Here is a 57,671-nt window from a genome sequence, read left to right on the forward strand (position 1 = left end):
TACAGTAAGTTTAATTATATTATACGTACCGCTTTTTATACTATTTCGTTTATTACATACGTTTTTACAAAATGTAATAAAGGAGCGTGTTTAGCATGTGGCAAGTTGTAAAAAGAGATGTGAGATTTTGGTTTGGTGTTACTTTTTTAAGCGTACTTATGATTGTTAGTATTGGAAATACTTTATTTTTCGATGGGAATATCCGTGAACTTACGATGATGTATAACGAAAAAGGAGAACTAGAGGCTGCTCCATTTTCACCGTCGAATAAATTTTGGTTCGGTAGTGATGAGAAAGGACGCGATCTTTTCCAGCTAATAATAGAAGGAGCGAAATGGACAGTTGGTGCGAGCGTAATTATAGCGATTCTACGAGTTATAGTTGGAGGAGGTATTGGTTTGCTTCTTGGTATGTATAGCAAACGTTCTTTTCCAGTTATAGCATCTTTTTTTGATCCGTTCAGCATTGTACCTATGGTTATGATTTCTTTTTTTGTGTTAAAGGAAGTTTTAGTGTTTGAAAATGGGACAGTACCAGAGCCGTTTCATTTAAGGGTAATATTTCAAATGGTTATCCTTACGTGTTTAGCGGTACCAACAATTATGTTATATACAGCGCAGGAAGTCCGTCGGATAAAAAGAGAAGAATTTATGATGGCAGCAACTGTGCTTGGGGGCAGTAAATGGCATAGAGTGAAAAATCACGTATGGCCACACGTATTACCATCATTTTTTTTACTTGTTGCTCAACAATTTGTGAGTACTTTATTACTTCTCTTGCATCTTGGCTTGTTAGAGTTATTTTTTGGTGGAACAATTATCTTTGGTACAGAGGCAGATAGTGTAACAAAAGAATGGACCGGCCTAATTGGTCAAAACTTCCGTCATTTAACTACTCATACATGGATTGTACTTATACCGATTGCTTTTTATAGTATGACAATTTTAGCTGGAAATCTAATTAGTAATAGCATGCAAGATGCGATTAAGTTAGGAAATGTGAGAAAGCTAGAGAGGGAAAGTAAAGAATTACAAGTAGAGAAACAAGTACAACCAACTATGAATGACTTTTCTTTTTATAGAGAGATACAAAAATAAAAAAGATAGCTGAAGACAAATTGTTTTCAGCTATCTTTTTTCGTTTAAAGTGGAGGTAAATCAATCTTACCTTCTTCAAATAATTCTTTTATCATATGCTTCGTATAACCAGCGGCTTGACCAAATGTGATTTTTGCTGGCATTGGTGCTTCGTTAGCATCTACAACTACATCAATAATACACGGTTTATTTTGTTTTACTGCATTTTCGAAAGCGGGAAGGAGTTCATCTAAATTCTCAACACGGTATCCAATACCTCCACACGCCTCTGCATATTTTGCAAAATCAGGGTTCGTTAAATCTGTTTCGAATTCGATATTACCCATAACTTCTTGCTCGAATTTAATCATCGCAATTTTATTATTGTTTAATACGACGACAACGATTGGCAATTTATATTTTACAGCTGTTACGAAGTCATTCATCGTCATTCCAAATCCGCCATCACCACAAACTGCAAATACTTGTTTATCCGGGAATGCAATTTTTCCAGCAAGAGCACCAGGTAAACCGCAACCAAGTGTTGCGAGCCAGCTAGAAATGACAAATTGCTGGTTTGTCATACGGAAGTGTCTTGCGGTCCATACTGTTACATTTCCGACATCGACTGATAGAATTGCGTCATCCTGTGCTACTTGCTGCAGAGCATGCATAACGCGTTGTGGTTTAATTGGAATGGAAGAGTCTTCTTCTTGATCGTGTAATTTTTCTTCCCACTTTTTCATCATTTCTTGGTGATGTTCTAAGAAGGAATGGTCTGTGTGTTCTTCAACATTTTCAATTAACCATCGTAATGTTTTATCAGCATCACCAGCTAAACCAATATCTGTCGCATAACGTTTCCCGATTTGGGCAGGATCTGTATCGATATGAATTGTTTTTGCTTTTTCAGGTAAGAAGCCGGTGAACGGATAAGAAGTACCGACCATAATTAAAGTATCTGCATGCTTCATTGCTTCATAAGAAGGTTTCGTTCCAATTAATCCTAATCCACCAATACAAAGAGGGTGTTCATCAGGAATAATTCCTTTAGCTGGTAATGTAAGTACGATTGGAGCACCAATATGTTCTGCCAATGCAAGTAAAGATTCTCTCGCATGTTTTGTTCCTTTTCCAGCTAAAATCACAGGCCTTTTCGCTTCATTTATTGCGAGTTTCGCTGCATCTAAATCGTTTTTTTGTGGAAACAACTCAGGCAAAGTAAAAGAAGTATTTGTAACACGGGCACCATTTTTTACTTCGAATTTAGGGACATCATCTGGAATTGTAAGAACGGATACACCTTTTTTCGTATAAGCCATTCGAATTGCTTGATTCACTACGGCAGGTAGTTGCTCTGCTGACATAATACGCTGGTTATAAACCGCAACATCATCAAACATTCTTTCTAAATTTACTTCTTGGAAAAAGTCCGTTCCAAGTAAATCGGTTTCTACTTGACCTGAAATTGCTAGAACAGGGGCTTTATCGAGTTTCGCATCATATAAACCATTTAATAAATGAATAGCACCAGGTCCTGCAATTGCCATACAAACGCCAAGTTTTCCTGTTAATTTCGCATAGGCAGCCGCTGCTAATGCACCAGCTTCTTCATGGCGAACTTGAATGAATTTAATTTTATCTTGTTTTTTTCTTAAAGCTTCAATGATAGAATTAATGGAATCTCCAGGCATGCCGTATATGTGTTCTACTCCCCAGTCAATTAATAAATCAACTAATGCTTCACCGGCTGTTTTCCCAAACATAATTGTTCCTCCTTATAATAGGTAGATAACATTATGTTTTGGAAAAATAGGAAAAATATACAAATAAGAAAATTTATCTGGTTATTTGTAATCCAAGAATCAGTGTGGGAGGAACAAAAGTTTCACTTTAGCAACTTTAATGATGACCAGCGAATAAAGTGAACACTGTTATTAGTAAAAAACCACTAGTTGCCCACATTAGAAATGTAAGGAAAGAGAGCTGTTTCTTAGCTTTCCAAAGCATTTCATGAATTGTGACATATCCAAGTGAACCAATAGCACTTCCCATAATGAGGCCTTGCAGGTGAAGAGCTTTTCCTTCCATCAAAATGCCAAAAACTGTGCCAGTACCGAGAATAAGAGAAAGTAATAAAGTTGTTAATAAAAAGGAAATATATTTATGTTTTGTAAAAAGAAATGGAATAATTAAAGCTAATCCTTCTGGAATATGGTGAACGACGATTGCTATTAAAAAGGGAATGGCAGAGTCATTATGATTTATAAAAGCTGTACCTAACGCAAATCCACTCGGTATATTATGAATAAATATAGCGAAAGAGAGAAAAAGAAAGGTTTGCCATGCTTGTTGATCTTTTTTATGTATCATTGGATGGTGACAATAGTTATCTAATAAGCCCATAACTAAAATACCGATAGCTATACCAAGTATAGGTCCAATCATTTCATAGCTTGAAAATGTTTCAGGAATAATTTCAAGTGACAATAACCCAAACAAAATACCGCCACATAATGCGTATAAACGATGCATCTTTTCTTCAATGAGTTGGCGTGTTGCTACTCCAACAGCACCGCCTAATAGCAATCCACCGAACGAAAAAAATGTTACAATCATTGGGATCCATAAACGTTCCATAGTATCACACTCCGATTCTATTCCCTTATTTTTAGCTTACGAAAAGAAAAGTTAGATTAGTCCAAGTAATTGTGTTTGAGTATAGAGAAAAAAGTAGTGATTCGTTATAATCTATATATTAAACTTAAGTGAGGAAATGAAAAGGGGAATTGGTTATGCAACAAATTAAAAAAATAGGAAACTCATTTTGGTATATGACACCTGTTTCTGAAACAGATAGACCTATATTAGGAATGGTTGTTGGAAAAGAAAAAACGTTAATGATCGATGCAGGGAATTCAGAAGAACATGCGCAATTATTTTTAGAAATGTTAAAAGAACAAAATGTATCAAATCCTGATTTTGTAGCACTAACGCATTGGCATTGGGATCATATTTTTGGATTATCTGTATTACGGAATGCATTAACTATTTCGCACGCTGAAACGAAAAAAGAAATGCAGACAATAGTATCTTATGAATGGACAGATGAAGCGTTGGATGCACGCGTAAGAGAGGGTACTGAAATTGAATTTTGTGCGGATTGCATCAAGAAAGAGTTTGAAAAAAAAGCGAGAAATATTAACATTATTCCTCCGGCCTTAACGTTCCAGGATCAAATGGAATTAGATCTTGGTGAGGTGACATGCGTGTTAAAACATGTGGGCGGAGATCATGCATATGATTCAGTTGTTATGTACATAAAAGAAGAAAAGATATTGTTTTTAGGGGACTGTATATATGCAGATATTTTTTCCTCGAAGTGGAACTATACGACGAAAAGAACGTTTGCATTAATAGATGAATTAGAAAAATTTGATGCTGAGACATATATTCTTTCTCATGGGGAAGCGATAAATCGAGAGGAGTTTTTACAAGAGATTCGCATGTTAAAAGCAGTAGGAACTTATACAGAAGCTCATAAGGGCGATGAAGAGAAGATAAAGGCAGCGTACAAACAAGAACTAGATAGAGAATTAAATGAAGATGAGTTAGAAACAATAACGTATTTTGTCAATGGTTATGAAATGAATAATCTGTAAGACACTACATTAATCAAATATAATTAAATTGCACAAAAAGAGTATTGAAATTTAATTCAATACTCTTTTAAATATTAAGTCCCAAGCAATTTCTAAATTTTTTGGCTGGCTCATCATCTGGATTTATACCACTTTCAAAACTGGTAGTGAAAGGTAACCACTGCCAATCTTCGCATCCTACAAAAGCTACTCTTGACCAATTCTCAATGAATTCAATGAAATTATTCGCAATCTTATACCCATGTCCTTCTCCATCGTCGTGGCTTAGGTAAATTATTGGAGCATCTATATCATCTTTCATATCAAATGCTAAATAATCTCCATTTCCCACTTCACAAAATGCTAATTTGTTGTGCCAAACTACATCATATTCATCATCTAAATTTGAAAAAAACTCGTCAACCAAGTCTTTACGTTCTTTTTCGAATTTAGAAAGACTTTCTAAACTCCAGTGGGGTGTTCCGCAAAAAATATCAGTAAATTCATTTGGTAGCTCTACATCGTCAGGTAAAAACCAGCGTAAGCTAAAATTTCCTGAGAACTCTAAAAGTACTTTTTTGAAGCTATTTGGTAGTTTAATATCCAGTTTTTCTTCTACTTGGATTATTTGTTCAAGGGAAGATGGTTCATCTATACAAACTTCTTGAACTTCACCACCTATGTATTTAATTCTAGAAGTTATAATTTCTATTCGTTCTTTTAGTAACTCATAATCCATCTTATCACCTCATGTTATATTAATTAAAGTATATCATTCTTAATAAATTTTTTTCGTGTTATTGAGGTTTCAAGTAGTAGCTTTTTTAGCTAATTTAGTAATATATTCAAAGAAAACATCGTGTTTTACATCGTAAACGACATTTACAGGTCGTCCATTAGTAGTTTCCTCTGTACGTCCTTGGCTTGGTCCGTATGTATGAACGATACTATTAATCGTTTCAGTTTTTGCAAGGTTAGTGTTTCCGACAAGCGCGGTAGTTAGTACATCCCATAAATAGTAGGTAGAGTTCGTTGAGAAGTGAACGAGAGGGGGAACCATTGCATAGCATTGACCAAGGAAATCCATACCAATATACTTTCGTTCTTTTGCCCACTGTTCACGTATGTTTATAGTTAACGGAACTTGGTTTGTACTTTCTAGTGTCACTAAGTCGATTTTAATTTGTGCATCCCATACACGAGCCACTGCTTCAGGGTCCCAAAACGAATTCCACTCAGCTGTTCCATCATGCTCTGGTTCATGTACATTGCCTGCTGTAAGAAATGTACCACCCATCCAAACGAGACGTTCAATTTTATCTTCGATGATGGGAGTTTCATATAATGCACGAGCAAGGTCAGTTAGGGGCCCGGTAAATAATAAAGTTGTTTTTCCTTCCGTTTGTAGGAGTGTTTCTATTAAATGGTGATGTGCAGGCTTTGCCACCACGGGTGTTACAACTTTTCCAGACTCATTTAAAATTGGTAAAGCATCTACATAAAATGCATGCATCCGCCAGTCTTTCGGAAACGGGTTTTGCCCGCGAGAGTTTGAAGCGGCTACGGCAATATTACCTTTGCCGAAACGATCGATAATTTTACGACTGGCAGACATTGCGGGTTCTAAATAGCAGTCTGCTGGGATAACAGATACACCGGTAAGTTCAACGTTTTCCATTTGAAGTAATAAAAATAATGAAATTAAATCATCTACGCCGCCATCATGATTGAAGTACACTTTTTTCTTCATTGTAATCTCCATCCTATATGATTTAGTTAGAAATTAAATATGAATTGAGGAGAAGTCATCAATAATTTCCACAACTTCAATTTCGCCATTAATCAGTAGCTCAGGAAGCTCATTTCTAATATTTCCTTTCCAATACTCTCTAGCTTGTTCGATTTTTTGAGAAAAAGGAATGCCATCTTCTTTCGGTAAAAGATTACCGTCACCTTCAAAAGAACTTCCGATTACTCGTAGTTTAACAATCTGTAAAACTTCTCGATTGTAAGAATCAAATAGCGCTCTCCATTTCAAAGCATCCTCATAGCTTTTAGCAGCGTATAAACAAGATAACCTGGAAGGGTATTCAGGGAATTCTTGTAGTCTAACCATTTCTACTATTGTTTCTCTAACTGCTCTAATTGTTTGATCCATATAACTCATAACTACTTTAGCATTTTCATTATTTATATGTAATTCGTCATTTTTATAGTGATTATTTAAAATTTGTATGCCATCTTCACCATTAGCATTTAATTGTTCTCTTTCAAAAAAGAAGTGATATAGAGTATTGTGTTGATTTTTGTTAAAAGGAATCATTTGTCCGATATGCATTTTTTTCCTTGTTACGATGTGATATGCGTAAAATTCTGCTTCATTCATGGTTATCCTCCTAGTAATAATGTAATGCAATGTTAAATTTAGTAATTCAACATTGAAATATATAAAACCTTTATAAGTAAAAGTGAGAATTTGAGTTGAAAGTAAAGAAAATACATGAAAACGTTTTAAATTTGTTCACAAAATGTTCACTTACGAAGGGGGTTCCAATGTCGATATAATGACAAAGACTCAAAGAGAGAGGATGATGAAATTTGCCAACAACAAGAAAGGAAAACCTCCAATTTGGCATGATGATGTGCCTTGGAATGGTTATCGTAATGACGTTTTACAATTTAGTAATGAATGAAACAGGAGGATCAATTTATATTAAAGAGATTGCATTAGAACTATTAATTGGCTTTATTATTGCGCTATTAATTGAAATGTGTATAGTTGGACCTTGTGCGAAAAAAATTGTATTCATGTTGCCATTTGATAAATCTAAGAAAATAAATATTATCGTTGCAATGGCGACAACTATGGTAATTGGAATGGTGTTCTTTATGTCATTTTTTGGTATGGCTATGATGCATTTACATGGTGGACTACAAGGAGATTCATTTGTTTCAATTTATTTTTCGATTTTTATTAAAAATTTCATAATGGCATATCCATTACAATTAATTATTATGGGACCGCTTGTACGTTTCTTATTTGCAAAGTTTGTTATGAAAAAGAAATCTTTTAATGTAGCGTAATTTTTATTCGAAAAACATTATATATAAATAATCAAAAACACATCTCGCATTTTTGAGGTGTGTTTTTTTTCATTCCAAGTTATTTTCATAGTGATGTGACATTTGTCCTTTTGCCATTATAGGATTATAGCTTTTAATTAAGTCAGAAATAAAAGATGAGGAGATGATTTTTTGAAAGGTATTATATTTGCTGTTTTTGCGGGGATATTTATAACATTTCAAGGAACCTTTAATGCGAAACTTAGTTCACATATCGGTATATGGTCGACGAGTATTATAACCCATTTAATTGGATTCATTATTGCAACAACTGTATTTTTGTTAAAGAAAGAAGAGAAAGTAACAGATTTAAAGAGTGTGAAAAAAGTATATTTAGCAGCGGGTGCATTTGGCGGATTCATTATTTGTGCAGAAACGATGGCGATATATTCACTAGGAGTTACATTGACAGCTGGCACACTAATGGTTGCTCAATTGTTAACGGCAACAGTTATTGAAATGAAAGGACTGTTTCATATAAAAAAGATACAGATGGAGAGATATCATATTGTGGGAACAATAGTAATGATTATAGGTATTGTTGTATTTAATATGTAAATGAAAGGAGAAATGAATATGGAGGATAAATCAGCTTTAATTACGCATTATTTGAGAACCAATAAAACGCTCGAGATTTTTTCAGAAATAGATACAGCTTATTTTCAATTAAATCACTTTGAAAAAGGCGAGCTTATTTGCAATATAGATGACGAAATGGATCGTTTATATTTTGTTGTTAAAGGTAAAGTAAAAGTTTACACGATTACACCTGAAGGGAAGAAACTAATCCTTCGCTTTATCAATCCATTTGCCATTGTTGGTGATATTGAATTAATTCAAAATAGCAAAGCACATAATGTCGTTGAGGCTTGTTCAGATGTTGTAGCAATCTCTATTTCTAATACGGTTATTAGAAACAAGTTATTACATGATCCTATATTTATGAAGTTCTTGCTTGAAAACATTGCCAACACGTTAAAAATATCGACTCGTTTTACTGCTCTTAATTTACTTTATCCTGTAGAAGTACGTGTAGCTAGTTATTTGCTTTCAATTTCAACAGATAGTAACGGGAATATGTATAAAGGGGATTTGGATGCAACTTCAGTAACGAGTATTGCAGATTTTATAGGGGTAAGTTATAGGCACGTAATTCGGGTATTACAAAGATTTTATAATGAAAAACTAATTGAAAAGAGTAATGGAGTTATTGTAATTAAAGATTTTTCTAGAATGAAGGAAGTTGCTAAAGATAATATATATGAGTAATGAAAGGGAGAGGAAGATTTTGATTGGATTTAGTTTAGCTATATTAGCAGGAATATTAATTAGCGTACAATCTGTTTTTAATGCAAAAGTAAATGAAAATGTAGGACAGTGGTTAACAACTACATGTGTCCTTGGAATAGGTCTCATTAGTTCTATTCTATTTTATATCATTACAGAAAACAGTATTAACATTAAAGTGTATACTACAAATTATTTGTTTTATGTAAGTGGACTGTTTGGTATCGGGTTAATTATTTGTATAATGGGTGCAATAAAGAGCTTAGGCCCAGCATATACGGTGCTAATTAGTCTTATTACTCAATTGGTCGTTGCGTTATGCATTGATACATTCGGATTATTTGGAATGGAGAGTGTTCCATTACAAGTAAATAAATTAGTTGGTATAGGTTTATTAATTGTGGGAGTAGGAATTTTTAAAAATCTATTTTTGAATAAGAAAGCTATTCATATAAATGAGGATAGTGTCTAAAGAATATAAAGGGGAAAAGTGTAAATGGTCAGAACTTATACATTTAGATAGTAATAAGTGAGCGATGAGGAGAGAGGATAAATGAATCAGTTAATGTTGCAAGATGGTATACACTATTTGAAAATCAATGGGATTATGCATTGGTGTAAAGTTGCAGGGACAGCTCATAATACAGTCCTTCTTATTATAGTACATGGTGGTCCAGGTGGTAATCATTATGTATTCGAAAGAACGCTTGGTTTGAAGTTAGAAGGAAATATGACTGTAGTTTATTACGAACAAAGAGGTTGCGGACGAAGTGAGGCACCACAAGATGACAGTGAGTACTCAATCAATACTCTAGTCGAAGATTTAGAGGAATTAAGAAAGCAATTACATGTAGAGAAGATAAATTTGTTAGGATATTCTTTTGGTGGACAACTTTGTTTAGAGTATGCTTTGAAATATCCAAGAAATGTTGAACAAATGGTATTACAAGCACCATCGTTAGATGATTTAAATGATATGTATACTGTGCAGATAGAAGGTTTTCTACAAGTAACGAAAGGGGAAATGAAAGAACAAATATTGAAAATAAGTAAGTCGAAAATTGCGCTAAAAGAAAAATATAATCAAGTTTGGAGTATAGTTGATACAGAAAATGTAGATCAACTATTGTTTAAAAATGAAGAATTTGCAAAGCTAAATCGGAGTCTTTGGGAGGAAGGTCAGTTAAGTAATACAGGGAAGATGAGCAAAGTTATTTTTGGAACAAAAGCATCTTTACCGCTTATTGAGCGTATTAAAGGTTTAGAAATTGATACGTGTGTCATAGTTGGAGCGCATGACTATAACACGGGTGTAGGAATGAGTTATAGAATAACGAGACAATTGAAAAATGGTAAACTTGTTATATTTGAAAATAGTGGACATTTCCCAGATATCGAGGAGATGGATAAAGTCTGTGAAACGATTATTGAGTTTTTGGAATAAAAGGGGGATATTAAGATCGAACCGAATTAATAGAGTTGAATTGGCTATTGGGATATTAAATCATGTAATATGCTAATTGTTTACTTGTAATTGAGGAAGAATCAATTAGTGTATTTGGAAAATAAGTAAAAAAGATCTCGTAAGGTGGAGGTCTTTTTTACTTATTATTTAATATTTTGAACTTATATGAACTGAAGTAGAAGAGTATGATAAGCACTTTCAGGGAACGAGAATATAACCGAAAATAAAATATTACTAAACGTATATAACTAATGAATACAATGTCTTTTTCGGTTATTATGTTGTAAATAATTTTATGATAAAATCTTTTACATAATGAAATAAAGGGGTAGTATTCTATGGGTTATTTCTCAAATGGTTTATTAGTTTTGTTTGTGCTAATCGTATGCAGTTGTATATTTTTTGGTTAATAATATAATGAGAGTCTTATATAAAAAGAAGTTATCTTAAGTGAGATAACTTCTTTTTATTTTATATTGAGAAGGAATTCTATCTTTCTTATTGAAGTTTGTTCTAGTTATTTTTACATCGATCAGATTTGTGTAAAGGGAATTTTATGAAATATAAACAAGCCAGAGAATAGGGAGTATTTACATGGGAAATAGTATACGCTACACAAGTGAACATCCTACAAATTTTAATGGATTATTATCCTTATACGAATCTTTAGGATGGAATTCTCTTAAATTAACGGTTAACGAGTTAGAACGAATGTGTAAGCAAAGTTGGTATGCAATTTATGTTTTTGATGATAAGAGGTTAGTAGGGATGGGGCGTGTCATATCAGATAGAGTCATAACAGGCATTATTTGTGGAGTTGGTGTATTGCCAAAATATCAGTCCATTGGTATTGGGAGAGAAATAGTGGAACGATTAATCCAACACTGTGAACAAAACAAGGTTATTCCACAACTTATGTGTGTAGAAAAATTGCAATCTTACTATGAATCTATAGGGTTTGAAGCATTCTCTATTGGGATGACAAAACATATTATAAGATAGAGGTGCTTTATCCCGCTATTTGCCGAGTAGTAAAAGCTCCACGGATTAAAGTTTCACTTTATATTTTCAGTTTACTCGTACATATTTTCAAACTTCAACATAAAGGAGAATGGCTGTATGGAGATTGCTAAAGGGATAGAAATGTTACAACTTGAATTTCAAGAATTTGTTATTCATCCAATTCTTTTATGGGATGATGAAATGGCAGTATTAATAGATACGGGTTTCCCAGGACAAATTGAAGATATACAAGTAGAGATGGAAAAGGTTGGGGTATCATTTGATAAGTTAAAATTCGTGATTTTGACGCATCAGGATATTGATCATATAGGTAGTCTTCCGGAATTGTTGCAGTGCTGTCGAAGTAATATTAAAGTTTATGCGCACGGACTAGATAAGCCATATATCGAGGGGGATTTACCTTTATTGAAGGATGGAAATATAGAGAACCGACCAAAAGGAAAAGTGAGTGACACTGTGATTGACGGGCAAGAACTTCCGTATTGCGGTGGAATACTAATTCTCCATACTCCAGGGCATACTCCGGGGCATATTAGTTTATATTTGAAACAAAGTAAAATTCTTGTCGCTGGAGACTCGATGTATAGTGTGAATGGAGTGTTAGGAGGAGTTCATGCCCCAACAACTTTAAATATTATGGAAGCACGGCAGTCTTTGAAGAAGTATTTAAATCTAGATATTGAATCTGTAGTTTGTTACCATGGGGGATTAAGTAAGGAGAATATAAATGTTCAACTTCAAAATTTGTAAAAGGTAAAGATAATAATTTTTTAATAATGGATGCTAAAGTGTAGTCTAATTGTTGGTATATAAATAAAACACTTAAATGATAAAAAAGCATGTTTGAAAAAATTCAAACATGCTCTTTTATTAAAGCAAATTAGTTTAATATGAATGACCTAATCCGTTCCAATAAAAAGAAACGATTTCTTGTGCTAATTCATCTATATTTGCAAGAATAGGATTGTGATTTTCATCTTTAAAATTCCCAATAGATAATAAAGATACGAAAGCATGAGCCGCAAATTTAGCGTTTCCTTTCGGAATTTCTCCGATGTGCATCGCATTATCGAGTGCTTTTTCTAGTACTTCATACATATTATCTTCAGCATTTTTTAATTGTTTCAATTGTTCTTCAGATAACGACAGTTTTGCATCTTTCATAAAATTTTTCATATCAATATCCATCGTTGCGTGTAAGTAAACTTTAGCGAAGTCTAATAATCTTTCTTCTAAAGTTTTGTTTGTAGAGAGTATTTGAGACATATTCTCACGTATACGTACCATCATTTCGATCATAGTAGCGGTAAATAAATCGGCTTTTGTTGAATAGTAATAGTAGACAGTTGCTTTCGTAACACCACAAACTTTTGCGACCTCATCCATAGAAACGACTTGATAATTTTGTGTAAGAAATAAGCGGGTTGCTACTTCTAAAATGGTTTCTTTTGTAGATTTTGTATTTTTATTTTGACGCGGCCTTCCGAGAGGACGTTGTTTTTGTTCCAAATACATTCGCTCCTGACATTTATGATTGAGATAATTATAACATAATTTTCAATCATTCTTGATTAATTAACCGACCAGTATATATAATTAATAATGGAGGAAAAAAGGAAGGTGGGTTTTTATGAAAAAGCACCCGTTACATATGTTAGGGAGGCTTGTAGCAGGGAGAAATACGCAGTGGATCACTTTATCGGTGTGGGTTCTTATTACATTATTACTTTCATTTACGTTACCACAAGTAAACAGTACGAAAGAACCGAATCCGAAAAATTTACCTGAAACAGCTATGTCACAGCAAGCGGAAGCGCTTATGAAAAAAGAGTTTCCGAATAATGCAGGGAATCCATTGTTAGTAGTATGGTATAGAGATGGTGGATTACAGTCACAGGATTATAAACTCATACAAGATGTTTATAAAGAGTTAAAATCTAGTCCTTTAAAAGAACAATCAACGTTACCACCATTTGATACAATCCCAGAGCAAGTATTATTAAAAAGTGCGTCAAAAGATGGTACATCATTTGTTACACCGGTATTTTTTAATAAATCTGCTGGTACGGATATATTAAAAGGAAATCTTGAAGAGTTTAGAAAAATAGTGAATAGTAAGGTGGATGAAGATCCGTTTAAACAAAAAATAAGTGAATCTGGTTTACATGTTCGATTATCAGGACCTGTAGGTATTCAAACGGATGCAGTTAGTTTATTTAGTCAAGCAGATGTGAAATTGTTAGTGGCTACTGTACTACTAGTGTTAGTTTTGTTAATTTTACTGTATCGTTCACCAATTTTAGCGATTTTACCTATACTTGTTGTTGGCTTTGCATACGGTATTATTAGTCCTACACTCGGTTTTTTAGCTGATCACGGATGGATTAAAGTAGATGCCCAAGCGATATCAATTATGACAGTATTATTGTTTGGCGCTGGAACGGACTATTGTCTATTTTTAATTTCGAGATATAGAGAGTACTTGTTAGAAGAAGAAAGTAAATATAAAGCATTGCAACTTGCGATTAAAGCATCTGGCGGTGCAATAATAATGAGTGCGTTAACTGTTGTACTTGGATTAGGAACATTACTACTTGCTCATTATGGTGCCTTTCATCGATTTGCAGTACCATTTAGTGTTGCTGTATTTATAATGGGAATCGCGGCTTTAACGATTTTACCAGCACTATTATTAATTTTCGGTAGAATTGCATTTTTCCCGTTTATACCGAGAACAACTTCAATGAATGAGGAGTTTGCAAGAAAGAAAAAGAGGGCTGTAAAAGTTGAAAAATCAAAAGGCTCCTTTAGTAAAAAACTTGGAGATATTGTAGTACGAAGACCGTGGACAATAATTATGCTAACTGTATTTGTATTAGGCGGATTGGCTTCATTCGTACCACGTATTCAATACACATATGACTTATTAGAGTCGTTTCCAAAGGATATGCCTTCTCGTGAAGGGTTTACGTTAATTAGTGATCATTTCTCAGCTGGTGAACTAGCACCAGTAAAAGTTGTTGTTGATACGAAAGGCAAAGAGCTTCCTATTAAACAAGAACTAGAGAAATTTTCTTTCGTAAATACAGTGAAAGAGCCAAAAGAGGGAAAAGAAAATAAGCAAATACAAATGTATGAAGTTTCTTTAGCGGAAAATCCATACTCAATTGAAGCGTTAGATCAAATTCCTAAATTGAAAAGTAATGTAGAAAAAGTATTAAAAGATGCTGGGATTAGTAATGCTGAAGAGCAATTGTGGATTGGTGGAGAAACAGCTTCATTATATGATACAAAGCAAATTACGGAACGTGATGAATCAGTAATTATTCCAGTAATGATTAGCATTATCGCTTTACTATTACTTGTCTATTTACGATCGGTTGTTGCGACGATTTATTTAATTGTAACTGTTGTCCTATCATTCTTCTCAGCGTTAGGAGCAGGATGGATATTACTTCATTACGGTATGGGAGCGCCGGCCATTCAAGGTGCGATACCGTTGTACGCATTCGTATTTTTAGTTGCTTTAGGTGAAGATTATAATATCTTTATGGTTTCAGAAATATGGAAAAACAGAAAGACACAAAATCACTTGGATGCAGTAAAAAATGGTGTAATACAAACAGGTAGTGTTATTACATCGGCAGGTTTAATTTTAGCAGGAACTTTTGCTGTGTTAGGTACACTTCCAATTCAAGTATTAGTTCAATTTGGTATTGTAACTGCAATTGGCGTATTACTAGATACGTTTATCGTAAGACCGTTACTTGTACCCGCGATTACAGTAGTTTTAGGTCGATTTGCTTTTTGGCCAGGTAAACTTTCAAGAAAGAGTGAAGAAATACAAAAGGTGGATGCATAGTTAAAAAAGCCAAGGATATTTCCCTTGGCTTTTTTCAATGTAGTTAATTAATTTTTTGAAGTCAAATCATCAGCTGCAGCGTGATCAGCATCTTCAATTGTTGTTTCGGGCATTCCGTATAAGCCGTTCATTGCTTGTTCTTCAATAGTAAGGTTTGCAGTATTATTATTTTGAATAGATGTAGTATTTTCAGTAACATTTTCTTTTTTATTCATATTTTTGTCATTCATGTATGTATCCTCCAAATTTCATTTGATTTATCTATAGTATGTGGATGGATTTCCAGAAATATGTGAATTGATTCTTACATATGTTATATAATTAAATAAATAATTAGGGTCAAATGTATAAACTGTTAGGAGTGAACAATTATGGTGAAAGCAAGGGAATTAGCCTTCTAAAATAAAAAGAAAATTTTAGGAGGCTATTAGAATGAAGTTTCATGTAATTGATAGAGAAGATTGGAATAGAGAGCAGCATTTTGAGCATTATTTAAAGTTGAAATGTACATTTAGTATGACTGTGAATGTTGATATCACGATGTTATTAGGGGAAGTATATCAAAAGGGAATAAAATTTTATCCCGTTTTTATATATTTAATTTCTAGAGTAGTAAATAATCATAAAAAATTTCGAACATGTTTTAACGATGAAGGAGTTGTAGGCTATTGGGAGGAAATGATACCGAGTTATACAATCTTTCATAAAGATGATAAGTCTTTTTCAAGTATATGGACGGATTATTCAAGTGATTTCCGCACTTTTTATAATAATTATGAAGACGATATGAGATGCTATGCTAGTGTTCATGGTCTTTTCACGAAAGAAAATATTCCGCCTAATGTATTTCCGATTTCTAGCATACCTTGGACTAGTTTTACTGGATTTAATCTTAATATTAATAATGATGAAAATTTTCTATTGCCAATTATAACTTGTGGGAAATATTTTAACGATGGAAACAAGGTTATGCTACCAGTTTCATTACAAGTACATCATTCGGTTTGTGATGGATATGATGCGAGTCAATTTATAGAAGATTTACAGCAGTTAAGTAATACTTGCAACGAGTGGCTTAAGTAATATCTAATTTTTAATTATATAAAGTGAAACTTTAATCAGTGGGGTGTCAGCCCCCGCTGATTATTAGCCCGACCCCCACCTAACTTCTTTGCTTTCGCTGAATTTTGAGGTGGGGGTCCTACTGCCCGGCAAATAGCGGGATAAAATTGAAAATGAATAAAAGAAGAGAACATGTTTATATTACATGGTCTCTTTTTATTATTCATTAATATTAAGTAATCGTGGAAAATATAGGGTGATTTGTAGTTTAATAGTAAAGAGGGTGATTAGTGTTAATTTTCTTTGTTTTTAAAAAAATAAGGATATAAATGTTTTAATAGGGGGTAATAAAGTGAATTGATAATTATGCCATTCACAAAAATGGTTGGTTTGTAATAATGAAGGGGAAAACGAAAATGACGAAAATATCTATAGAAAAAGCTACAATTTTAGATGCTGAGAAATTAACAGAAATAATGAAAAGAACATTTGATGCAGAAGCAAAACAATGGCTATACGGCCAAGATGATGTCATTGATTATAACATTCAACCGCCAGGATATTCTTCAGTTGAAATGATGGAATATTCCATTGAAGAATTGGATTCTTTCAAAGTTGTAATGGATAAAGAAATAATCGGAGGGATAATAGTTACGATTTCTGGTAAGTCGTACGGTCGAATTGATCGTATTTTTGTAGATCCTGTTTATCAAGGAAAAGGAATTGGATCACATGTTATGAAATTAATAGAAAAGGAATATCCGAACATAAAGATTTGGGATCTCGAAACATCTAGTAGACAAATTAACAATCATCACTTTTATAAAAAGATGGGTTACCAAATGATTTTTGAATCGGAAGATGAGTATTGTTACGTGAAAAGAATAAAAACAAGCTCAAACAAAGCGAGTGTAGTTACAAATAAAGATATGAAAAATAGTCAATACGAAAATTGTAATTTAGCAAATACAGAGTATTATCAAGTGAATTTAAAAAACAGTTCATTTGTTGGTAGCAATATAATGAATATGAATATGAGTAATTGTAATGTAAGTCAATCCAAGTTTAGAAATATAAATTTTAGAAGGTCATCATATGCAGATTTAAATCTTTCTGGCAGTAAATTTAATTTGGTGACTTTAGGTGGAGTGCAATTTAAAAATACAAGTCTCGGAGATGAGAAGGAACCTATTGTATTCGATAAATGTGATTTGGAAGGTAGCACTATAAGTAATAGTAATCTGAAAAATATTGAAATAGAAAATTGTGATATAGTCGGCATGAAACTAAATGGTATTCTGATTGAAAATTTGCTTGATTTATATAACAAGGTGAAAAGTTAACCAAATCCATATAGTCGTTAATATTTTTGGAAATTAAGTATTATATCGAAATAATTATGTAAAAATGACATAAAGAAATACGGGCGAGAAGGTCATTCGTGAACGTTTCTAGAATACACACAAATATATTGTTATTTATATGGAGGAGAGAAAGATGGGAATCAACGTTAGAGCAGTAGAAATACAAGATGCTAGAGCAATTCATCGTATATGTATACAGGATGACGTTTTACCGTATATGGTTTTCTTACCTAGCATGCGTGTAGAAGCTATGGAAAATAGAATTCGAAATTTAGCACCAAATCAATTTGAATTTGTTGCAGAATATGATGGAGAAGTTGTTGGGTTTGTAGGTTTAACACAAAGTCCGGGCCGAAGATCTCATTCAGGCGATTTATTCATTGGAGTAGACAGTGAATATCATAATAAAGGAATTGGGAGAGCACTTCTTACGAAGATGCTTGATCTGGCTGATAATTGGTTAATGTTAGAGAGAGTAGAACTAGGTGTGTTAGAAACGAATCCAAAAGCAAAAGCTTTATATGAAAAATTTGGATTTGTAGAAGAGGGAGTAAAGATAGGGAATTTGAAAGCTCATGGAAAGTTTATTAATGAAATTATGATGAGTCGTTTTAGACCGAATGGTTTAATTGTACATAATGAATAGTTAAAAGCATGACAGTATACTGTCATGCTTTTTTATTAGAACTTGGCTGCAATAAAAATAATACTAAACCAATAAAAATAACGGTAATTCCTAGTCCTTGTTGTAAAGAAATGGTCTCATGCAATATAAAGTACGCTAGTATACAAGTGCCAATTGTTTCACCTAAAATACTCATTGAAATTACAGTAGCACCCATCCATTTTAATAACCAATTAAAAATGGTTTGTCCTAAAATTGTAGCAATGAAAGCTAATCCAATAAAGCACAACCAAGTTTGTGTAGAGTAATGGATGAAAGATTCTTGTTGCATGAAAGCAAATATGCCAAGAAAGCCAGCACTACTTCCATAACTAATTACTGAATAGGGTATAAGTGACAAATCTTTACGAACGTGTTGGCTAATGAAAAAATAAGCAGTAATGATACCGGCAGCAATAAATGCTAAAATATCTCCATATAAAGCTTCTCCACTAATTTGGAAGTCTTGCCAGCCAATGATGATACTACCTGAAATAGCGATGAGGCAACCAATAACCGCTCCTTTCGTAAATCTTTCCTTAAATAAAAAATAACCACCAATCATTGAGAACAAAGGTTGTAACGTTACGATAACTGTAGAGCTTGCTACAGAAGTATATTGTAATGATTCAAACCATAGTACATAATGTGCAGTTAAAAATAGCCCAGATATGAATCCGAATGTCCATTGTTTTTTCGTTAAAGTTTTTAGCTCATTTCGACTATTTTTATTAAATAGTAATAACGGTAACAGAATTAGTGTGGCAAAGAATAATCGGTAAAAAGCAATGATTGTCGCAGGAGCATCTGCCAATTTTACAAAGATTGCTGAAGTTGATAAGGCGAATACACCAAAAAATAGGATGAAATATGAAAGAATAGGTGATTTCAAAGTTTGTCCCTCCGATAGAGTGTTTATTATAATAAACTTAATACGATATAATGTACAAAGGTAAGTATATAAGTCCCGGAGATAATAGGAAAGGATTATTTGCCTTTGTTTAGTATGTCAGCACAAAGACAATGAAATATGCATTATGATGGATGAAAGGAAGTTTTACTATGATACATGATAGGCTTGGACAAACGGTATTAAGTTATCGTAAGAAAAATAATATGACAATTCGTGAATTCGCTGATTATGCAGGGATTAGTACATCACTAATTAGCCAAATTGAAAGAGGACATGCTAATCCTTCTTTAAATGTTTTGGAGTTAATTGCAAAAGCATTAAATGTACCGCTGTTTACACTTTTTATTAATGATATCGATACAGATTCGCTCATTTCTAAGAAAAAAGATCGAAAAAAAGTATATCGGGAAAACAATGATCACATTGTATATGATGTATTAACACCTGATTTTATGAAAGCACGTATTGAAATGTTAATGATGGATTTAAATAAACGAGCAAACACAACAGAAAGCCATTATTCCCATGAAGATAAGGAAGAGATTGCTGTTATTATGAAAGGGGAAGTGTACGTAGAATTGGAGGGAAAAGAATATTTTTTAGAAGAAGGCGATGTTGTACGTATTCCACCAAATGTGAAGCATCGATTTTTGAATAAAAGTGATGAATCGAATCACATTTTATTTGTACTGACACCATCTTTAGGATGAAAATATAGTGATTTTTATTAGGGGAGAAAGAAAATGGAAAACAAAAGTATTTTAAAAGGCGGTTTAATCTAGTTTCTTTTTTTGTTAGTAGTATATTATTTTTTCAAATATGTAAGATTTTACATGCGTATTTTACTTTTACTAATTATGTAAGTAGGCTATACTGAAATACATACATTTTATTTTTGGAGAGATGTAAAACGACATGGAACTAGCGAAATTGGAAAAAGTAATTGAAATAAAAAAAGAAGAACTTTTATATTTAGTATCGGATTATGGAATTCAACATGAAAAAGTATTGGCATTGAGTCAAGAACTAGACAAATTAATCAATTACTTTATGTTTTTAAAATAAAGAGAACTATGACGGGGGTTGTAAATGTTATAGTTCTTTTTTATTGGGTAATTTGAAAATATATTAAAATATATTGTCTAATTTCTTACAGAATGCGCAACTTGCTAGTCGAATATAAGGACTTTTGGTTATAATAAAAAGGAATTATTAATTGTATCGGTTAGGAGCGCAGCACATATGAAAACAGTTGTTGTTATCGGTGGAGGTATAACGGGACTTTCTACTATGTTTTATTTAGAAAAATTAAAAAAGGATTATAATATCGATTTAAATTTAATTCTTATTGAGAAAGAAGAGTATTTAGGTGGTAAAATCCATAGTGTGGAAGAAAAGGATTTCATTATGGAGTCAGGGGCGGATTCAATCGTTGCTCGCAATGAACATGTTATGCCACTTGTAAAAGATTTAAATTTAGAAGATGAAATGGTATATAATGAAACGGGTATTTCTTACATATATTCTGAAAACATGTTACATCCGATTCCTTCTGATACTATATTTGGGATACCGATGAGCGCCCGTTCGTTGTTTAGCAGTACGCTAGTCTCAACGAAAGGGAAAATCGTAGCTTTAAAAGATTTTATAACGAAAAATAAGGAGTTTACGAAAGATACATCACTTGCTCTATTTTTAGAAAGTTTCTTAGGGAAAGAGTTAGTGGAAAGACAAATTGCTCCTGTGCTTTCAGGCGTATATTCTGGTAAATTGAATGAGCTTACAATGGCATCTACATTACCGTATTTACTGGATTATAAAAATAAGTATGGAAGTATTATTAAAGGTTTTGAAGAGAATAAAAAACAATTTCAATCAGCAGGAAATAAAAAATTCGTATCATTTAAGGGTGGACTATCTACGATAATTAATCGCTTAGAAGAAGTGCTGACTGAAACTGTCGTAAAAAAAGGTGCTATAACGACGGCTGTAAGTAAACAAGAAGATCGATATGAGATTTCTTTTGCAAATCATGAAACAATACAAGCAGATTATGTTGTTTTAGCAGCTCCACATGATATAGCGCAAACTTTATTACAGTCTAATGAGTTAAATGAGCAGTTTAATACATTTAAAAACTCATCTCTTATTAGTATTTATTTAGGATTTGACATACTAGATGAACAACTACCAGCTGACGGTACGGGGTTTATTGTAACGGAAAACAGTGATTTACATTGTGATGCTTGTACATGGACAAGTCGAAAGTGGAAACATACATCGGGTAAACAAAAATTATTAGTTAGAATGTTTTATAAGAGTACCAATCCGGTATATGAAACAATCAAGGATTACAATGAAGAAGAATTAGTACGAGTAGCTTTATATGATATTGAAAAGAGTCTCGGAATTAAAGGTGAACCAGAAGTAGTTGAAGTTACAAATTGGAAAGATTTAATGCCGAAATATCATTTAGAACATAATCAAGCGGTTCAAGCATTGCAAGAAAAAATGACAAATCTTTATCCAAATGTATATTTAGCTGGTGCCTCATATTACGGTGTTGGAATTGGTGCGTGTATTGGAAATGGAAAGAATATTGCCAATGAAATAATGGCTACATTAAATAAATAATACTGTAGAATAAATAAAAACTGTTCCTTCAGCAAAATGAAGGAACAGTTTTTATTTATTTTATTTGAATGGAAATTTTATTGTTTTTTACATTGTTTTCTTTTATTGTTAATGTTATTTCTCCAGATTCTTTAAATGAATACGGTGATAGTTGATAAATATCTTTTATATCATGTTTTTCTTGTAATTTACTTATCGGTATTAATACGATATTTGGCTTCCATGTTTCTTGTTTTCCTGAAGGATATTCTATAAGTATTACCGGATTTTTTAACTGCATTTTTTTCCAAGAGACGAAATATAGTTGAACTTCAGTATCTTTTTTTAATAATTCTTCGGAGAAATAACCGAATTCGCCTACATTACCGAAAACAGTGTAGTTTTGATTTTTTAATTTAATATCTAAATAACTAGGTTGATATGTTACTGCATGATAAGTTCCATATGAAAGTGAGAGTATGGCAGCGATTAAAATACCGATTGAAAATGTCTTAAAGCTATTGCCTTTAAAGTTAGTCATCATGAAAGAGTTTGGTGTGAATTTTTTTGCGAATAAAAAAATAAGTAATATGAGTAAGAGGGATAAGCCGATGAATATATACATAGGAAATTTACACCTCCACAATAAAATAATATATTAACTATATTTTACCATAAATGTATGGGGTAGGGTGGTTGTTTGGAAGGAGAAAATGAAGAAACAATTTTTTTACAGTTCTTGATAATTTGAAATTCGATTTATGGAAATTATAGCGTCATGTTTGAGTAGTAATCAGAAGGTATCCAATTCGTGTATATAGAATAAAGAGGGAATGCGTCATTAGAAATGTTTGATTTATGGAACAATAAGGACTTTAGTAATTATAAATATTTTTTCTGATATAATGAATGAGTAGAGAGAAAGGAGTGATCCTATGGCATTTCCTATATTAGAAACAGAACGCTTACGTTTAGTTGAAATAGAACAATCTTATTGTCAAAAAATATATGAAATCTTTTCATTGGATGAAGTAACGTGTTATTACGGTATGAATTCTTTTACGGAGTTTGGACAAGCTTCACGTATGATCGAATCTTTTTCGAAAAATTACTTTGAGAAAAAGGCAATACGATGGGGAATTGTGTTAAAAGAAACGAACGTTTTAATAGGAACAATTGGACTAAACAATTTACAATTATGGAGTAAACGATCTGAGATTGGATATGACCTGCATCCTCGTTATTGGGGAAATGGTTATGCGTCAGAAGCGGCTCGAGAAATTATTGATTATGGGTTTAAAGATTTGGGTTTGTTTAGAATTGGAGCTATTACATATCCTGAAAATGTTACTTCTTGTAGAATGTTATCTAAAATCGGCTTTCAAAAGGAAGGTCTATTGCGCGGATATATTCATCAAGGAAATAAGCAACACGATGCATTATTGTATTCTATAGTGCGAACTGATATTGAAGACATAAATTTATAATAAAAAAAAACCTCTTAATTAAAAGAGGTTTTTTTTATTATAAATTAACCTAATTTAGGCAATAAACGTTCTCCGCTTTTCATGCTACTTTTACATAAAGGGCATTTAGGCTCTTCTTCAAATGAAAAGTTCTTTCTCATCCATCCTAAACAATCCTCTGATTCACATTCCCAAACAGGGGTTTGTTCTGGTGGTACTTCTGCTACATCGTTCTTTCGATTGCGATACATGTAACCACTCCTTTTATGTAAAAAATTTTAGTTATATATTAAAAAGGTTGTTAACCTTGCTGGTAACAACCTTTTTATTGTTTGAATTATAGCTTTACAACGTTTTTAGCTTGAGGTCCGCGGTTACCTTCTTCAACTTCGAAGCTAACTTCTTGACCTTCGTCAAGAGACTTGAAGCCGTCGCCAGTGATAGCTGAGAAGTGAACGAATACGTCGTTACCGTCTGCAACTTCGATGAAACCGAAACCTTTTTCGCTGTTAAACCATTTTACTTTACCTGTTAATGTCATGGTAATGCCTCCTAAAAGTAGAAAAATTACAATATGATCGGCCTTATTTGAATGAAAATAAAAGTTCACATATTATCAAAAACCCATAAGGAGTACAAAATGTCCCTGATTGATACTTGATAATATGCAAAGAAAATATAGTGTTAAATTGACCTTAATTACTATCTTACAACAAATGGTGGGAAATAGCAAGTGCTGGTAATACCACTGAGTAATCTGGGTGATAATAGTAAAGGCACAAAGGCACCTTTTTTATTTATATATTATTCCTAATTTGGATTTATTCCAAACAAAAATCATTTATATGAAAAAATAAGTTTAAATAAAAGGCTAAATATTATTTTAATATTGCTGATGAGTACCATAATTAGGAGGATAGAATATTGCAAAATAAACAATTTAAAATAATTGAAGCAGCAAAAGAAGGTAGAAGAAAAGTTCATCCTGTTTTTGCTGTCATACTCGCGATTATATTTTTAACTTTAGGTGAATTATTTATGTTGTTTATGCTGATTTTACCGAAAGCAGAAACAACTTTTATGAAGGCGATTTATAGCGACATTGAGATGATATTAACGTTTGGCGGCGCAATATTTTTTGTGTTTTTATGGATTAGATTTGTAGAGAAAAGATCATTTTCATCCGTTGGTTTTTGGGGGAATCAATGGATAAGAAAATATTTGAGAGGTGCATTAATAGGATTTGTTTTCATTTCAATACCAGTAATTTTACTCCTATTAGCAGGAGTTGTAACATTACAAATACAAAAAATTACAGTAACCGCTATATTGGGTATTGTAGGTTCTTTAGTCGCATTTTTAATACAAGGGGCAACAGAAGAAATTATTGTACGAGGTTGGTTATTCCCGGTTCTTTCTGTTAGAAGTCGTATATGGGTTGGGATTGTTGTGACGTCTTTCTTATTTGGTTTTCTTCATTTACTTAATCCAGGTATTACAATTCTTTCAATATCGAATATAATATTAGTTGGTGTATTTGCAGCTTTTTACGTTTTAAAAGACAGTAGTCTGTGGGGGATTTGCGCATGGCATTCCATTTGGAATTGGGCACAATATAACGTCTACGGTTTTGCAGTTAGCGGGATGACCATATATTCAACGCCGTTATTTAAACCTGCAACAAATGGCCCCGTATTCCTTCATGGAGGCACGTTCGGAATTGAAGGTAGTATCATTACAACAATCATGCTCACTATCGCTTCAATTGTTTTATGGAGAAAGTTATGGGGAAGAAAAGCGAAACAACGAAATTTTAGTTAATGAAAGAGGGGGAAACTATGGGGATAATAGCATTTGAGGGAGCAAGCGCTGTTGGTAAAAGTACCACGTGCCGTGAATTAGAAAAGAATTATGGTGCTTATATAATACCTGAAGTGAATTCTTTATTTGAAAGGCCAAAAAATGAACATAGAACATGGTATTTTGAAAAACAAGTTGAGCGCTGGAATATAGCTGTTCAGAAGTCAGAGCAATATGAATTAGTAATACTCGATGGGGATATATATCAACCACTTAGTTATAATTGGTGCTTTCATTTTGATATATTTAATCAGCCATTATCTTTAATAGAAAATTTTTATAAAGAAAAGATGATAAATAGGGAAATTGGTTTTCCGGATCAATATTTTTATTTATATACGAACGATGAAGAACTTAGAAAGCGGAAAGTATCTGATGAGACGAAAAGAAGAAGAAACTTTGAAAAACATTTACATATATCAAAATCGTTTCAGCGTTATTATGAAAATTTAAATACTGTTACAGATGGGTATTGTAAATTAATTGAGGCGAAAAGTGTAAGAAATAATGAATTAGAAATAGTGAGAAACTCAAAAAATTTGAACGTGTGTGAAGAAAGACGTTTTGATGTTTCGAGGTTAGATGCTATTACGAAGTGGTTAAAAGAAAATCGTGCATAAAAAAACAACGAGTGCCTTAAAAGGTACTCGTTGTTTTTTTATACATATGTAAAATTTGAACTCGAATTATATATTGTTCTTAAAATTTGTAAGTTTTCCTTTTCATGTTTCTTAATAGCTTTTGTATATGTAGGTAAGAAGAATTGAGAAAGATTATATTATTATGAAATAAACTCATATTTATGCATCTTCTTTAAATATTAGGCTAGCATATATTTTATAAATTTAAAATGAAATATTTAGATTGTGATTAGTATTTGAAAAAAGATATCTATTTTTGACAGAATAATCTTTCAATTAACCCTAAAAAGAAATACAATATAAGGAAATATACATATGGCTTGGGAAATAGAAATCATATAATAGATTTATCTCGTATTAACGATACTGGCAGTAAGCTTCAAAATTAAGTTGGGAGATTAATTGCATGTAAAAGTTAGGCTATTTTAACTAGTATGTAGTGTATCGAGTGTAAATTTTGAAAGGGGAATTAATGCAAAAATGAAAAAGATTATAATTTCAGATCTTGATGGGACTTTATTAAGAAGTGATAAAACAATTTCGCAGAAATCTATTAATATTTTGAGGGAATGCAAGAATAATGGAGACGAACTAATTTTTGCTACAGCAAGGCCTCCCAGAGCAATAAATCAATATATTCCCGACGTATTAACAAATGAAATTATCATTTGTTATAATGGAGCGCTTGTTCTTAAAGGTAATGATATTTTATATGAGATGATGATTCCTAAAAATATCATTTTAGAAATTATAGAAATAGGAAAAAAGTATAATCTCCATCAGATTTGTCTTGAAATAAATGATAAGTTGTATTCAAATTTTGATGTTACTGATTATTTTGGTAATGTACCGTGTAAAGTTATGGATGTAAGAGAGTTGGACTTTGAAAAAGCTTCGAAGGTAATAGTTTGTACTAAGGGCCCAATAAATAAGAGGTTTACTAAAGAATTGCCTATTGAGTGTAGTGCAGTCATTACAGATAACGGGACATTGTGTCAAATCATGCATGCAGAAGTTTCGAAATGGAATAGTATTCAACATGTTCTACAGCATCTAAAACGAGACGCATCCGAAGTGATTGCATTTGGAGATGACTATAATGATATGGAAATGATAGAGAAGTGTGGGGTGGGTGTAGCAATGAGTAATGCTGTTGAGGAATTAAAATCAGTTGCTAAATTTATTGCGAAAAGTAACGATGAGGACGGTGTTGCTACATTTTTGGAAAGTAATAGTTACGTTTATATTAATTAGAATGAAAAAACTATGCTATATCTGCTTTTGATAGATAAAAATTATGAAAAGGGTTATTGGGGAGGAAACAAGTGAGATGAAAATATTTTTGAAAATAATAGGTGTTATAGCTGGTATGGCGGTAATCGGAGTAGGTTTAACATATGGTATGCTGCATTATTTAAATAATAGTAAACCAGCTGCGAAAAAGGCATCACCAGCTGCTCCAGCAGTAGAAGTATTAGCTGATAGTAACGTAAAAGCAGAAGATGCAAAGATTTTAGAAAATGGCAATTATTCATTGCCAAATAGTGGTTTTAATAAAAATTTTAAGTGGACAGATGAGAACATACAGACAGCATTACATGAAATGGCACATCAAAAAGCGAAAGCTGATCAAAAGTGGGGTTATATTTTTATTACACAAGAGCGGATTGAAAGCTTAATTGATATTGTAAAGAGTAATGATCTTGTGCAGGGAAGTACATATGTAGAAATTTTAGAACGATGGAAACAAGGAAAATATGAAAAGGTTGATGGGGATCATAATAAGATTTGGAAATTACAAAGTGGGAATTTAGGAGAAGGAAAAGGAGTAATGTCGGAAGCTGAGCAAAAAGAATTAATTAATCAAGTGTTTATGAACAAAGGTACATATTCAGGTAGTAAATTAATTGCAGGTGGGGGACAGACTAATAAATAATATACTAATTAATGAAAGAGAGTAATTGCTTATTAGGCAATTACTCTTTTTATATGTATTTCTTAATTTCTTAATCTCTTAATCTCGTTCAAGTAAGGAAAGAAACGACTGTAATACCGGGGAAATCCATCTAGATTTATGATAGATTACATGACTTTGAATAACGGATGGAGTTTCGATAGGCTGAAAACATAGTTGTTCTTTTTGGCAACTTTCTTGTACAACGATATAAGGAAGAATTGAAATGCCTAACTCACACATGACGGATTGTTTAATGACTTCAATATTGGAAGTTTCAAATGTTTTATCTGGAATATTCCTGCTTTGACGTAAAAAACGATCTACCATTGGCCTATAGCCGCAGCTTTGTTCTGTAAAAATGAACTGGGTGTCCTGTAATAACTGGAATGGATTTGTATGTGCAGCGGAATAAGCTGGTAAAATCCATCCAAATGTTTCATTACTAAAAGTTCGCGTAATAAAATCATTATGTTCTATACTTTCTCCAATTATGAAGACAACGTCTGTTTCTCCTTCACGTAATTTTTGCAATGCTTGTTCATTTGTGTTTGTTTCAAGTACGATATTTACTTTCGGATTTTTCTGTTTGTAAGTACGTAATAACTTTGGTAATCGGTATACCGCTAATGATTCATTAGATGTAATACTTAATGTACCTTCTAAATAATCTGTATTTTGGGGGATTTCTTGCGCTTTTTCATATATTGAAAGTAATTCTAATGCATAAGGATGAAATTGATGACCTGCTTTTGTGAGTAGCACTTTTTTCCCTAACCGATCGAAAAGAGGAATATGTAAATCGTTCTCTAAAGCTTTCATATGTGCTGTAACAGTAGATTGCGCATAACCTAGCGCATGCGCAGCTTTAGAAAAATTACCATACTTCACAATGGCGCAAAATGTTTTAACATGTCTCATTTCCATAAGCGATCCCTCTTTTATTATCATGATTTGTGAATGATTATATCATGTATTTTAATTTTCCAAATGATTAAATTCTGTATAAAATGAAATTGTAGAAATATTCATTCAAGTGATATTGGAGGAGAAAAGATGATCAAAAAGGGCTATCATGTAGCTGTTGTTGGGGCTACAGGTGCGGTAGGGCAAAAAATTATTGAACTGTTAGAGAATGAAATGAAGTTTAATATAGTTGAAGTTACATTGCTTTCGTCAAAACGATCCGCTGGTAAGAAAGTAAGATTCAAAGGACGAGAGATAATTATACAAGAGGCAAAAACAACTAGCTTTGAAGGTGTAGATATTGCCTTTTTTAGCGCTGGGGGAGAAGTATCTAGACAATTTGTAACTCATGCAGTTTCTAGTGGTGCGATTGTAATTGATAACACAAGTGAGTACCGAATGGCGCAAGATGTACCGCTCGTTGTTCCGGAAGTGAATGCGCACACTTTAAAACAGCATAAAGGTATCATTGCAGTTCCAAATTGTTCAGCATTACAGATGGTAACAGCACTTCAGCCGATTCGAAAATCATTCGGTTTAGAAAGAATTATAGTTTCAACATATCAAGCTGTATCGGGTTCTGGCATTCATGCGATTCATGAATTACAAGAGCAGGCTAAGTCTATGCTTGCTGGTGAAGAAGTGAAAAGTAATATATTACCGGCGAAAAAAGATAAAAAACATTACCCAATAGCGTTTAATGTACTGCCTCAAGTAGATATATTTACAGACAATGATTTTACTTTTGAAGAAGTCAAAATGATTCAAGAAACGAAAAAAATATTAGAAGATGAAAACCTGAAAATGGCAGCTACTTGTGTACGTGTTCCAGTTGTATCAGGGCATTCAGAATCGGTTTATATAGAACTGGAAAAAGAAGCAACCGTTGCGGAAATCAAGGAAGTATTAATGGGTGCACCAGGTGTTATTTTGCAGGATAACCCTAGTGAACAGCTGTATCCAATGCCATTATATGCAGAAGGGAAAATAGATACATTTGTCGGAAGAATACGTAAAGATCCTGATACGCCAAACGGATTCCACCTCTGGATTGTTTCCGATAATTTATTAAAAGGTGCGGCTTGGAATTCAGTTCAAATCGCAGAGACTTTAGTGGAAAAGGGGGTACTTTAATATAGTTTAAAAAACTGGGGAATCGTTAATGATTCCCCAGTTTGTATTTCATAATTGTTTTCTTTATTTCGGCCAACTTTAATTAAAATTAGTCGTTATTGAATTTTTATAAATATCTACTTTATGTACAGTGAAGCGTAAGGTTTTGGATTCTGCATGAATTGTAAGATTAATAATAATCGATAACGGCATTTCGACCGTTTTCACAATATCTTCTATAGCAATATACTTATTTTTTGCTTCCTTATAATAAACAACAGAACGAATTACGGCCTCGTCACCTTCAATATCAATTTCACACATCATAGGGAATTTTTCACCATTATGTAAGAATAATTCGCCTAGTACGATTGAACCGTTTAATTCTTCTGTAAAATTAGTAGTTGCCGCTGGTTTTACCCATGTTTCGTCATGTTCTTCGTTTTCCTCTTCATCTATTGCCCATTCCCAAATGGGGTTTTGTTTTAGGTCCTCAATAGTTAATTTATCAATTGGTTTGCAACTACTCATACATAAATTCTCCTTTTATTTTGATAAATAAGTTTTTTGATTTCATGAATTAGATGATTGCTTATAAGTGGGTTTAACAAAGTATTTTGCTCATTTGATATCCAAACTACTTTATTTTGAAATAAAGCTATTACAGCAATATTAACAAAACTTTAATTGTCTAGTAAATAATTATTAGTGGAGATATTAATATGGGATGGTGTTAAAGAAAGATAGTAAAAAACATCAAGGATGAATGAAATCCATTTGGTATGATATGGATATATCCAATGTGAGGGGGATTTGATGTATCAAGTAAAGGGGTATTTTTCATCATTAAAAGGAAGTTATTATGAGATTGGAAAGCAACAAGGGGAATTCGTGAAACAAAATCCATATCTCATCCCGCAATTTATACACGAAGAAAATGTAATATCTAATAACCATTGGACAGAATCGAGAAATATACTAAACAAACATTGTCCAGGCATAAATGAAGAAATTGAAGGGTTTTGTGAAGTGTTAAAAATTCCTTCAAAAAATATGATGTATTACTATCAAACACTATTGAAAGCAGGTTGTAGTCATTGTGCAGTATTACCTAAAAAGACCGATTTAGAGCACACATATGTATTAAGGAATTATGATTTGTCACCAGTAATAGATGATATGCGTTTTTGCTCGACGCATGTTGAAGGTGCGTATGCACATAGTGGTTTTTCTACTCAATATTTTGGTCGAACAGAAGGGGTTAACGAACATGGATTATCTGTTACATTTTCAGCATGTGGTCAACCAGTAGGAAACATTGCAGGTTTAAGAAAGCCAATGGTAAATGGTTTACAGTGTTTTGCAGTAATTCGACTGTTGTTGGAGAAATGTAAAAATGTGCAGAAAGCTAAGTTACTAATAGAAGAAATACCAATTGCTAGTAATATTAATTTAATAGTAGCTGATCCTTTAAACGCAGTACATATTGAAATATTTGACGGTCATAAATCCACAACAACGATTGATGGTGACAACCAAGCTTTTATTGTATCAACAAACCATGCAGTTAGTTCATCAATTCAGAAATTAAATAATAGGAAATTAGAACAATCTACAAAGAGATATCATGTTTTACATGAGCATTTAAATAGATATGAACAAGTGAGCATAGAGTCTTTAAAAAAGTTAGTAGAAGAAGAATATCCTGATGGACTTACTGTACATAACTATGAAGAATGGTTTGGAACTTTACATTCTGTATTATTCGATTTACATGATCGTACAATGAAGATTTGTTTCGGATCACCACTTTTAAATGACTGGTATTCATTGAAAGTTGGAGGAAGTATGCCGTTTTCTGAGGTGAACGTGAACTTTAAAAATAAAACTTATACTGACTTTTGGAAGGAAGTTAAGAATGAATTAATGCCTAAAAAATAAATGGGATAAGATGGTAATATGAAGAGTGCATTTATACTGGAGGGATTATCAATGCTAAAAGTTATGTTACCATTTGTTCTTATCTTTTTTCTTGTCCTTACGATGTATATTGCTTATCAAAAGAGAAAAAAATCCGGGATAAAAGGATTGCAAAGTGCGTTAACTTCTATTTGCTTTTTTTCACTCGCAATCTTAAATATGTTTGCATATTGGTTTCATTTTGGCGGTGCTTTTACTTGGTTATTTTCAATTGTATTATGGCTAGTTGGTGCATATTTTACTAAATATATTCCAATATCTAAAAAGGTACATTAAAGTTTATAAGAGTTAAATATAATGTTTACTTTATTTTGAAAAGAGATTATTCTACTAGATCGTTGTGAAACGGTTTCATAGGATAATCTCTTTTGTTTAGTTTTGGAAAGAACGTACTGTGATTTTTAGTTGCTCAATAAATTCTCGAGTTGCAGCACACATATATTTATCTTTTCTATAAATTAGCCCTATTTCAATTATTGGAGTAGGGTTTTCTATTTTAATAGCTTGAATGTTTTTATTTTGTAAAAAGTCTATATATGGTTTGGGTAACACTGTAATTCCCATTCCTTTGGAAACCATTTGGATTAAAGATTCCATCGTACTAATTTCTAAAATTGGCCTTGGTTTAAAGTTTAACTTTTGACAATGAGATGTAATTAGTTCGGTTAAAAAGAAATTTTTAGGCAAAAGAATTAAAGGGTAGTTCTGTAATTCAGCAATAGATACATGGTTACGTTCAGCTAATCGATGACCAGTGGGCACGACTAATGTAAGATCGCTTTTGTATAGAGGGATGGAGATAATCTCTTTATCTTGCACCGGGAGAAATGTAATTCCAATATCTAGTTCGTTTTGTAATAATTTTTCACGAATATCTCCTGTACGAAGCCCTAATACAGAAAGCTCTATATTGGGATATAAATTATTAAAATTTAAAATAGCTGGTGGTAGTAAATAATTTACGACGGTTAACAAAGCCCCTATTGTTAAGGAACCTTGCTGTAATCCGTTTAGGTCCTGAATAGCTGAACGAGCTTGTTCGACTTCATGAAAAATGATTTTACTATGTGATAATAAAACCTTCCCTGCTTCAGTTAAAGATATTTTTTTACCAATTCGATCGAAAAGTGGCATTCCTACTTCATGCTCTAATGCACGTATTTGTTGACTTAGTGAAGGCTGTGAAATATTTAATTTCTCAGCTGCTTTTGTGAAATGTAATTCTTTTGAAACAGCTAAAAAGTATTCAAGTTGTCGTAATTCGATTGGAATCACCTCAAGTATAATAATAGGTTATACCTATCATTATTATATAAATAATTGAATTGAACAATGATTTTAGAGGTTTTATAATCATCTTTATATAGCAGAGAGGGTTGTAAAAATTAATCGAGAGAAAATACATGTAACACCTGTAAAGGAGGAAATAGAATGGCTAATGAATATCGATTATTATCTTTAAATATAGGATTACCAAAAGAGGTTACATACGGCGGAAAAGTAATTCATACAGGCATAAATAAGAAACAAGTAAAGGAACCAGTATATTTATCCTTTGTAAAATTTAATGGGGATGGACAAGCTGACTTAGTTCATCATGGAGGAGTAGATAAAGCAGTTTGTGTTTATACTGGTGATCACTATCCATACTGGGAAAAAGAATTGAATCAAGATCTTGTATATGGGGCTTTCGGAGAAAATATAACAGTTAGTGGTATGCACGAAGAGGATGTTTGTATTGGTGATACGTTTGAGCTAGGACAGGCAATCGTACAGGTAACACAGCCAAGGCAACCTTGTTTTAAATTAGCAAAAAAATATAATATTCCAAAGTTACCACTATATTTTCAAGAAACAGGATATACAGGATTTTATTTTCGTGTATTAAAAGAAGGATGGGTATCATCAGTCGATACCTTAAAAAAACTACAGTCTGATCCAAAAGGTGTTTCAGTAGCGTTTGCTAATCGTATCATGCATAAGGAAAAACAAAATATTGAAGGGGTAAAAAGGATATTAGAAGTAAATGCACTTTCAAATAGTTGGAGAAAGTCTTTTGAAAAGCGTATAAGTGGAGAAGAAATTAATACGAAGGAAAGACTTGAAGGGATAAAAGAATAAAAATATTTTATTATAAATAGTGTATTTCTATTAGTAAAAGCTAATTAGAAAGCGCTATTTTTATATAATAAACTAATTAATATCCAGAAATCTTAATATTGTTTTATTCGACTTATTTTCAAATAGTCAAAACATAAAATTAATTAGACTTTTTTTTTATGTTTTATGATAGTATATTGATTGGTAAGACCTCTATTTTTAAGAGTAGGTCATATAAGTATATCTAATTTAATGGAATTTAATATTTGGAGGTACAACATGGGGAATGTTGAAAAATTGGCAAGTCTTCTAATAGAAGAACCGAAAAGAGAGCAGTTATTTCCTTTATTTGAAGAAGTGTTTGGAATTAAAACTCAAACATTGAATGATTTTTCGGATAAAGGATATTGGGATGATACATATAAAGCTTTATCGTTTTTACAAGAAGATAAAGTGATTGCAAATGTTGCGGCATTTTCACTCCCATTATTAATTAATGGTGAAAAAATAAATGCAGCGGGTATTCAATCAGTAATGACACACCCTAATTTCCGTAGACAAGGGCTAATGACACAATTAATGGGTAAAATGATAGAAGAAATCGATAAGAAATGTGAATGTGCATTATTGTTTACGGAAAAACCTGAACTATATACAGCATTTGGGTTTAAAGTTGTGCAGGAATATTTGATGACTATACCATATGATAAAAATATTAATAATAACGATTCACTACTTAAAAAGTTAGATTTCTATAATATAGAGAATAGACAGTTAATACATGAAACTATTGATAGTAGCCAAAGACTTTCAAATAGTTTTTCAACTTTAAACTTCCATCCTTCATTTTATTTGAATATGTATGATTCGGAATGGAATGAGAAATTGTATTATTCAGAGAAACTAGATGCTCTAATCGTTTATGAAGTAGACAATGAAAAGTTGAAATTATTTGGAGTATTTGCGCCAGTACTTCCGGTTTTAGATGAATTATGTGGAGAAATCAATGAAAGGTTTACGGAAATCGAATTTTATTTTTCTCCGGATCAATTAGGGGTTGAGGATGTACAGTTTACAGAATTACAGTCTAGCAAGTATTTAATGGTTCGAGGTGATAAAGAGTTAGATTTTAAAGGTTATAAATTCCCAGTATTAGCGGAGTTTTAAATGACTATATAAATGCTTTATTATGGAGGAGCTATGAATATATCGTATATACCAGAACGTATTGAGCAACTCACTATAATGAATGTACCTGAGTACTATAAGATTAATGATAATCATGCGTTTATTGTCCGTTCGAAAGCAGAAACCGATTTTTGGCTTAAAACACATTATGGTTTTGAAGTAATGAATGGTCATGTATTTTATAATGAGATGATGACAGACTTTCAAGCTGAAGTTCAGTTACGTATGAATCCAAATTCAAAATTCGATCAAGCAGGTCTTTTTGTTATGATTTCGGAGAACTGTTGGCTAAAAACATCTTTAGAATATATCCCTGAAGGGCCATCTCACTTAGGTGCTGTCGTAACGAATAATGGATATTCTGACTGGTCAACGCAAGATTATCCAACTGAAGCAGCTAAGCAACAACTTTGTTTTCGAATTATTCGAAAACGCGGTGATTATACAATATATGTGAAAAAGAGCCATCAATGGGAACAAATAAGAATCGCTCATTTAATGGAGGATATAGGGAATGAGCCTATTAAAATAGGTTTTTACACGTGTAGTCCTTCTAAAAATAAGGGATTTGAGACTGAGTTTTTAAATTTTACAATTGAAGAAATATAGATGAAAAACCGTATTCTTTTCATTAAGAATGCGGTTTTTGTATTTACATAATATAAAGCACATTTATTGACCAGAAAGTCATTAATACTTATCATTTAATAATGTTAAATATTAATTTACATAATATAATAGAAGTAATGAAGAAATTACAAAATATATCGCTTAAATAAGGAGGGATATGAATTATTCAGTGGTAATTTCATGGGAAAAGGAGATTATGTATGAAATCATTTCGTAAGTTATTACAGTATTTAAAACCATACATGTTCTTCGCTATTATTGGGCCGCTATTTATGGTACTTGAGGTTGCGATGGACTTAATTCAACCGACTATTATGCAACATATCATTGATGTTGGGATTGCAAATCGGGATTTAAATTATGTAATAAAAATGGGGCTTCTTATGATAGGAGCAGCAGCACTCGGTTTAGTTGGAGGGCTTGGGTGTATGATGTATTCTACAAAAGCAGCTGTTAATTTCGCTACAGACATACGAAAAGATGTGTTTGCGAAAATAGAAACATTTTCTAGTAATAATCGGGACTCATTTGGAACAGGTAAATTATTAACGATCGTAACAAATGATATCACTTCTATTCAATCGGCAATGACGATGACATTACGTGTTCTGGTTCGTGGTCCACTGTTATTTATCGGAAGTATAATTATTGTTTTTGTAACAGCGCGAGAGTTATTTCCAATATTACTTGTAGTTGTTCCGATTTTATTACTTGCGATTATTTTAATTGCAAGTAAAGCAAGTGGTACATTTAAAAAGGTGCAAGAGGCATTGGACAAAGTGAATACAAAGCTACAAGAAAATTTATCTGGTGTGCGTGTTATAAAAGCGTATGTAAGACAAAAATACGAAATCGCTCAATTTGGAAATGTAAATACAAATTTAACGAAGATAAATATTCGAGCTGTGCAACTTATTTCTTTAATGATGCCAATCATTATGCTAGTTGTAAGTGGCGGGATTGTCGCAACATTATGGATTGGTGGAGAAAAAGTATTCAATGGAACGCTTCAAGTAGGAGCGATTTTGGCATTTATTAATTACTTGAATATCATTTTAATGTCACTTATGTCGATTAGCATGGTATTTATTCAAATTGCGCGAGCTTTTCCATCTGCGGATCGTGTACAGCAAGTGTTAAATACCGAGGTTGATATTATAAGCGAAGCGAATGCGATCGAAGCTGAGAAAATCGAGGGGAATATCGAATTTAAAAATGTTAGTTATAGCTATACGAAAAATAATGAATACGTTTTAAAAGATATTTCGTTTAGCATACAAAAAGGTGAAAAAGTAGGGATTATTGGATCAACTGGAAGTGGTAAATCTACCTTAGCGAAACTGTTACCACGTCTATATGATGTGGATCAAGGTGAAATATGTATAGATGGAATAAATGTTAAAACATATGATTTGCAAAAACTCCGTGCTTCAATAGGGTTTGTACCTCAGAAGGCATTGTTGTTCTCAGGTAGTATAGAAGAGAATTTACGTTATGGTAAAGAAGATGCAACACATGATGAGCTGGAAGTAGCAGCTGCATCAGCTTGTGCGACTGAGTTTATCAATAAGCTGGAAGAATCTTATCAATATAATTTAACACAAGGTGCGACAAATCTATCAGGTGGACAAAAACAACGTGTATCAATTGCAAGGGCACTTGTGAGAAAACCGCCGATTCTCATATTAGATGATTCTACATCAGCAGTTGATGCGAAATCAGAGGCTACTATTCAAACAGCTTTAAAAACAAAATATAAAGGCACAACGACTTTATTAATTGCGTCCAAAATTTCTTCCATAATGGATGCGGATAAAATACTTGTATTAGATAATGGTGAATTAGTTGGCAATGGTACACATGAACAATTGTTAGAACAAAGTGAGGTTTATCAGGAAATTTATCTTTCCCAAGGTGGTAATTTGCATAAAGAAGGTGGGGAAGAACATGCGTAATTTTCAAGGGCAATTTGCTAATAAAGGTGGACGAAACACGCCAAAGATGGGGAAAGCTAAAAATGCTCAAGGAACTGTAATGCGGATATGGAACTATATGGGCTACCAAAAAGCTGCTCTTATGTTTGTTATATTTCTAGTCGTTGTTACTACTTTACTTGGATTATTAGGTCCCTATTTTATGGGGGTCATTATAGATCAATATATTGTACCGAAAGATTTAAGTGGTACAGCAAGAATGTGTATGTTACTTATCGCGATTTACGGTGTAACTGTACTTTTAACATGGTTACAAACATTTGTCATGATTAACGTTGCATTAAAAACAATTCAAAAAATACGACAAGATATTTTTGAGAAAATCCAAACGCTTTCTTTACGGTTCTTTGATGTGCGTTCCCAAGGTGATTTAATGAGCCGTGTGACAAATGATATAGATAATTTGAATCAAGCTTTGACACAAAGTGTTGTACAAATTATTTCATCAGCGTTAACTTTTATAGGTGTAACGATTGCGATGTTCGCTTTAAATTGGATTTTAGCAATTGTAACTTTAATTACAGTACCTATTATGTTTTACGTTACAAAAAAACTAGTTGCATATAGTGGTAAAAACTTTGCGAAGCGTCAAAAAGATTTAGGTGAATTAAATGGATTTATTGAGGAAGCAATTACAGGTGCGGATGTTACAACGTTGTATGGAAAAGAAAAAGAAACTGTACAAAATTTCAATAAAATTAATGAACAGCTAAGAGTTTCAGCTACGAAGGCTGATACATTTTCAGCTTTTATTTTTCCAAGTATGAACTTTATTAATAACTTAGGTATGGGGCTTGTCATTGGGGCTGGATCAGTTATGGTCTTAAACGGAATGACAACAGTAGGAGTTATTGCGGCTTTTATTAATTATTCTCGTCAATTCTCAAGACCGCTAAGTCAATTTGCGACTTTAATGAATACAATTCAAGCGGCAGTTGCTGGTGGAGAACGTGTTTTTGAGATTATGGATGAGGTACCAGAAATTCAAAATAAAAAAGACGCATTTGTTGTACAAAATTTACAAGGGCATGTTACACTTGAGAATGTTTCATTTGGCTACGCAGAAAATAAAACAATTTTAAAAGAAGTGAGTCTTAAAGCGCAGCCAGGAGAGACAATTGCTTTAGTTGGTCCGACTGGATCAGGGAAAACAACAATCATTAATTTGTTAACTCGCTTTTACGATATACAGCAAGGACAAATTCATATTGATGGAAAAGATATAAAAGATTATGATATTAATTCTTTACGAAGTAAAATTGGAGTAGTTTTACAGGATACGTATTTATTTGCTGGTTCAATTATGGATAATATCCGTTATGGACGCTTAGATGCTACTGATGAAGAAGTTATCACTGCAGCTAAGGCAGCATCTGCACATTCTTTTATTAAGCATTTGCCAAATCAATATGAAACAGAAATTGCTTCAGAAGGATCGAATTTAAGTCAAGGACAAAAACAACTTCTTGCGATTGCACGAGCAATTTTAGCAGATGCAGATATATTAATTCTCGATGAAGCGACATCTAATATTGACACAAGAACAGAATTACAAATACAAGCAGGACTAAATAATTTAATGAGAGGTCGCACAAGTTTTGTGATCGCTCACCGACTTAAAACAATTGAAAAAGCAGATCAAATCCTTGTTATAAAGGATGGGGGAATTTTAGAAAGAGGGGATCATGAATCTCTCATGGAAGATAAAGGGTTTTATTTTGATTTGTATACGAGCCAATTTAAAATTTAATATAAAAAATGAGGTTTCTCTAGAAAAGAGAAGCCTCATTTTTTATATTTGTAAATTTTATGAATCACTTTTCTAACCAAATTAATTATCCGACCTGAAAAATACTTATACTTGCAGATACATTTGTTAAAGAGCCACCATCACTATTTGAGAGAGTGATAGTACCTGCTGAAGAGGTGTTATTTATTAAAGTCAATGTTGAAGGAACAACTGTTACGGTAAAAGCAGCAGTACCTTGATTTATTGTATGTGGTGACCCCGTACCAAAACGTCCACCTGAAATTGGTGTACCATTTAGTTCGAGGGAGAATTGGTTTTCGCGAGAAGCTTGTAATTGAAACTCTGCTACATATGTTCCTAGTGTATTAATTATAATATTTCCAGTACCTGTGATGTGGCTAAGGGCAGTTCCTGTTATAGGTCCATTTGTGTTAAAAGTAACACTACTTCCTACTGCAATTGATTGGTTAGTAGTATCAAAAACATATAGATAGTTTGTTAATCCTACACTAGCCGCCCCAGTAGGCCCGGTGGAACCGGTAGAGCCAGTATGTCCAGTAGCCCCAGTAGAACCGGTGAAGCCAGTAGGCCCGGTGGAACCAGTGAAGCCAGTAGGCCCGGTGGAACCAGTGAAGCCAGTAGGCCCGGTGGAACCAGTGAAGCCAGTAGGCCCGGTGGAACCAGTGAAGCCAGTAGGCCCGGTGGAACCAGTGGAGCCAGTAGAACCGGTAGGTCCAGTGGAGCCAGTAAGTCCAGTAGAACCGGTAGGCCCAGTAGGCCCGGTGGAACCAGTAGAACCGGTAGGCCCAGTAGGTCCAGTGGAACCAGTGAAACCAGTGAAACCAATGGAGCCAGTAGCCCCAGTAGGCCCGGTAGGCCCAGTAGGTCCAGTGGAACCGGTAGAGCCAGTTGGTCCAGTAGGAGAATGTGGGAGAATAATACGGTTAATATCTAAAAGTGAAAAGTTAATGAACATATCTTTGTTTTGATAATCTATCGAAATCACCTCACTAGCATGTTTAAAGAAATAGTAAAGTAATAATTTTTATAGGTATTTCATTTCTATATTATTAATGCAACTTATTTTGGAAACAGTAAATAGCTATCATGACTATAGGGTATTAATTTTTAACCTAAATTTTAATAAAACCTTTATTAAAGATAAAGAGCGCTTTTAAAGGCGCTCTGAGACAAGTTTCATGTTGAAAAAGGGAATTGAGGATATTATGTGCATGCTGTTTTAGAATGTTGTAAATTTTTAATTAAAAATAAAAAGATCTTATAAAAATTTAAAATTTGTATTATTAGATAGTCACCATACAATAAAATATGCTTGTTTGATATAAATGTGTGTCAAATTTACCAAAATATATTTTGGCATGCATAAGAAAAATAAAATACTTTGTTAGCAAATACTAGCGGCTTCAGTGACAGATGGTAGAAAGAGTTTACGTGGTATTGTAATAATCTCAAGCGCAATTTGCGTTGAATATAGGAGTATTGGAGTTAAATCTAAAGCGAGTGTTAAAAGTATTATGAAGCTTGTAAGAATTACAAAACTACCCCAAAAGAAACTTTTTGAAGTGTTGCGGAAATCTTTTATTAAGGAAAAGAAAGAAAAAGATGCGGTAACAATAAGAATGAAAATTTTATACTTATCAGACATTATAACCCTCCCAAAGAACAGTGACTTATATTATACCGTATTTTTCAATATTATTATAAAAAGATTTTAAAGTGAATAATAAGAAAAAAATAAAGCCATAACTTAAAACATTAGTTTAGGTTCTATTGTTTGAATTCTTTGTTTTAGAAGGTATATAATTTGAAATTTAAAATTTTCCAAATGAATTACCATTTTTTATTTCTGATCCAACATCAGGTGCTCAATGAAATGGTATGAAAGATTATAGGCTAGTGATACGAGATTGAATAAGAGGAATCTGCGTGCAGCAAGAGTCCTAGCTCAGATTTCTACTAGAGAAAAGTATTTAGTTGGAGTTGGTATGTTAATAAAAAAAGGATGGATGTGGAAACTAAATATTCAAGACATTAAGGATAAAGGTCAGGAAATATAATTTGGTATTCTGGGAATAACCGGAGGTCCGTAGTTAAAGTTGCATAGAATTTGTATTTTGTTTCTAATTTTTCAATTGTTGTTAAGTGATGAGAACCTAGTCCACGCTGTACACTATGTTGAGAAAGAGTCGGCCCAATTTGTAATTTTCGTTTTTTCATTGCATCGTTCCATGGACTATAAAAAAATTTAAAAATAAAAGCAGGTTCTATGTAAATGTTATAAGGATAATGCGAACCATGTCTCCCGACTCTATAGTTCCCGTGCGAATTATTGTGAATTAATCTACCGTTAAGATATAGTTGATTTGGATTAGGTTGAATTATTATGCCATGGTAACGTTGTTTAACAAGCGGAGAACTATATCTTGGATTAGTGTAGCCATAAGTCGGATCATCAATCATCATAATCATTCTTATTGAAAACATATTGCCGCCCATAGTGTTAAGTGATTTGAAAAATTGTTCTTTATTATAACAGCACAGGAATTCTGTCGTATTTAATACCATTTTCCATCCTGTAAGTTCTCTTTCAATTTCCATAACTTCTTGATCAACTAAATAAGCATCAAATTCGAATGATTTTGAGTTTCGTATTTCCCAATTAGGAGCGAATGTTTTACAGATTTCAACTGAACGATCAGTGGATCCACGGTTAATAAGAATGCCATGATCAAATAGCTTTGTATGGTGCATTAACCACCACGGAAGTAAATATTCTTCATTGTAAAAATGAGAAATTAAAGTAGTCTTAATCAAAATCACCTCCGTATTTAACCTGCTTCTTATTTAATATGATATGGAAGGAAACCTATTGTTAGAAGGTCTCCTCTTAAAAGTTTTAAACCACATAGGGTATGTGGATGGATTAGTATGTAAAGTAGTCTGAATGATAAAGAGTGGTATTAAAAAGTACAAAATCTAAAATGAGCATCGAATTAGTGTATAACGATTGAAACGGCACTGAAAACTAATAAAACAGCCATAATGATGTTAAATAATTGATTATGTTTTAATAAAAATTTTTGGAACATGGAACCAAAAAGGCTCCAACTAAATGTACTCAGTAAACCGACTATACCTAGAAATAATGAGAAAAGTAGAAAACTTGAATATGAATTGTAGTAAGGGAGTATAAAAGTAGAGACTACTGTGAGTCCGAATAATATTCCTTTAGGGTTAATAAATTGAAGGAAAATACCCACTGTAAATAAGTTTTTATTATTTTTTTCATTGTGACCGGCACCGCCTTTACTAGTAATTATTTTAAAGGCTAAATATAGCATATACGCGACACCTAAAATTTTTAAAGGAAATTCAATTATAGGGATAATATTAATTAATACAATATTAAAGAAACTACATAAAGAAGTGAGGATGAAAAAACCAAAAGCTACTCCGAAGCAAAACTTCATGCTTCTTTTTAATCCGTGTTGATTTGCGTATGTCATCGCTAAAAAATTGTTAGGACCAGGTGTGAAGCTACTTATAAATACAAATAACAAAAAAGAAAATATAGGCATTTGGACCCCCTAATTATTTGTGTGTGTTATAATGACCGAAAAGAACAATATAACGTGCGCTTTTTATTATACATAACGGTCGTTATATTGTATAGAGTGTAGGGGTGTGTTTTATGGAAGAAATTCAACTTATACTGGCTAAAAATTTAAAAACAATACGAGAAAAAGAAAAATTAAGTTTAGAAAAAGTTTCCCAATTAACGGGTGTGAGTAAAACGATGATTGGACAAATTGAAAGAGGGGAATCAAGCCCGACACTAACAACAATATGGAAAATTGCAAATGGCTTGAAAGTTTCTTTTACTTCTTTAATCAACACTCCTCAGCCTGATACGAAAGTGATTTTAAGAAAGGATATTCAAGTATTGTCTGAAGACAATGGAAAATATAAAGTGTATCCTTCTTTCCCTTTTCAAGATGGTAGACATTTTGAAATGTATACAGTGGAAATAGAAACAGAAGGGAAATTAAGTTCAGAAGGGCATAAAGAAGGCGCAGAAGAATTTATAACGGTATTTGAAGGTGAATTGACAGTAAAAGTGAATAACTGTCAATATAAATTAAATAGTGGAGATTCAATTCGTTTTAAGGCCGATAGATCACACTCTTATTATAATTTAGGGAAATCTTTGACTCGATTAAGCATGACAATTTATTATCCAACTGCATAAGTTTACATTTATAGTAACAAAAGATAAAACCATCTATAAGAGATGGTTTTTATTTTTTATCATTCACAAAAAAAGACACTCATCTGAGTGTCAACATAGTATTGCTCTCGCGTATAGGATTGGAGTACGTTTCTCAAATACGTATTGAGATGGTTCGTAAAAGAGAAACTGTCTTCATATTTAATGTAACATCGGTGGAAGTCAGTGTAAATTGATAATATATATACGGAAAATTTAGTATAGATAGTTTCTACTATGAATATAGTGCAATTTGTTCTTTAATGCGCCATCACTTTTATGAAATAATTGGGAGGTTTTTATCATGATAGACTTAGTATTTAATAATGTTTATTAGAAAAAGAATGAATCATTTTTTAATCGATTCGTATAATTGTTAGAGAGGCACCTGTTGAACCACCTCCAACCAAATTAACGATGTATAATACGCCGAATAATTGAAGGGAAATTGTATTATCGGCAATTAAATTATTGTTATAATTTGAAGTTGATATAGCGGGAGAAAAAATAGAACCAGGAAGTGGAGTAGAAGCGTTTAATAGTAGTTTTGTTCCAGTGAGTAGAGCAGTTGTCGTATTAACTTGATAGGTTAAATGATATCTTCTGGCTACAGGAATTGTAAATATATCGTTTGAGGCGTTAACTGTAAAATTACCGAGGCTTTGGTTATTAGAAAGAGGAATATTAGTTCCACCTAATACCTAATGTATTATTAGCGAACATAGAGTTTGTTGTAACTATTGACCCAGTACTTCCGGTAGGTCCAGTACTTCCAGTAAGTCTGTATGGAAGAATAATTTCAAGAGCTATTGATACTAGTTCTTCTATTCTTTTTTCATTTTTATCTTGAATTTAAATCACCTCATTTTTAAATTAGAATGCAATAAGTTTCGTGTTTTTGGAATGGAACTATCATTTTATTATATTAATAGTAGTAGTTAAAGCAACGGTAAAATGTTTAATAACTGTATGAATCATTTGGAAAGAAAAAAGAATAGTTATGAAAGTATTCCTTAATAATAGACTCATACTTATGTAAGTTAATTAAAAATATGTGGAATGAGGAATTAAATTGAAGCGGAATGATAAATTATCAATAAATAAAGGTAAGATAGAACCTGAGAATATTGGACCTACATTTCCAGCTCTTCCACCAATATATATTCCAACAGGAGCAACGGGAGCAACAGGAGCAACAGGAGCAACGGGGGCAACAGGAATAACAGGAGCAACAGGAGCAACGGGAGCAACAGGAGCAACAGGAGCAACAGGAGCAACAGGAGCAACAGGAGCAACGGGAGCAACAGGAGCAACAGGAGCAACGGGAGCAACAGGAGCAACGGGTGTAACAGGAGCAACAGGTCCTACTGGGGGGATTGGCCCTATAACAACAACTAATTTGTTATTTTACACTTTTTCAGATGGAGAGAAACTTATATATACAGATGCAGATGGCATAGCTCAATATGGTACAACGAATATACTTTCACCTAGTGAGGTTTCGTATATAAATTTGTTTATCAATGGAATTTTGCAACCACAACCATTCTATGAAGTTAGTACTGGTAAACTAACTTTATTGGATAACCAACCACCATCGCAAGGTTCTTCAATTATTTTACAATTTATTATTATTAATTAAAAAAGACAGATTCTTAATGAAAAGGAATCTGTCTTTTTTGTTCTGAATTACATTCGTTAACATTAAGTGACGATAAATTCAATTGTAATTGGAATTCCGCCGTCTAATGCATCCCCACCAGGAATTGTAATAGCACCAGTAGGACCAGTAGTAACACTGGAGTTCACGCTTGGTTGAAGAATACCGTTCACATATAAGTTGTAATACGTGAAAGTCGGAAAAGCGGTTGCAGTAGTACCCGCATCGTTTAAACAAGCTGTGGCAGCAATTGCAAAAGCCGCACCTGTACCTGTGCCGGCTCCTAGTGTAGATGTAAATCTTCTAGATGCCATAAATGGTTGAATGATAGGCAATTAATTTTCACTCCTTACAATATTTTATTAGAACGAAGTATAAAATAACTTGTCCACTATATTGTATGAGAGTTTTTTATAATAGAAACGGCTCCCCTTTAAAAGGGGAGCCCAATTTTAGTAAAGAAGTGTTCTTTATGTATATGAAAAAATGATGTTGTTACTTGCGGAATATATGTAAATCGTAAATTCGGTTTTTGTATTCAAATTAAAATGTGTCTTTGAACCTAAGAGATAAATGCGGAAAAATAAAATAAACTCTTAAGTTTAGGTATTTAATCTAAGCAGTCAATTATTAAAAACATATAATTAATATGTGAGTCATGAACATAATTAAATAGCGTTTGCAAGTTTAATTATATTTCATGTTTCCTATTTTAAGTCAATATATAACAGATACTCTTTTACAACTTTATGATCCTTATAATAGGAAAAACTCAAATATAAAACAAGTAAGGAGGACATAAATGACAAGTAATAATTGTTTTGGTCATAACCACTGCAATAATCCGATTGTTTTCACTCCAGAATGTTGTAACAATCCACAAACAGTTCCAATTACTAGTGAGCAATTAGGTAGATTAATTACTTTACTAAACTCTTTAATTTCGGCTATTGCAGCGTTTTTTGCAAATCCAAGTGATGCAAACAGATTAGCTTTACTCAATTTGTTTACTCAACTATTGAACTTACTAAATGAATTAGCACCTTCTCCAGAAGGAAACTTCTTAAAACAATTAATTCAAAGTATTATTAATTTACTACAATCTCCTAACCCAAATCTAAGTCAATTACTTTCTTTATTACAACAATTCTACAGTGCTCTTGCACCATTCTTCTTCTCTTTAATTATTGACCCTGCAAGTTTACAACTTTTATTAAACTTATTAACTCAATTAATTGGTGCTACTCCAGGAGGCGGCCCAACAGGCCCAACAGGTCCAACAGGTCCAGGAGGAGGAGCAACAGGTCCAACAGGTCCAACAGGTCCAGGAGGAGGAGCAACAGGTCCAACGGGAGCGACAGGTCCAACAGGCCCAACAGGAGCGACAGGTCCAGCAGGTACTGGTGGCGCAACAGGTTTAACAGGAGCAACAGGCCCAACGGGAGCAACAGGCCCAACGGGAGCAACAGGTTTAACTGGTGCAACAGGCTTAACAGGAGCAACGGGAGCAACAGGTCCAACAGGAGCAACAGGTCCAACAGGAGCAACAGGTTTAACTGGTGCAACAGGCTTAACAGGTGCAACAGGTGCAACTGGTGGCGGAGCTATTATTCCGTTTGCTTCAGGTACAACACCAGCAGCGTTAGTTAATGCGTTAGTAGCTAATACAGGAACTCTTCTTGGATTTGGATTTAGTCAGCCTGGTATAGCATTAACGGGTGGAACAAGTATCACATTAGCATTAGGTGTAGGTGATTATGCATTTGTAGCACCACGCGCAGGGGTTATTACGTCATTAGCAGGTTTCTTTAGTGCAACAGCTGCATTAGCTCCATTATCACCTGTTCAAGTGCAAATACAAATATTAACTGCACCTGCAGCAAGCAATACGTTTACAGTACAAGGCGCACCTCTATTATTAACACCAGCATTTGCCGCAATAGCGATTGGTTCTACAGCATCAGGAATCATACCTGAAGCTATTCCAGTAGCAGCCGGGGATAAAATACTGTTATATGTTTCATTAACAGCAGCAAGTCCAATAGCTGCAGTTGCTGGATTTGTAAGTGCAGGTATTAATATCGTTTAATTTGTTACATTTAGTAGGAAATTAAACAGGGGTTTGTATATAGTCCTTCCTAATAAATTTAGGAAGGACTATATTTTTTGGGGAAATAAGTAATAAATCAATTGAACAATTACTCTTTGTTAAGTTCGTATAAAAAAGTATAAGTTACCCTTTCTCATTTAAGGAATAAGTTATGTAACTTTAAAAATTTCCGGTCAGTAAAAAAAGATGAATTCTTTTAAAAGAATTCATCCATAAAATAAACTATTTATTTTTATTACAGTTACATCCTTTTTTCTTTACATAGCCTTGCTCGGCTAAGTCTCTTTGCGATTGGGAATTGGAAGATTGAGAATTGGAAGATTGAGAGGATGCTGAAGAGCTACTATTTTTATTATAAGAGTAGTTTTTTCGATAGTTATAATTACTCATAGTACTATCACCTCCAATTTAATATATAAATATTATATGTATGTACACTATCAATTGTTACTATTTTTAATAGGAAGAGAAGATACAATAAAAAAATCTCCTTGGTATTTTCCTAGGAGATAAATGATGATTCTTTTGAAAATTTACAAATTAATAGCCCCAGTAAAGAGGAAAGCAATAAGAATCTTGGTGATACGGATTCTGTTGTTGAGCGAGGGGCTGGGTTGGATAATTTTTCATTTCACGGTTTTGATTGCAGTTTGCCGGAGGACCAATTACAGTAGTTGATTGAATAGGGGAAACCGCTTGTTTCCATTGTTGTTCATTGAGACAGTAAGTATGGGCCATCATATGAGCCGGAGTTAACCTTAAAATGTCAGAACCGAAAATAACTTCTGGAGTTGGAGCATTGAAAATAGCTAATAAATGAGTATTATCTGCTGTAGCAATTTCATAATGCCACCACGCTTGTGGAATGTTGGCAACTTGCCCGGGTTTTATCGGTAAGTTTAATATTTGATTCGTAAATGGATTAAGTAAAGAAACAACAGCAGACCCTGAAATACAATAAACAAGTTCAGCTGCATTTTGATGAATATGTGGTTCTACAAAATTTCCTGTACTTAAATAAATATCTAATAATGAAGTATTTTCTAAAGTATTTAATTGTTTAATACCAAGTACATTTATATAATTTTGGGCATCTTTCCGAAAAAAATTACTTTTATTTACATCATAAGTAAAATTGGTTGAGGGGGAGGTATAGTCGATGTTTGCAGTCAATTATATTACCCGCCTTTCTATAGGGAAGTTAGGTTACAAAATTAGGATATGTGTCTAGTCTTTGTTTTGTGCTGTTGTCGGTAGCTTAATAAATTCACTTATTCCATAAAGAATAAGGTGTTAAGACTAAACTATATTCGTATTCCCATTCATACTTTGGATTGATGGAAAAAAGTAATGAAAATGTTAATTTAAAATTACATCAATCATTTATAAGGAGTGAATGTTTATGTCATTTAGTGAAATGATTAGAAATGAAGTACTTAGCTGGGCGGGTGTTTCTGAAAAACCGCATCGATTTGGTGGTATTGAAATAAATTATGGCAAGAAAGAACTTGGCCATCTTCATGGTGATAAATTAGCTGATTTACCATTTCCGAAGTTAAAGCGAGATGAATTAGTGAAGCAAGGCTTGGTAAAACCACATCACGTATTACCTGAATCAGGATGGATCAGTTATTATTTAAAGAGTGAAGAGGATATTCCATTTGCAATTGAGTTATTTCGTATGCAATATGACCGAATTAAAAAGTAATGAAATATAGTAGGGTAATAAAAATTTATTTTTATGTCACATCCCTCCTTAATCGTTCGTCTTGTATGTAGAACGATTAAGGAGGGATTTTATTATGAAGAAATTTGATGTAGCAATTGTTGGCGGTGGGCTTGCTGGATTAACAGCATCTATATATTTAGCGAAAGTTGGAAGGAAAGTGATTGTATTAGAAAAGTCCAGTCAATTCGGTGGCCGAGGGATGACTACAAATAAAAATGGAATCTGCATGAATCTTGGTGCACATGCTTTATATAGAGGCGGGGCAGCGTTTATAACTTTTAATGAGCTCGGTATGACTCTTCCAGGTGGAATACCATCTACAAAAGCACATGGAATATGGAAAGGGGATATATTCACCATCCCAACAGATTTTCGCTCAATTTTATCAACACCACTACTTTCTTGGTCTGCAAAAGTACAATTCTCACGTCTTATGATTCGTTTAGGAAATTTAGATGTAGGAGAAGTTCCGAAAATGAGTCTAACTACATGGGCAGAAAATGAAATAAAAGATCCAATGGTTCGCAATATATTTTATGCGCTATGCCGGACAACAACATATACGTTTGCTCCTACAATACAATTAGCATCATCTGTACTAAAGCAAATACAGCTTTCTATAAAAGAAGGAGTGCTTTATGTAGATGGTGGTTGGGAGACGATAATAACAAAATTAAGAGCTATAGCGAATGATATCGGGGTGCAGTTTTTGGCTAAAAAGCATGTTGTGGAAATTGAGCATTCCGAAGGTAAACAAAGAATACATTGTGTTGATGATGAGGTTTTTGAAGTAGGTACAGTCATCGTGACGACTCCGCCGAAAGAGGCTTGTAAAATAATAAAAGGTGCAGAAGGAACAAGTTTGCATAAATGGAGTGAACAATCGGTACCGGTTACTGTTGGTGCATTAGATATTGGCTTGAGACAATTACCCAATCCTACACATCAATTTGTATTAGGATTAGATCAACCTATATTTTTCACAAATCAATCGAGAGCAGCTAAATTAAGTGAAGACGGATCAATTGCAGTGAGTCTAATTAAGTACCATAATCCTGTGCTAGAGATGAATCATATTCATGAAGATAAAGAACAGTTGGAAAGTACGATGGAGTTGTTACATCCAAATTGGAAAAGAGAAGTTGTTGCACAGCAATATTTACCGAAAATAACAGTAGTACATGGTTTTCCTCATATTGACCGTGTTGAAAAGCCGGGTCCTAATATACCTGAAATGCCAGGTGTTTATGTTGCAGGAGATTGGGCAGGGCATGATGAAATATTAGCTGATGCTGCGGTAGCAAGCGGGAAACGTGCAGCGTTACACATTTTAAAGCAATATGAAAGTGAGGCAGTTCATCATGGAAACGGAGCAGTTATATGAAGCGTATCAATCATTATTATTTTCGTTATCATACAGAATCCTTGGGAGTGTTATGGATGCTGAGGATATCGTTCAGGATGTATTTATCTCGCTAAATAATATAGAAGATCCACAATCTATAGAAAATATGAAAGCATATTTATGTAAGATGGCGACAAATCGTTCAATTGATAAATTACGATCGGCAGCGCATAAACGTAACGTGTATGTAGGGATGTGGTTACCAGAGCCACTTGTAGAAGAGAGTGATGAGCCATCAAAGTCATTTATAATGAAAGAATCCCTTTCCACCGCATATTTATTACTTTTACAACAACTATCTGAGGTAGAAAGGATTGTTTTCATATTAAGAGAGGTTTTCAGTTATGAATACGAAGAAATAGCTTCAATTGTTGATAAGAGTAGTGTGAACTGCAGGAAGATCTTTCAACGTGCACGAAAAAGTATGTTGGAGAAACCGAAGCAATCAAAATTAAGCACGGAGAAAATGGCTTCTTATGTTGAAAAGTTTGTAGCATCATTACAGTGTGGGGATACGGAAGGTATGTTGGAAGTATTAAAAACAGATGCTATACTCAAAGCTGATGGTGGCGGTAAAGTTACGACTGCGATCAATCCAATTTATTCTGCAAATCGAATTATACGTTTGTTCTTTGGGATTGCACAACGATTGACAGAAGAGTACACTGTTGATTTCAAAATGGTAAATGGTATACCAGGAGTTATAGTTACAATAAATAATAAAGTAACATATGTTCTTTCGTTTGCATTTGAGGATGAGAAGATTTCAAATATTTATATGATGGTTAATCCTGAAAAACTTATGCATTTAAATGTAAAAATATAAAAAAGCGCATTTCTTCAGAAATGCGTTTTTTATTATTTTTCTAACATTTCAAGAGGTACATCTTTTTCGCCAGCTACCTCAAATTTAATTTCCCCGTCTTCTTCATAAATACGTGTAATAATCGGTATAGTAATCATTAATTTTTTATGCTGCTTTCGTTTTCGAGCAGCATCTAAGCTAATCACGTTCATTTGTAAGCATCCTTTCTTCTGGAAATATATAAACAAAGAAAATGCGTCCGAAAAGGGCGCTTAATTGAATTTGAAATACCGATTCATTTAAATGGGGTTTATATAATTTAATAACTGCAATTTTTATATGAAATAATATGAATGGAATAATTGCACGTAGAAATTAACTTTACCAAAAAACGAAACAATATGCTATAAAAAATTATAAATCTTTGTCATATAACAGGAAAAAGGTTTTTGTTTCGCATATAATAAAAAGTAGACGGGCAGCAAGAGCTTTTTCATCATATTGCTTGGAAAGGCGATGAAAAGAATGGATACAGTAGATTCATTATTATTGCAACTTGAACAATATGGAGAAGAGCATGATCGAAATAAAAAAACAAGGGAAGAAAAATTACGGAATGTTTCTCGTGAGATGGGGCAATTTTTATCAATTTTAGTAAAAGGGTGTAATGCAAAAAATATCTTAGAAATTGGAACTTCTAATGGTTATTCTACATTGTGGTTGGCTAATGCGGTAGAAGAAACAAATGGAAATGTAACAACTGTAGAGCTTTCTTCAGAACGAGTTGGAGAGGCACTTATCAATTTTGAAAAGGCAAACCTTTTACAAAGGATTGATGTTCACAATCAAGAAGCAGGGGCATTTTTAGATTCACAACTAGATGATTCATTTGATTTTATTTTCCTAGATTCAGAGCGTACGCAATACATGTGGTGGCTTGAACATATAAAACGTATGTTACAACCAAAAGGTTTTCTTGTTGTTGATAATGCAACTTCTCATGCAAGTGAATTAGATGAGTTTATAAAAATGATTGAAGAAGATGATACGTTTGAAACAGTGTTATTAGCGTTTCAAAAGGGAGCATTTGTAGCGCGTAAGAAGAAATAGGATTGAGTGTAATATAATTATCACATTGAAAAAGGGTGTATGTCAAAAGATTGCGTGCAGTAGTATGGGAAGGACGTAATTTATATACGTAACATACGAAGAATCCGCCTTCAGCATGTCGGTCTCTAGGTCTTAAGTCTGAGGAAAATTATGTTGTTTACAGGTATACTTATAGTAAGAAACAGGGAATGACTGCATAAGCAGGTATTTCTTGAAAATTGATTTCATATAGGCTGTTTGCAAATGAAATACAATATATTAGATGAAATATAGTGCACATAAATTCGCACATATAAATAAAGGAGCGATTTTGTTGACTGAACTCGAGAAAAAAGAACCCGTATCAATTGTGAAAGATAATAATGTAGAAGTAGTAGTTGATACAGTTATAAAAGATGAAGAACTTGATGAATTAAATAAAGAAGCCGATCTTTATGTACAAAAGTTAAATAGCGAGCAAAATACAGATTTATCGAAAGTATTGTCGCAGCTAGGAGATTTGGGGGATAAAGAACAACAAGCAGCAGGACAAACGTTATCAGCATTAAAACGTCCTGTCACAGCGATGATGAATGGAAAGAATGAAGAAATTCCAAATACATTGTTAGAATTACGCAAAGTAGTATCAGAGCTTGATCCGAATTCATTAAAAGCAAGTGGTATGAAGAAAATTATGTTTAAAGTATTTAAGAAAAATCCACTTGAAACATACGTGCATAAATATCAATCTATAGATAAGCAAATTGAGGAAATTATTAGATCCCTTCTAATTGGTCGTGATAACTTACAAGAGGATACAGTTGGTCTTGAAATGTTAAAAGAACAATCGCACGATAAAATTCATGCGCTTGATAAACAAGTATACTTAGGGAAAAAGCTTGCTGGCATGCTTGAAGCTGAGAAACAAAACCCAGAGCGTCAAAGGGATATTCCGTTAATTAACGATGCATTAGAAAAGATACTTGTACGTACACGTAATATGCAGCAAGCGAAAAGTGTATTATTACAATCTATAGCTTCTGTAGACATCATTAAGAAAAATAATGAAAAATTAACAGAGGCGATACGTAATGCGATTACGATGACACAAAACGTTGTAACAGTTTCAGCTGCTATTCAGCTTGCATTAACGAATCAACGGAAAACAATTGATGCCGTAAATGCGACGAATGAAGCAATTGAATCGATGGTATTAAGTAATTCTCAAGCGTTAAAACAAAATACAGAAGAAACGACGAAATTGCTTGAAAACCCTGCTATTAGCATGGATAAATTACGTGAATCATTCCAAAATGTGTTCGCTGCAATTGAAGCATCTGAAAAATCGTCAGAACGTATTATTGAGTCAAGCAAGAAGTTCGTTATTGAACTAGACACATTTAATGATGAGATGAAGCAGAAACTCATTCAGCGTCCAAGGAAATAACGGATTATTAGAGGAGGTGAACAAATGAGTTTCATTCAAACAGTACTATTACTACTCGGTACATTGCTTTTAATAGCATTTACTGTCGTTGTTTTAGTCGTATACTTCGGGCGGAAACTGTATTTTTCATGGACGAAGCCATATAAAAGAGCGCAAGATTCTCTAGATAAGATATCAAACAAATCAATACCGTTTCTACAAGAATTTACACAACATCCACTGTTTTATCGCTGGATTCGCACCGAAGGAAAGAAAGAACAAAATACATTAAATACTCTATTTTGTGCATCAGGTCAACGTACGAGAGAGCAAGTCTTCTCGATGTTACCGAAAGAAAAGCAGAAAAAAGTGCATGTAATGGCAAAAACTACGAAAAAGCTTACGAATGAAGATATTGATGTGGCTGCGATGAAAGTGAAAGATTTCTTAAGACAAGAAACGCAGCAAACTGTAAAACCGACAGACTTATCATTTTACAAATTGTATTTTTATGACCGTTATCCAGACGCATTAAATACAATTCAAGCGTATAAACGCTCAATAAATCCTTCATTACAAAGAACGGTTGATGATATTACAATTTCGGTATTAAATGCACTTCCGTACTATCAAGAGCAACGCATGTTTGAACAACAACATAAACTTGAAACATTCTTAATGAAAGATTTAACGGCCATGTTATCGTTGGTAGTACAATTACCACCTTCACAAAGACCAGAGAAGGAAGAAGAACTGAAGATCTACTTGGAAAATTTCAAAAAAGAAATGGAAGTAGTAGAGCGAGATATTCGCGACTCGATTGATCACGATTTAAATGTGAAGATGAGGGCAGCGACTGAGAAGTTTAAGAATAAATAACAAAAAGCGCCTTAAAAGCTAAGTATCACAGCTTTAAGGCGCTTTTTTTATGAGGTTTTATTTTGCACTAGCGGTAGTATGACTAGAAGCCACACTTTCATTATGCAATCGATCAACTGCAGTTACGACATAGGTATACGTTTCTCCGGAAATAGCGGTTTTATCTACATAAATTTCTCCAAGTTTTGTTTTTCTTACAGTAGTAAGTAAATTTTTGGGATTTTGTATATCCACTTCATTTTTCCCATTCACGCGGTAAATAGCGTAATAAGCAGAATCATTATCTCTATTGTCAATGATACCGATTGCAATACCTTCATCTCTTGGAATGGCGCCTTTTAAAGTCGGTTGTTTTGGTGGATCATGATCAAGCCAAGGCATAGGCGGGATTAATGCAGGATGTTTATATATGTTTTTTGAAAGTCTATCTTTAACTCCGAGTGGATTGTTATTAATATCTTTTAAGCTAAAATGCATACTACCTTTTATATCAGGATATAGCCGGTTTAATGCAATTTGTTTTGGATATTCTTCTGGATCAGACCAAGCAGGGACGGAGTTATTATTAATTTTATAGGCCGCTTGACCAATGTATAGGTGAATCGGTTTGTTATTTGTTTCTTTAACCCACCAATCTACTAATATGTCATATGCAGCTGGGGTGAAACCTATATTCCAATATATTTGCGGTGTAATGTAGTCAATATATCCTTTTTGTATCCACTCACGTGTGTCAGCATAAAGGTCATCATAGTTTCTTTGGCCTGCGGTTGTGTTAGAGCCAGTGGGATCGTCAGCTATATTTCGCCATACGCCGAACGGACTAATACCAAACTTTACATATGATTTTTCTTGTTTTATAGCAGTATTTAAATCTTTTACAAGTTCATTTACATTGTTACGTCGCCAATCTTCTATATTTGTAAATCTACCATTATTATATGTTTCGTACGTTTTCTGATCTGGAAATTCTTCACCGGCTACTTTATATGGGTAAAAATAATCATCCATATGCAGCGCATCAATATCGTAATTTTGTACGATTTCTAAAGCGCCTTCTGTTATAAATTTTTTCACTTCCGGAATACCGGGATTGTAATATAACTTTCCGCCATAAGGGACAACCCAATCGGGATGTTGCCTTGCAGGGTGATTATTTGATAATCGATTTATATCGGTGTGATTCATCGTTATTCGGTATGGGTTAATCCAAGCGTGGAATTCTATATTTCTTTTATGAGTTTCTTCAATCATAAATGCGAGCGGGTCATAACCAGGATCTTTTCCTTGTGTTCCTGTAATGTATTCAGACCAAGGACCGTAATTTGAAGGATAGAAAGCATCAGCGGTTGGTTTAATTTGTACAACAACTGCATTCATACCAGTGCTTTTTACATCGTCTAATAATCTTATAAATTCTTGTTTCTGTTTTTCAATGGGTAAGCCAGTTTTTGAGGGCCAATCAATATTCAGAACAGATGCAATCCATACAGCACGTAATTCATGTTTTTTGTACGTAGTATTTACTTCAGCATAAGTAGAGTGAGGGGGAATGAAAGAGAAAGGGATGAACAAGATGACGATACAACATATCATTAATAAACGTTTAACGATCATTTATACGCCTCCCTATCATATGATTATTTAAAATAATATATGAGGCGAGGTTGACTTTGCAATAGAGAAAATTGCATATTGAAACATTAATTTAATAGGAAAAATATTTTTAATGAAATTTACTTTCATTATAACTAAATTCATTTACTACTTCATATGCTTGTTAGTAAAGTGAAACTTCCTTTCATTTGAAGGGTAATAAATTATAAGTATAGGAGGATTAATAAATGAAAGTTTTGTTCGTCTGTTCTGGAGGAATGTCCAGTGCAATTGTTGTAAACGCTTTAAAAAAAGAAGCGGAGAAAAATGGTGTGAACATGGAAGTGCATGCAATTGGAACGAATGAGGTAGAGGAAGAAGTAAAGAATGGCTGGGATGTCGTAATGGTGGCACCTCAAATAAGACACCGATTTGACTCTGTAAAAAAATTTGCAGAGGAGGAATCTATTCCGTGTGGCATCATACCGCCGCAAGCATACACACCGCTTGGCGGCCCGACTTTATTAAAAACTGTAAATGAATTAATCAGTTAGGGGGAAACGTTATGAATAAGTTTGTCACGTTTCTTGATAAAAACTTATCTGGACCGATGGCAAGGCTTTCTGAGCAGAGACATTTACAAGCAATCCGTGATGGAGTTATTTCGGCGTTACCATTTATTATAGTAGGAAGCTTCTTTTTAATAGTAGCATTTCCACCACTGCCGAAAGATAGTTTTATATCAGTTTGGGCATTAAAGAATCAAACAAGTATATTGATACCATATCGTTTAACCATGTTTATTATGTCCTTATATATCGCATTTGGAATAGGATATAATTTAGCGAAAAGTTATAAATTAGATGCTTTATCAGGAGCACAGCTCGCGGTATGTTCACTACTTTTAACATTAACGCCTGAGTTAATTGATAAAAAAGGATTTATGCTT

63 protein-coding genes and 1 pseudogene (2 of these 64 cut by a window edge) are annotated in these 57,671 nt (G+C 33.2%); 41 read left to right on the forward strand and 23 right to left on the reverse strand.

Annotated elements, in window-relative coordinates; translation table 11 throughout:
• Positions 1–94, forward strand: partial view of an ABC transporter permease subunit gene (locus tag DN399_RS11245; protein WP_000929104.1) — the 3' end only. Its footprint begins 773 nt before the window's first position; the window shows 94 of its 867 coding nt (coding positions 774–867); its start codon lies off the left edge, out of view; the stop codon is at positions 92–94.
• Position 95: 1 nt separating this feature from the next.
• A complete protein-coding gene (locus tag DN399_RS11250) occupies positions 96–1,097 on the forward strand; it encodes an ABC transporter permease subunit (RefSeq protein WP_000267878.1) in 1,002 nt (333 codons plus the stop codon).
• Between the two features lie 44 nt (positions 1,098–1,141).
• Here the strand turns inward: DN399_RS11250 and DN399_RS11255 are convergent, their stop codons facing one another.
• Entirely contained in the window at positions 1,142–2,842 is a 1,701-nt protein-coding gene (locus tag DN399_RS11255) for a pyruvate oxidase (protein ID WP_016122466.1), read from the reverse strand.
• Positions 2,843–2,978: 136 nt separating this feature from the next.
• A complete protein-coding gene (locus DN399_RS11260) occupies positions 2,979–3,716 on the reverse strand; it encodes a ZIP family metal transporter (protein ID WP_000440615.1) in 738 nt (245 codons plus the stop codon).
• A gap of 155 nt (positions 3,717–3,871) precedes the next feature.
• Between DN399_RS11260 and DN399_RS11265 the strand changes: the two genes are divergently transcribed.
• The gene (locus DN399_RS11265) at positions 3,872–4,738 is read left to right on the forward strand and encodes an MBL fold metallo-hydrolase (protein ID WP_149149555.1); all 867 of its coding nucleotides are present in this window, start codon (positions 3,872–3,874) and stop codon (positions 4,736–4,738) included.
• Between the two features lie 67 nt (positions 4,739–4,805).
• Here the strand turns inward: DN399_RS11265 and DN399_RS11270 are convergent, their stop codons facing one another.
• From DN399_RS11270 to DN399_RS11280, 3 genes are all read right to left on the reverse strand, one after another.
• A complete protein-coding gene (locus tag DN399_RS11270) occupies positions 4,806–5,456 on the reverse strand; it encodes an SMI1/KNR4 family protein (protein WP_006918611.1) in 651 nt (216 codons plus the stop codon).
• A 69-nt stretch (positions 5,457–5,525) separates the two neighbouring features.
• Positions 5,526–6,479 carry a nucleoside hydrolase gene (locus tag DN399_RS11275; RefSeq protein WP_140159254.1) on the reverse strand — a complete coding sequence of 318 codons (954 nt, stop codon included), beginning with the start codon at positions 6,477–6,479 and terminating at the stop codon, positions 5,526–5,528.
• Between the two features lie 21 nt (positions 6,480–6,500).
• Entirely contained in the window at positions 6,501–7,103 is a 603-nt protein-coding gene (locus DN399_RS11280) for a DUF2441 domain-containing protein (protein WP_006918613.1), read from the reverse strand.
• 212 nt (positions 7,104–7,315) lie between these two features.
• Between DN399_RS11280 and DN399_RS11285 the strand changes: the two genes are divergently transcribed.
• From DN399_RS11285 to DN399_RS11315, 7 genes are all read left to right on the forward strand, one after another.
• On the forward strand, positions 7,316–7,801 hold the full coding sequence (locus DN399_RS11285) for a DUF2798 domain-containing protein (RefSeq protein ID WP_149149556.1): 486 nt from the start codon (positions 7,316–7,318) through the stop codon (positions 7,799–7,801).
• A gap of 171 nt (positions 7,802–7,972) precedes the next feature.
• On the forward strand, positions 7,973–8,398 hold the full coding sequence (locus DN399_RS11290) for a DMT family transporter (protein WP_149149557.1): 426 nt from the start codon (positions 7,973–7,975) through the stop codon (positions 8,396–8,398).
• A gap of 18 nt (positions 8,399–8,416) precedes the next feature.
• Positions 8,417–9,109 (forward strand): Crp/Fnr family transcriptional regulator, encoded by a 693-nt coding sequence (locus DN399_RS11295; RefSeq protein ID WP_149149558.1) that lies wholly within the window; start codon positions 8,417–8,419, stop codon positions 9,107–9,109.
• 19 nt (positions 9,110–9,128) lie between these two features.
• A complete protein-coding gene (locus DN399_RS11300; RefSeq protein WP_000579025.1) occupies positions 9,129–9,599 on the forward strand; it encodes a DMT family transporter in 471 nt (156 codons plus the stop codon).
• Between the two features lie 81 nt (positions 9,600–9,680).
• Complete coding sequence (locus DN399_RS11305) at positions 9,681–10,571, forward strand: alpha/beta fold hydrolase (RefSeq protein ID WP_006918617.1); 891 nt, start codon at positions 9,681–9,683, stop codon at positions 10,569–10,571.
• A gap of 615 nt (positions 10,572–11,186) precedes the next feature.
• Positions 11,187–11,594, forward strand: a complete 408-nt coding sequence (locus tag DN399_RS11310) for a GNAT family N-acetyltransferase (protein WP_006918618.1) — start codon at positions 11,187–11,189, stop codon at positions 11,592–11,594.
• A 117-nt stretch (positions 11,595–11,711) separates the two neighbouring features.
• Entirely contained in the window at positions 11,712–12,365 is a 654-nt protein-coding gene (locus DN399_RS11315; RefSeq protein ID WP_006918619.1) for an MBL fold metallo-hydrolase, read from the forward strand.
• Positions 12,366–12,500: 135 nt separating this feature from the next.
• Here the strand turns inward: DN399_RS11315 and DN399_RS11320 are convergent, their stop codons facing one another.
• Positions 12,501–13,124 (reverse strand): TetR/AcrR family transcriptional regulator, encoded by a 624-nt coding sequence (locus tag DN399_RS11320; protein ID WP_000436025.1) that lies wholly within the window; start codon positions 13,122–13,124, stop codon positions 12,501–12,503.
• Positions 13,125–13,245: 121 nt separating this feature from the next.
• Between DN399_RS11320 and DN399_RS11325 the strand changes: the two genes are divergently transcribed.
• Positions 13,246–15,477, forward strand: coding sequence for an MMPL family transporter (locus DN399_RS11325; protein ID WP_006918625.1), 2,232 nt, complete (start codon positions 13,246–13,248; stop codon positions 15,475–15,477).
• 47 nt (positions 15,478–15,524) lie between these two features.
• Here the strand turns inward: DN399_RS11325 and DN399_RS11330 are convergent, their stop codons facing one another.
• Positions 15,525–15,707: a DUF4021 domain-containing protein gene (locus tag DN399_RS11330; protein ID WP_006918627.1), complete on the reverse strand. Its 183-nt coding sequence runs from the start codon at positions 15,705–15,707 to the stop codon at positions 15,525–15,527.
• 202 nt (positions 15,708–15,909) lie between these two features.
• Between DN399_RS11330 and catA the strand changes: the two genes are divergently transcribed.
• The 3 genes from catA to DN399_RS11345 all read left to right on the forward strand — a co-directional run bounded on the left by catA (position 15,910) and on the right by DN399_RS11345 (position 18,549).
• The gene (gene catA / locus DN399_RS11335) at positions 15,910–16,560 is read left to right on the forward strand and encodes a type A chloramphenicol O-acetyltransferase (protein WP_000668526.1); all 651 of its coding nucleotides are present in this window, start codon (positions 15,910–15,912) and stop codon (positions 16,558–16,560) included.
• A gap of 377 nt (positions 16,561–16,937) precedes the next feature.
• Positions 16,938–17,882 carry a GNAT family N-acetyltransferase gene (locus DN399_RS11340; RefSeq protein ID WP_043924656.1) on the forward strand — a complete coding sequence of 315 codons (945 nt, stop codon included), beginning with the start codon at positions 16,938–16,940 and terminating at the stop codon, positions 17,880–17,882.
• A 154-nt stretch (positions 17,883–18,036) separates the two neighbouring features.
• Positions 18,037–18,549 (forward strand): GNAT family N-acetyltransferase, encoded by a 513-nt coding sequence (locus tag DN399_RS11345; RefSeq protein ID WP_000512619.1) that lies wholly within the window; start codon positions 18,037–18,039, stop codon positions 18,547–18,549.
• A 22-nt stretch (positions 18,550–18,571) separates the two neighbouring features.
• Here the strand turns inward: DN399_RS11345 and DN399_RS11350 are convergent, their stop codons facing one another.
• Positions 18,572–19,459, reverse strand: a complete 888-nt coding sequence (locus DN399_RS11350) for a DMT family transporter (protein WP_149149559.1) — start codon at positions 19,457–19,459, stop codon at positions 18,572–18,574.
• 170 nt (positions 19,460–19,629) lie between these two features.
• Between DN399_RS11350 and DN399_RS11355 the strand changes: the two genes are divergently transcribed.
• From DN399_RS11355 to DN399_RS11365, 3 genes are all read left to right on the forward strand, one after another.
• The gene (locus tag DN399_RS11355; protein ID WP_000581031.1) at positions 19,630–20,190 is read left to right on the forward strand and encodes a helix-turn-helix domain-containing protein; all 561 of its coding nucleotides are present in this window, start codon (positions 19,630–19,632) and stop codon (positions 20,188–20,190) included.
• 205 nt (positions 20,191–20,395) lie between these two features.
• The gene (locus DN399_RS11360) at positions 20,396–20,545 is read left to right on the forward strand and encodes an aspartyl-phosphate phosphatase Spo0E family protein (protein WP_000417698.1); all 150 of its coding nucleotides are present in this window, start codon (positions 20,396–20,398) and stop codon (positions 20,543–20,545) included.
• A 177-nt stretch (positions 20,546–20,722) separates the two neighbouring features.
• Positions 20,723–22,114 carry a protoporphyrinogen oxidase gene (locus tag DN399_RS11365; RefSeq protein WP_149149560.1) on the forward strand — a complete coding sequence of 464 codons (1,392 nt, stop codon included), beginning with the start codon at positions 20,723–20,725 and terminating at the stop codon, positions 22,112–22,114.
• Positions 22,115–22,169: 55 nt separating this feature from the next.
• On the opposite strand, the gene DN399_RS11370 is transcribed toward DN399_RS11365, so the two are convergent.
• On the reverse strand, positions 22,170–22,718 hold the full coding sequence (locus DN399_RS11370) for a hypothetical protein (RefSeq protein ID WP_000275232.1): 549 nt from the start codon (positions 22,716–22,718) through the stop codon (positions 22,170–22,172).
• 310 nt (positions 22,719–23,028) lie between these two features.
• On the opposite strand from DN399_RS11370, the gene DN399_RS11375 reads away from it, so the two are divergent.
• Positions 23,029–23,580: a GNAT family N-acetyltransferase gene (locus tag DN399_RS11375; RefSeq protein ID WP_000885398.1), complete on the forward strand. Its 552-nt coding sequence runs from the start codon at positions 23,029–23,031 to the stop codon at positions 23,578–23,580.
• A 44-nt stretch (positions 23,581–23,624) separates the two neighbouring features.
• Here DN399_RS11375 and DN399_RS11380 read toward each other — a convergent pair whose 3' ends face one another.
• Positions 23,625–23,810 (reverse strand): cold-shock protein, encoded by a 186-nt coding sequence (locus DN399_RS11380; RefSeq protein WP_000286203.1) that lies wholly within the window; start codon positions 23,808–23,810, stop codon positions 23,625–23,627.
• Positions 23,811–23,896: 86 nt separating this feature from the next.
• Positions 23,897–24,100, reverse strand: coding sequence for a cold-shock protein CspD (cspD, locus tag DN399_RS11385; RefSeq protein WP_000176366.1), 204 nt, complete (start codon positions 24,098–24,100; stop codon positions 23,897–23,899).
• A gap of 383 nt (positions 24,101–24,483) precedes the next feature.
• Between cspD and DN399_RS11390 the strand changes: the two genes are divergently transcribed.
• The 4 genes from DN399_RS11390 (at position 24,484) to DN399_RS11405 (ending at position 27,996) form a co-directional block, all read left to right on the forward strand.
• Positions 24,484–25,380, forward strand: coding sequence for a CPBP family intramembrane glutamic endopeptidase (locus DN399_RS11390; RefSeq protein WP_149149561.1), 897 nt, complete (start codon positions 24,484–24,486; stop codon positions 25,378–25,380).
• Complete coding sequence (locus tag DN399_RS11395) at positions 25,380–26,039, forward strand: AAA family ATPase (RefSeq protein ID WP_119683340.1); 660 nt, start codon at positions 25,380–25,382, stop codon at positions 26,037–26,039. Before DN399_RS11390 ends, DN399_RS11395 begins: the two co-directional genes overlap by 1 nt.
• A 501-nt stretch (positions 26,040–26,540) precedes the next feature.
• A complete protein-coding gene (locus DN399_RS11400) occupies positions 26,541–27,314 on the forward strand; it encodes a Cof-type HAD-IIB family hydrolase (protein WP_016122481.1) in 774 nt (257 codons plus the stop codon).
• Between the two features lie 76 nt (positions 27,315–27,390).
• Entirely contained in the window at positions 27,391–27,996 is a 606-nt protein-coding gene (locus tag DN399_RS11405) for a PRK06770 family protein (RefSeq protein WP_149149562.1), read from the forward strand.
• Between the two features lie 78 nt (positions 27,997–28,074).
• Here DN399_RS11405 and DN399_RS11410 read toward each other — a convergent pair whose 3' ends face one another.
• Positions 28,075–28,941, reverse strand: coding sequence for a LysR family transcriptional regulator (locus DN399_RS11410; protein ID WP_149149563.1), 867 nt, complete (start codon positions 28,939–28,941; stop codon positions 28,075–28,077).
• A gap of 129 nt (positions 28,942–29,070) precedes the next feature.
• Between DN399_RS11410 and DN399_RS11415 the strand changes: the two genes are divergently transcribed.
• The gene (locus tag DN399_RS11415; RefSeq protein WP_006918642.1) at positions 29,071–30,114 is read left to right on the forward strand and encodes an aspartate-semialdehyde dehydrogenase; all 1,044 of its coding nucleotides are present in this window, start codon (positions 29,071–29,073) and stop codon (positions 30,112–30,114) included.
• Positions 30,115–30,192: 78 nt separating this feature from the next.
• On the opposite strand, the gene DN399_RS11420 is transcribed toward DN399_RS11415, so the two are convergent.
• Positions 30,193–30,624, reverse strand: a complete 432-nt coding sequence (locus DN399_RS11420; protein ID WP_149149564.1) for a hypothetical protein — start codon at positions 30,622–30,624, stop codon at positions 30,193–30,195.
• A 285-nt stretch (positions 30,625–30,909) separates the two neighbouring features.
• Between DN399_RS11420 and DN399_RS11425 the strand changes: the two genes are divergently transcribed.
• Together DN399_RS11425 and DN399_RS11430 are read left to right on the forward strand one after the other, a co-directional pair.
• Positions 30,910–32,034: a C45 family autoproteolytic acyltransferase/hydrolase gene (locus tag DN399_RS11425; protein ID WP_086389119.1), complete on the forward strand. Its 1,125-nt coding sequence runs from the start codon at positions 30,910–30,912 to the stop codon at positions 32,032–32,034.
• A 51-nt stretch (positions 32,035–32,085) separates the two neighbouring features.
• Positions 32,086–32,349 (forward strand): hypothetical protein, encoded by a 264-nt coding sequence (locus DN399_RS11430; RefSeq protein WP_006924133.1) that lies wholly within the window; start codon positions 32,086–32,088, stop codon positions 32,347–32,349.
• A gap of 96 nt (positions 32,350–32,445) precedes the next feature.
• Here DN399_RS11430 and DN399_RS11435 read toward each other — a convergent pair whose 3' ends face one another.
• Entirely contained in the window at positions 32,446–33,348 is a 903-nt protein-coding gene (locus DN399_RS11435; RefSeq protein ID WP_006924135.1) for a LysR family transcriptional regulator, read from the reverse strand.
• A gap of 156 nt (positions 33,349–33,504) precedes the next feature.
• On the opposite strand from DN399_RS11435, the gene DN399_RS11440 reads away from it, so the two are divergent.
• From DN399_RS11440 to DN399_RS11460, 5 genes are all read left to right on the forward strand, one after another.
• Positions 33,505–34,194: an MOSC domain-containing protein gene (locus tag DN399_RS11440; protein WP_006924137.1), complete on the forward strand. Its 690-nt coding sequence runs from the start codon at positions 33,505–33,507 to the stop codon at positions 34,192–34,194.
• A 258-nt stretch (positions 34,195–34,452) separates the two neighbouring features.
• Positions 34,453–35,340, forward strand: a complete 888-nt coding sequence (locus DN399_RS11445; protein WP_006924139.1) for a GNAT family N-acetyltransferase — start codon at positions 34,453–34,455, stop codon at positions 35,338–35,340.
• Between the two features lie 33 nt (positions 35,341–35,373).
• Positions 35,374–35,970 (forward strand): DUF1349 domain-containing protein, encoded by a 597-nt coding sequence (locus DN399_RS11450; protein WP_001027679.1) that lies wholly within the window; start codon positions 35,374–35,376, stop codon positions 35,968–35,970.
• Between the two features lie 221 nt (positions 35,971–36,191).
• Positions 36,192–37,946 carry an ABC transporter ATP-binding protein gene (locus tag DN399_RS11455; RefSeq protein ID WP_006924152.1) on the forward strand — a complete coding sequence of 585 codons (1,755 nt, stop codon included), beginning with the start codon at positions 36,192–36,194 and terminating at the stop codon, positions 37,944–37,946.
• Entirely contained in the window at positions 37,939–39,735 is a 1,797-nt protein-coding gene (locus DN399_RS11460; RefSeq protein ID WP_149149565.1) for an ABC transporter ATP-binding protein, read from the forward strand. Before DN399_RS11455 ends, DN399_RS11460 begins: the two co-directional genes overlap by 8 nt.
• Positions 39,736–39,820: 85 nt before the next feature.
• Here the strand turns inward: DN399_RS11460 and DN399_RS28730 are convergent, their stop codons facing one another.
• From DN399_RS28730 to DN399_RS11480, 4 genes are all read right to left on the reverse strand, one after another.
• Positions 39,821–40,711 (reverse strand): collagen-like triple helix repeat-containing protein, encoded by an 891-nt coding sequence (locus tag DN399_RS28730; protein ID WP_149150114.1) that lies wholly within the window; start codon positions 40,709–40,711, stop codon positions 39,821–39,823.
• Between the two features lie 429 nt (positions 40,712–41,140).
• Entirely contained in the window at positions 41,141–41,401 is a 261-nt protein-coding gene (locus DN399_RS11470; RefSeq protein ID WP_078993328.1) for a hypothetical protein, read from the reverse strand.
• 386 nt (positions 41,402–41,787) lie between these two features.
• On the reverse strand, positions 41,788–42,570 hold the full coding sequence (locus DN399_RS11475; RefSeq protein ID WP_149149566.1) for a glycosyltransferase family 2 protein: 783 nt from the start codon (positions 42,568–42,570) through the stop codon (positions 41,788–41,790).
• A gap of 179 nt (positions 42,571–42,749) precedes the next feature.
• On the reverse strand, positions 42,750–43,334 hold the full coding sequence (locus tag DN399_RS11480; protein WP_149149567.1) for a LysE family transporter: 585 nt from the start codon (positions 43,332–43,334) through the stop codon (positions 42,750–42,752).
• A 113-nt stretch (positions 43,335–43,447) separates the two neighbouring features.
• On the opposite strand from DN399_RS11480, the gene DN399_RS11485 reads away from it, so the two are divergent.
• On the forward strand, positions 43,448–44,005 hold the full coding sequence (locus DN399_RS11485; RefSeq protein WP_006924162.1) for a helix-turn-helix domain-containing protein: 558 nt from the start codon (positions 43,448–43,450) through the stop codon (positions 44,003–44,005).
• Positions 44,006–44,379: 374 nt separating this feature from the next.
• Here the strand turns inward: DN399_RS11485 and DN399_RS11490 are convergent.
• Positions 44,380–44,875, reverse strand: a pseudogene (locus DN399_RS11490) (BclA C-terminal domain-containing protein).
• Positions 44,876–45,095: 220 nt separating this feature from the next.
• On the opposite strand from DN399_RS11490, the gene DN399_RS11495 reads away from it, so the two are divergent.
• Entirely contained in the window at positions 45,096–45,665 is a 570-nt protein-coding gene (locus tag DN399_RS11495; protein ID WP_149149568.1) for a DUF4183 domain-containing protein, read from the forward strand.
• A 62-nt stretch (positions 45,666–45,727) separates the two neighbouring features.
• On the opposite strand, the gene DN399_RS11500 is transcribed toward DN399_RS11495, so the two are convergent.
• On the reverse strand, positions 45,728–46,018 hold the full coding sequence (locus DN399_RS11500; RefSeq protein WP_001121647.1) for a DUF4183 domain-containing protein: 291 nt from the start codon (positions 46,016–46,018) through the stop codon (positions 45,728–45,730).
• Positions 46,019–46,485: 467 nt separating this feature from the next.
• On the opposite strand from DN399_RS11500, the gene DN399_RS11505 reads away from it, so the two are divergent.
• Entirely contained in the window at positions 46,486–47,772 is a 1,287-nt protein-coding gene (locus DN399_RS11505) for an exosporium glycoprotein BclB-related protein (RefSeq protein WP_149149569.1), read from the forward strand.
• 561 nt (positions 47,773–48,333) lie between these two features.
• Here the strand turns inward: DN399_RS11505 and DN399_RS11510 are convergent.
• Positions 48,334–48,966 (reverse strand): cupin domain-containing protein, encoded by a 633-nt coding sequence (locus tag DN399_RS11510; protein ID WP_149149570.1) that lies wholly within the window; start codon positions 48,964–48,966, stop codon positions 48,334–48,336.
• A gap of 229 nt (positions 48,967–49,195) precedes the next feature.
• On the opposite strand from DN399_RS11510, the gene DN399_RS11515 reads away from it, so the two are divergent.
• The 3 genes from DN399_RS11515 to DN399_RS11525 all read left to right on the forward strand — a co-directional run bounded on the left by DN399_RS11515 (position 49,196) and on the right by DN399_RS11525 (position 51,753).
• Entirely contained in the window at positions 49,196–49,501 is a 306-nt protein-coding gene (locus DN399_RS11515) for a luciferase domain-containing protein (RefSeq protein ID WP_000010319.1), read from the forward strand.
• 94 nt (positions 49,502–49,595) lie between these two features.
• Positions 49,596–50,906, forward strand: a complete 1,311-nt coding sequence (locus DN399_RS11520; RefSeq protein ID WP_149149571.1) for a phytoene desaturase family protein — start codon at positions 49,596–49,598, stop codon at positions 50,904–50,906.
• Positions 50,884–51,753: a sigma-70 family RNA polymerase sigma factor gene (locus DN399_RS11525; RefSeq protein WP_046392690.1), complete on the forward strand. Its 870-nt coding sequence runs from the start codon at positions 50,884–50,886 to the stop codon at positions 51,751–51,753. The genes DN399_RS11520 and DN399_RS11525 overlap by 23 nt, the downstream gene beginning before the upstream one ends.
• 32 nt (positions 51,754–51,785) lie before the next feature.
• Here DN399_RS11525 and DN399_RS28060 read toward each other — a convergent pair whose 3' ends face one another.
• Positions 51,786–51,944 carry a hypothetical protein gene (locus DN399_RS28060; RefSeq protein ID WP_001100984.1) on the reverse strand — a complete coding sequence of 53 codons (159 nt, stop codon included), beginning with the start codon at positions 51,942–51,944 and terminating at the stop codon, positions 51,786–51,788.
• A gap of 304 nt (positions 51,945–52,248) precedes the next feature.
• On the opposite strand from DN399_RS28060, the gene DN399_RS11530 reads away from it, so the two are divergent.
• The 3 genes from DN399_RS11530 (at position 52,249) to DN399_RS11540 (ending at position 55,126) form a co-directional block, all read left to right on the forward strand.
• Complete coding sequence (locus DN399_RS11530) at positions 52,249–52,842, forward strand: O-methyltransferase (RefSeq protein ID WP_046393153.1); 594 nt, start codon at positions 52,249–52,251, stop codon at positions 52,840–52,842.
• Positions 52,843–53,155: 313 nt separating this feature from the next.
• Positions 53,156–54,268, forward strand: a complete 1,113-nt coding sequence (locus DN399_RS11535) for a toxic anion resistance protein (protein WP_000137402.1) — start codon at positions 53,156–53,158, stop codon at positions 54,266–54,268.
• 24 nt (positions 54,269–54,292) lie between these two features.
• Entirely contained in the window at positions 54,293–55,126 is an 834-nt protein-coding gene (locus DN399_RS11540; protein WP_000008372.1) for a DUF3974 domain-containing protein, read from the forward strand.
• A 57-nt stretch (positions 55,127–55,183) separates the two neighbouring features.
• Here DN399_RS11540 and DN399_RS11545 read toward each other — a convergent pair whose 3' ends face one another.
• Entirely contained in the window at positions 55,184–56,743 is a 1,560-nt protein-coding gene (locus DN399_RS11545) for a glycoside hydrolase family 10-like protein (RefSeq protein WP_149149572.1), read from the reverse strand.
• 227 nt (positions 56,744–56,970) lie between these two features.
• On the opposite strand from DN399_RS11545, the gene DN399_RS11550 reads away from it, so the two are divergent.
• Complete coding sequence (locus DN399_RS11550) at positions 56,971–57,276, forward strand: PTS sugar transporter subunit IIB (RefSeq protein WP_000865907.1); 306 nt, start codon at positions 56,971–56,973, stop codon at positions 57,274–57,276.
• 11 nt (positions 57,277–57,287) lie between these two features.
• On the forward strand, positions 57,288–57,671 hold the beginning of the coding sequence (locus tag DN399_RS11555) for a PTS sugar transporter subunit IIC (RefSeq protein ID WP_001032280.1). It continues 900 nt past the right edge of the window; only the first 384 of its 1,284 coding nucleotides appear in the window; its start codon is at positions 57,288–57,290; its stop codon lies beyond the right edge, outside the window.

Source organism: Bacillus sp. AR4-2 (assembly GCF_008274865.1).
GTDB lineage: Bacteria > Bacillota > Bacilli > Bacillales > Bacillaceae_G > Bacillus_A > Bacillus_A cereus.

Excerpts from the sequence above, each read along its gene's own strand:
- DN399_RS11380 (WP_000286203.1), bottom strand. The coding sequence starts at position 23,810 with ATGTATCGCAATCGAAAGAACGATGTAGCAGAAGTACCACCAGAACAA.
- DN399_RS11485 (WP_006924162.1), top strand. The coding sequence starts at position 43,448 with ATGGAAGAAATTCAACTTATACTGGCTAAAAATTTAAAAACAATACGA.
- DN399_RS11255 (WP_016122466.1), bottom strand. The coding sequence starts at position 2,842 with ATGTTTGGGAAAACAGCCGGTGAAGCATTAGTTGATTTATTAATTGAC.
- DN399_RS11505 (WP_149149569.1), top strand. The coding sequence starts at position 46,486 with ATGACAAGTAATAATTGTTTTGGTCATAACCACTGCAATAATCCGATT.
- DN399_RS11450 (WP_001027679.1), top strand. The coding sequence starts at position 35,374 with ATGAATATATCGTATATACCAGAACGTATTGAGCAACTCACTATAATG.
- DN399_RS11310 (WP_006918618.1), top strand. The coding sequence starts at position 11,187 with ATGGGAAATAGTATACGCTACACAAGTGAACATCCTACAAATTTTAAT.
- DN399_RS11295 (WP_149149558.1), top strand. The coding sequence starts at position 8,417 with ATGGAGGATAAATCAGCTTTAATTACGCATTATTTGAGAACCAATAAA.
- DN399_RS11530 (WP_046393153.1), top strand. The coding sequence starts at position 52,249 with ATGAAAAGAATGGATACAGTAGATTCATTATTATTGCAACTTGAACAA.
- DN399_RS11440 (WP_006924137.1), top strand. The coding sequence starts at position 33,505 with ATGGCTAATGAATATCGATTATTATCTTTAAATATAGGATTACCAAAA.
- DN399_RS11315 (WP_006918619.1), top strand. The coding sequence starts at position 11,712 with ATGGAGATTGCTAAAGGGATAGAAATGTTACAACTTGAATTTCAAGAA.
- DN399_RS11430 (WP_006924133.1), top strand. The coding sequence starts at position 32,086 with ATGCTAAAAGTTATGTTACCATTTGTTCTTATCTTTTTTCTTGTCCTT.
- DN399_RS11260 (WP_000440615.1), bottom strand. The coding sequence starts at position 3,716 with ATGGAACGTTTATGGATCCCAATGATTGTAACATTTTTTTCGTTCGGT.
- DN399_RS11250 (WP_000267878.1), top strand. The coding sequence starts at position 96 with ATGTGGCAAGTTGTAAAAAGAGATGTGAGATTTTGGTTTGGTGTTACT.
- DN399_RS11325 (WP_006918625.1), top strand. The coding sequence starts at position 13,246 with ATGAAAAAGCACCCGTTACATATGTTAGGGAGGCTTGTAGCAGGGAGA.
- DN399_RS11330 (WP_006918627.1), bottom strand. The coding sequence starts at position 15,707 with ATGAATGACAAAAATATGAATAAAAAAGAAAATGTTACTGAAAATACT.
- DN399_RS11305 (WP_006918617.1), top strand. The coding sequence starts at position 9,681 with ATGAATCAGTTAATGTTGCAAGATGGTATACACTATTTGAAAATCAAT.
- cspD (WP_000176366.1), bottom strand. The coding sequence starts at position 24,100 with ATGACATTAACAGGTAAAGTAAAATGGTTTAACAGCGAAAAAGGTTTC.
- DN399_RS11265 (WP_149149555.1), top strand. The coding sequence starts at position 3,872 with ATGCAACAAATTAAAAAAATAGGAAACTCATTTTGGTATATGACACCT.
- catA (WP_000668526.1), top strand. The coding sequence starts at position 15,910 with ATGAAGTTTCATGTAATTGATAGAGAAGATTGGAATAGAGAGCAGCAT.
- DN399_RS11415 (WP_006918642.1), top strand. The coding sequence starts at position 29,071 with ATGATCAAAAAGGGCTATCATGTAGCTGTTGTTGGGGCTACAGGTGCG.
- DN399_RS11395 (WP_119683340.1), top strand. The coding sequence starts at position 25,380 with ATGAAAGAGGGGGAAACTATGGGGATAATAGCATTTGAGGGAGCAAGC.
- DN399_RS11280 (WP_006918613.1), bottom strand. The coding sequence starts at position 7,103 with ATGAATGAAGCAGAATTTTACGCATATCACATCGTAACAAGGAAAAAA.
- DN399_RS11540 (WP_000008372.1), top strand. The coding sequence starts at position 54,293 with ATGAGTTTCATTCAAACAGTACTATTACTACTCGGTACATTGCTTTTA.
- DN399_RS11410 (WP_149149563.1), bottom strand. The coding sequence starts at position 28,941 with ATGGAAATGAGACATGTTAAAACATTTTGCGCCATTGTGAAGTATGGT.
- DN399_RS11425 (WP_086389119.1), top strand. The coding sequence starts at position 30,910 with ATGTATCAAGTAAAGGGGTATTTTTCATCATTAAAAGGAAGTTATTAT.
- DN399_RS11515 (WP_000010319.1), top strand. The coding sequence starts at position 49,196 with ATGTCATTTAGTGAAATGATTAGAAATGAAGTACTTAGCTGGGCGGGT.
- DN399_RS11355 (WP_000581031.1), top strand. The coding sequence starts at position 19,630 with ATGATACATGATAGGCTTGGACAAACGGTATTAAGTTATCGTAAGAAA.
- DN399_RS11365 (WP_149149560.1), top strand. The coding sequence starts at position 20,723 with ATGAAAACAGTTGTTGTTATCGGTGGAGGTATAACGGGACTTTCTACT.
- DN399_RS11545 (WP_149149572.1), bottom strand. The coding sequence starts at position 56,743 with ATGATCGTTAAACGTTTATTAATGATATGTTGTATCGTCATCTTGTTC.
- DN399_RS11360 (WP_000417698.1), top strand. The coding sequence starts at position 20,396 with ATGGAACTAGCGAAATTGGAAAAAGTAATTGAAATAAAAAAAGAAGAA.
- DN399_RS11480 (WP_149149567.1), bottom strand. The coding sequence starts at position 43,334 with ATGCCTATATTTTCTTTTTTGTTATTTGTATTTATAAGTAGCTTCACA.
- DN399_RS11275 (WP_140159254.1), bottom strand. The coding sequence starts at position 6,479 with ATGGAGATTACAATGAAGAAAAAAGTGTACTTCAATCATGATGGCGGC.
- DN399_RS11445 (WP_006924139.1), top strand. The coding sequence starts at position 34,453 with ATGGGGAATGTTGAAAAATTGGCAAGTCTTCTAATAGAAGAACCGAAA.
- DN399_RS11460 (WP_149149565.1), top strand. The coding sequence starts at position 37,939 with ATGCGTAATTTTCAAGGGCAATTTGCTAATAAAGGTGGACGAAACACG.
- DN399_RS11345 (WP_000512619.1), top strand. The coding sequence starts at position 18,037 with ATGGGAATCAACGTTAGAGCAGTAGAAATACAAGATGCTAGAGCAATT.
- DN399_RS11520 (WP_149149571.1), top strand. The coding sequence starts at position 49,596 with ATGAAGAAATTTGATGTAGCAATTGTTGGCGGTGGGCTTGCTGGATTA.
- DN399_RS28060 (WP_001100984.1), bottom strand. The coding sequence starts at position 51,944 with ATGAACGTGATTAGCTTAGATGCTGCTCGAAAACGAAAGCAGCATAAA.
- DN399_RS11420 (WP_149149564.1), bottom strand. The coding sequence starts at position 30,624 with ATGAGTAGTTGCAAACCAATTGATAAATTAACTATTGAGGACCTAAAA.
- DN399_RS11375 (WP_000885398.1), top strand. The coding sequence starts at position 23,029 with ATGGCATTTCCTATATTAGAAACAGAACGCTTACGTTTAGTTGAAATA.
- DN399_RS28730 (WP_149150114.1), bottom strand. The coding sequence starts at position 40,711 with ATGTTCATTAACTTTTCACTTTTAGATATTAACCGTATTATTCTCCCA.
- DN399_RS11370 (WP_000275232.1), bottom strand. The coding sequence starts at position 22,718 with ATGTATATATTCATCGGCTTATCCCTCTTACTCATATTACTTATTTTT.
- DN399_RS11400 (WP_016122481.1), top strand. The coding sequence starts at position 26,541 with ATGAAAAAGATTATAATTTCAGATCTTGATGGGACTTTATTAAGAAGT.
- DN399_RS11270 (WP_006918611.1), bottom strand. The coding sequence starts at position 5,456 with ATGGATTATGAGTTACTAAAAGAACGAATAGAAATTATAACTTCTAGA.
- DN399_RS11340 (WP_043924656.1), top strand. The coding sequence starts at position 16,938 with ATGAAGGGGAAAACGAAAATGACGAAAATATCTATAGAAAAAGCTACA.
- DN399_RS11550 (WP_000865907.1), top strand. The coding sequence starts at position 56,971 with ATGAAAGTTTTGTTCGTCTGTTCTGGAGGAATGTCCAGTGCAATTGTT.
- DN399_RS11405 (WP_149149562.1), top strand. The coding sequence starts at position 27,391 with ATGAAAATATTTTTGAAAATAATAGGTGTTATAGCTGGTATGGCGGTA.
- DN399_RS11525 (WP_046392690.1), top strand. The coding sequence starts at position 50,884 with ATGGAAACGGAGCAGTTATATGAAGCGTATCAATCATTATTATTTTCG.
- DN399_RS11455 (WP_006924152.1), top strand. The coding sequence starts at position 36,192 with ATGAAATCATTTCGTAAGTTATTACAGTATTTAAAACCATACATGTTC.
- DN399_RS11470 (WP_078993328.1), bottom strand. The coding sequence starts at position 41,401 with ATGTCTGATAAGTATAAAATTTTCATTCTTATTGTTACCGCATCTTTT.